This is a genomic window from Microbacterium testaceum, assembly GCF_001476285.1.
GTDB lineage: Bacteria > Actinomycetota > Actinomycetes > Actinomycetales > Microbacteriaceae > Microbacterium > Microbacterium testaceum_B.
This window is the reverse complement of sequence record NZ_LDRU01000111.1, coordinates 1-54,484: the sequence shown is the minus strand read 5'-3', so window position 1 is coordinate 54,484 and position 54,484 is coordinate 1. Positions and strand designations below refer to the sequence as shown.

50 protein-coding genes and 2 riboswitches are annotated in these 54,484 nt (G+C 69.7%); of the genes, 23 read left to right on the top strand and 27 right to left on the bottom strand.

Annotation, left to right across the window (positions count from 1 at the left end):
• Together NS283_RS16895 and NS283_RS16890 are read left to right on the top strand one after the other, a co-directional pair.
• The coding region (locus NS283_RS16895; RefSeq protein WP_058598018.1) for a DUF1003 domain-containing protein at nt 1-489 on the top strand (489 nt) is incomplete at its 5' end.
• Entirely contained in the window at nt 486-1,640 is a 1,155-nt protein-coding gene (locus tag NS283_RS16890) for an Mrp/NBP35 family ATP-binding protein (protein WP_058598010.1), read from the top strand. The genes NS283_RS16895 and NS283_RS16890, both read left to right, overlap by 4 nt.
• Nucleotides 1,641-1,667: 27 nt before the next feature.
• On the opposite strand, the gene NS283_RS16885 is transcribed toward NS283_RS16890, so the two are convergent.
• On the bottom strand, nt 1,668-2,039 hold the full coding sequence (locus NS283_RS16885) for a twin-arginine translocase TatA/TatE family subunit (RefSeq protein ID WP_058598009.1): 372 nt from the start codon (nt 2,037-2,039) through the stop codon (nt 1,668-1,670).
• A gap of 71 nt (nt 2,040-2,110) precedes the next feature.
• Between NS283_RS16885 and NS283_RS16880 the strand changes: the two genes are divergently transcribed.
• Nucleotides 2,111-2,749 (top strand): O-methyltransferase, encoded by a 639-nt coding sequence (locus NS283_RS16880; RefSeq protein WP_058598008.1) that lies wholly within the window; start codon nt 2,111-2,113, stop codon nt 2,747-2,749.
• Between the two features lie 99 nt (nt 2,750-2,848).
• Here NS283_RS16880 and NS283_RS18490 read toward each other — a convergent pair whose 3' ends face one another.
• From NS283_RS18490 to dapE, 3 genes are all read right to left on the bottom strand, one after another.
• Nucleotides 2,849-3,022, bottom strand: coding sequence for a DUF3117 domain-containing protein (locus NS283_RS18490; protein ID WP_013586186.1), 174 nt, complete (start codon nt 3,020-3,022; stop codon nt 2,849-2,851).
• 93 nt (nt 3,023-3,115) lie between these two features.
• Nucleotides 3,116-4,339: a hypothetical protein gene (locus NS283_RS16875; protein ID WP_058598007.1), complete on the bottom strand. Its 1,224-nt coding sequence runs from the start codon at nt 4,337-4,339 to the stop codon at nt 3,116-3,118.
• Entirely contained in the window at nt 4,336-5,412 is a 1,077-nt protein-coding gene (dapE, locus tag NS283_RS16870; RefSeq protein ID WP_058598006.1) for a succinyl-diaminopimelate desuccinylase, read from the bottom strand. Before dapE ends, NS283_RS16875 begins: the two co-directional genes overlap by 4 nt.
• Before the next feature lie 44 nt (nt 5,413-5,456).
• Between dapE and dapD the strand changes: the two genes are divergently transcribed.
• Nucleotides 5,457-6,368 (top strand): 2,3,4,5-tetrahydropyridine-2,6-dicarboxylate N-succinyltransferase, encoded by a 912-nt coding sequence (dapD, locus tag NS283_RS16865; protein WP_058598005.1) that lies wholly within the window; start codon nt 5,457-5,459, stop codon nt 6,366-6,368.
• A 188-nt stretch (nt 6,369-6,556) separates the two neighbouring features.
• Here the strand turns inward: dapD and NS283_RS16860 are convergent, their stop codons facing one another.
• Both NS283_RS16860 and NS283_RS16855 read right to left on the bottom strand, forming a co-directional pair.
• The gene (locus tag NS283_RS16860; RefSeq protein ID WP_373426649.1) at nt 6,557-7,885 is read right to left on the bottom strand and encodes a citrate synthase; all 1,329 of its coding nucleotides are present in this window, start codon (nt 7,883-7,885) and stop codon (nt 6,557-6,559) included.
• A gap of 245 nt (nt 7,886-8,130) precedes the next feature.
• Nucleotides 8,131-8,967 carry a helix-turn-helix domain-containing protein gene (locus NS283_RS16855; RefSeq protein ID WP_058598004.1) on the bottom strand — a complete coding sequence of 279 codons (837 nt, stop codon included), beginning with the start codon at nt 8,965-8,967 and terminating at the stop codon, nt 8,131-8,133.
• An 83-nt stretch (nt 8,968-9,050) separates the two neighbouring features.
• Between NS283_RS16855 and NS283_RS16850 the strand changes: the two genes are divergently transcribed.
• From NS283_RS16850 to NS283_RS16825, 6 genes are read left to right on the top strand one after another with little or no spacing between them, the layout of a single operon-like run.
• Nucleotides 9,051-10,106 carry an ABC transporter substrate-binding protein gene (locus tag NS283_RS16850; RefSeq protein WP_081317475.1) on the top strand — a complete coding sequence of 352 codons (1,056 nt, stop codon included), beginning with the start codon at nt 9,051-9,053 and terminating at the stop codon, nt 10,104-10,106.
• Between the two features lie 6 nt (nt 10,107-10,112).
• Complete coding sequence (locus tag NS283_RS16845) at nt 10,113-11,165, top strand: FecCD family ABC transporter permease (RefSeq protein ID WP_081317474.1); 1,053 nt, start codon at nt 10,113-10,115, stop codon at nt 11,163-11,165.
• Nucleotides 11,162-12,190: a FecCD family ABC transporter permease gene (locus NS283_RS16840; RefSeq protein WP_058598003.1), complete on the top strand. Its 1,029-nt coding sequence runs from the start codon at nt 11,162-11,164 to the stop codon at nt 12,188-12,190. Before NS283_RS16845 ends, NS283_RS16840 begins: the two co-directional genes overlap by 4 nt.
• Nucleotides 12,187-12,990 (top strand): ABC transporter ATP-binding protein, encoded by an 804-nt coding sequence (locus NS283_RS16835; RefSeq protein WP_058598002.1) that lies wholly within the window; start codon nt 12,187-12,189, stop codon nt 12,988-12,990. Before NS283_RS16840 ends, NS283_RS16835 begins: the two co-directional genes overlap by 4 nt.
• Before the next feature lie 2 nt (nt 12,991-12,992).
• Nucleotides 12,993-14,555 (top strand): ABC transporter transmembrane domain-containing protein, encoded by a 1,563-nt coding sequence (locus tag NS283_RS19290; protein ID WP_058598001.1) that lies wholly within the window; start codon nt 12,993-12,995, stop codon nt 14,553-14,555.
• Nucleotides 14,552-16,321 carry an ABC transporter ATP-binding protein gene (locus tag NS283_RS16825; protein ID WP_058598000.1) on the top strand — a complete coding sequence of 590 codons (1,770 nt, stop codon included), beginning with the start codon at nt 14,552-14,554 and terminating at the stop codon, nt 16,319-16,321. Before NS283_RS19290 ends, NS283_RS16825 begins: the two co-directional genes overlap by 4 nt.
• 1 nt (nt 16,322) lies before the next feature.
• Here NS283_RS16825 and dapC read toward each other — a convergent pair whose 3' ends face one another.
• The 5 genes from dapC to NS283_RS16800 form a co-directional block, all read right to left on the bottom strand.
• Complete coding sequence (gene dapC, locus NS283_RS16820; protein ID WP_058597999.1) at nt 16,323-17,426, bottom strand: succinyldiaminopimelate transaminase; 1,104 nt, start codon at nt 17,424-17,426, stop codon at nt 16,323-16,325.
• A 3-nt stretch (nt 17,427-17,429) separates the two neighbouring features.
• Nucleotides 17,430-17,750 (bottom strand): ferredoxin, encoded by a 321-nt coding sequence (fdxA, locus tag NS283_RS16815; RefSeq protein ID WP_013586172.1) that lies wholly within the window; start codon nt 17,748-17,750, stop codon nt 17,430-17,432.
• Nucleotides 17,751-17,818: 68 nt separating this feature from the next.
• Entirely contained in the window at nt 17,819-18,241 is a 423-nt protein-coding gene (locus NS283_RS16810; RefSeq protein ID WP_058597998.1) for a hypothetical protein, read from the bottom strand.
• 47 nt (nt 18,242-18,288) lie between these two features.
• On the bottom strand, nt 18,289-18,603 hold the full coding sequence (locus NS283_RS16805; RefSeq protein ID WP_058597997.1) for a hypothetical protein: 315 nt from the start codon (nt 18,601-18,603) through the stop codon (nt 18,289-18,291).
• Nucleotides 18,600-19,328: an AzlC family ABC transporter permease gene (locus NS283_RS16800; protein ID WP_058598014.1), complete on the bottom strand. Its 729-nt coding sequence runs from the start codon at nt 19,326-19,328 to the stop codon at nt 18,600-18,602. Before NS283_RS16800 ends, NS283_RS16805 begins: the two co-directional genes overlap by 4 nt.
• A 65-nt stretch (nt 19,329-19,393) precedes the next feature.
• Between NS283_RS16800 and NS283_RS16795 the strand changes: the two genes are divergently transcribed.
• Both NS283_RS16795 and NS283_RS16790 read left to right on the top strand, forming a co-directional pair.
• Entirely contained in the window at nt 19,394-19,945 is a 552-nt protein-coding gene (locus NS283_RS16795) for a helix-turn-helix domain-containing protein (protein ID WP_058597996.1), read from the top strand.
• 128 nt (nt 19,946-20,073) lie between these two features.
• Nucleotides 20,074-20,436 carry a DUF2200 domain-containing protein gene (locus NS283_RS16790; protein WP_058597995.1) on the top strand — a complete coding sequence of 121 codons (363 nt, stop codon included), beginning with the start codon at nt 20,074-20,076 and terminating at the stop codon, nt 20,434-20,436.
• 143 nt (nt 20,437-20,579) lie between these two features.
• Here NS283_RS16790 and typA read toward each other — a convergent pair whose 3' ends face one another.
• The 3 genes from typA to NS283_RS16775 form a co-directional block, all read right to left on the bottom strand.
• The gene (gene typA, locus NS283_RS16785) at nt 20,580-22,493 is read right to left on the bottom strand and encodes a translational GTPase TypA (protein WP_058597994.1); all 1,914 of its coding nucleotides are present in this window, start codon (nt 22,491-22,493) and stop codon (nt 20,580-20,582) included.
• 148 nt (nt 22,494-22,641) lie between these two features.
• Nucleotides 22,642-23,133 carry a hypothetical protein gene (locus NS283_RS16780; RefSeq protein WP_058597993.1) on the bottom strand — a complete coding sequence of 164 codons (492 nt, stop codon included), beginning with the start codon at nt 23,131-23,133 and terminating at the stop codon, nt 22,642-22,644.
• 259 nt (nt 23,134-23,392) lie between these two features.
• Nucleotides 23,393-25,147, bottom strand: a complete 1,755-nt coding sequence (locus NS283_RS16775; RefSeq protein WP_058597992.1) for an ABC transporter ATP-binding protein — start codon at nt 25,145-25,147, stop codon at nt 23,393-23,395.
• A 62-nt stretch (nt 25,148-25,209) separates the two neighbouring features.
• Here NS283_RS16775 and NS283_RS16770 point away from each other — a divergent pair, with 62 nt between their 5' ends.
• Entirely contained in the window at nt 25,210-25,812 is a 603-nt protein-coding gene (locus NS283_RS16770; RefSeq protein ID WP_058597991.1) for a PH domain-containing protein, read from the top strand.
• Nucleotides 25,813-25,832: 20 nt separating this feature from the next.
• Here the strand turns inward: NS283_RS16770 and NS283_RS16765 are convergent, their stop codons facing one another.
• The 3 genes from NS283_RS16765 to NS283_RS16755 form a co-directional block, all read right to left on the bottom strand.
• Entirely contained in the window at nt 25,833-26,882 is a 1,050-nt protein-coding gene (locus NS283_RS16765; protein WP_058597990.1) for an ABC transporter permease, read from the bottom strand.
• Between the two features lie 31 nt (nt 26,883-26,913).
• Complete coding sequence (locus tag NS283_RS16760) at nt 26,914-28,458, bottom strand: ABC transporter permease (protein ID WP_058597989.1); 1,545 nt, start codon at nt 28,456-28,458, stop codon at nt 26,914-26,916.
• A gap of 152 nt (nt 28,459-28,610) precedes the next feature.
• A complete protein-coding gene (locus NS283_RS16755; protein WP_058597988.1) occupies nt 28,611-30,404 on the bottom strand; it encodes an ABC transporter family substrate-binding protein in 1,794 nt (597 codons plus the stop codon).
• Between the two features lie 163 nt (nt 30,405-30,567).
• Between NS283_RS16755 and NS283_RS16750 the strand changes: the two genes are divergently transcribed.
• A complete protein-coding gene (locus NS283_RS16750; protein ID WP_058597987.1) occupies nt 30,568-31,401 on the top strand; it encodes a CPBP family intramembrane glutamic endopeptidase in 834 nt (277 codons plus the stop codon).
• 39 nt (nt 31,402-31,440) lie between these two features.
• On the opposite strand, the gene NS283_RS16745 is transcribed toward NS283_RS16750, so the two are convergent.
• On the bottom strand, nt 31,441-33,153 hold the full coding sequence (locus NS283_RS16745) for an ABC transporter substrate-binding protein (RefSeq protein ID WP_153001307.1): 1,713 nt from the start codon (nt 33,151-33,153) through the stop codon (nt 31,441-31,443).
• Between the two features lie 233 nt (nt 33,154-33,386).
• Between NS283_RS16745 and NS283_RS18770 the strand changes: the two genes are divergently transcribed.
• Nucleotides 33,387-34,424, top strand: a complete 1,038-nt coding sequence (locus NS283_RS18770; protein ID WP_153003407.1) for a hypothetical protein — start codon at nt 33,387-33,389, stop codon at nt 34,422-34,424.
• Between the two features lie 145 nt (nt 34,425-34,569).
• Here NS283_RS18770 and gcvP read toward each other — a convergent pair whose 3' ends face one another.
• The 7 genes from gcvP to NS283_RS16705 all read right to left on the bottom strand — a co-directional run bounded on the left by gcvP (nt 34,570) and on the right by NS283_RS16705 (nt 43,140).
• Complete coding sequence (gene gcvP / locus NS283_RS16735) at nt 34,570-37,449, bottom strand: aminomethyl-transferring glycine dehydrogenase (protein ID WP_058597984.1); 2,880 nt, start codon at nt 37,447-37,449, stop codon at nt 34,570-34,572.
• The gene (gcvH, locus tag NS283_RS16730) at nt 37,446-37,832 is read right to left on the bottom strand and encodes a glycine cleavage system protein GcvH (RefSeq protein ID WP_058597983.1); all 387 of its coding nucleotides are present in this window, start codon (nt 37,830-37,832) and stop codon (nt 37,446-37,448) included. The genes gcvP and gcvH overlap by 4 nt, the downstream gene beginning before the upstream one ends.
• A complete protein-coding gene (gene gcvT / locus NS283_RS16725) occupies nt 37,829-38,995 on the bottom strand; it encodes a glycine cleavage system aminomethyltransferase GcvT (protein WP_058597982.1) in 1,167 nt (388 codons plus the stop codon). Before gcvT ends, gcvH begins: the two co-directional genes overlap by 4 nt.
• Nucleotides 38,996-39,042: 47 nt before the next feature.
• Nucleotides 39,043-39,155: riboswitch (glycine riboswitch) on the bottom strand.
• Nucleotides 39,156-39,250: riboswitch (glycine riboswitch) on the bottom strand.
• A gap of 71 nt (nt 39,251-39,321) precedes the next feature.
• Nucleotides 39,322-39,822, bottom strand: coding sequence for a hypothetical protein (locus tag NS283_RS16720; RefSeq protein WP_058597981.1), 501 nt, complete (start codon nt 39,820-39,822; stop codon nt 39,322-39,324).
• On the bottom strand, nt 39,819-41,543 hold the full coding sequence (locus NS283_RS16715) for a hypothetical protein (protein ID WP_153003406.1): 1,725 nt from the start codon (nt 41,541-41,543) through the stop codon (nt 39,819-39,821). The genes NS283_RS16720 and NS283_RS16715 overlap by 4 nt, the downstream gene beginning before the upstream one ends.
• Nucleotides 41,540-41,878, bottom strand: coding sequence for a hypothetical protein (locus NS283_RS16710; RefSeq protein ID WP_058597979.1), 339 nt, complete (start codon nt 41,876-41,878; stop codon nt 41,540-41,542). The genes NS283_RS16715 and NS283_RS16710 overlap by 4 nt, the downstream gene beginning before the upstream one ends.
• Before the next feature lie 86 nt (nt 41,879-41,964).
• On the bottom strand, nt 41,965-43,140 hold the full coding sequence (locus tag NS283_RS16705) for a MarP family serine protease (RefSeq protein WP_081317472.1): 1,176 nt from the start codon (nt 43,138-43,140) through the stop codon (nt 41,965-41,967).
• 117 nt (nt 43,141-43,257) lie between these two features.
• Here NS283_RS16705 and NS283_RS16700 point away from each other — a divergent pair, with 117 nt between their 5' ends.
• Genes NS283_RS16700 through NS283_RS16675 form a run of 6 tightly spaced genes read left to right on the top strand, consistent with a single transcriptional unit; the run spans nt 43,258 to nt 49,684 of the window.
• On the top strand, nt 43,258-43,983 hold the full coding sequence (locus tag NS283_RS16700; RefSeq protein WP_058598012.1) for an NUDIX hydrolase: 726 nt from the start codon (nt 43,258-43,260) through the stop codon (nt 43,981-43,983).
• 11 nt (nt 43,984-43,994) lie between these two features.
• Nucleotides 43,995-45,326, top strand: a complete 1,332-nt coding sequence (nadA, locus tag NS283_RS16695) for a quinolinate synthase NadA (RefSeq protein ID WP_058597978.1) — start codon at nt 43,995-43,997, stop codon at nt 45,324-45,326.
• On the top strand, nt 45,323-46,813 hold the full coding sequence (nadB, locus tag NS283_RS16690) for an L-aspartate oxidase (protein WP_058597977.1): 1,491 nt from the start codon (nt 45,323-45,325) through the stop codon (nt 46,811-46,813). Before nadA ends, nadB begins: the two co-directional genes overlap by 4 nt.
• A complete protein-coding gene (gene nadC, locus NS283_RS16685; protein ID WP_058597976.1) occupies nt 46,807-47,664 on the top strand; it encodes a carboxylating nicotinate-nucleotide diphosphorylase in 858 nt (285 codons plus the stop codon). Before nadB ends, nadC begins: the two co-directional genes overlap by 7 nt.
• A complete protein-coding gene (locus tag NS283_RS16680) occupies nt 47,661-48,791 on the top strand; it encodes a cysteine desulfurase family protein (RefSeq protein WP_081317471.1) in 1,131 nt (376 codons plus the stop codon). The genes nadC and NS283_RS16680 overlap by 4 nt, the downstream gene beginning before the upstream one ends.
• The gene (locus tag NS283_RS16675) at nt 48,788-49,684 is read left to right on the top strand and encodes a glycosyltransferase family 2 protein (protein WP_058597975.1); all 897 of its coding nucleotides are present in this window, start codon (nt 48,788-48,790) and stop codon (nt 49,682-49,684) included. The genes NS283_RS16680 and NS283_RS16675 overlap by 4 nt, the downstream gene beginning before the upstream one ends.
• 194 nt (nt 49,685-49,878) lie before the next feature.
• On the opposite strand, the gene NS283_RS16670 is transcribed toward NS283_RS16675, so the two are convergent.
• Nucleotides 49,879-51,822: an ABC transporter ATP-binding protein gene (locus tag NS283_RS16670; protein ID WP_058597974.1), complete on the bottom strand. Its 1,944-nt coding sequence runs from the start codon at nt 51,820-51,822 to the stop codon at nt 49,879-49,881.
• 195 nt (nt 51,823-52,017) lie between these two features.
• Between NS283_RS16670 and NS283_RS16665 the strand changes: the two genes are divergently transcribed.
• Nucleotides 52,018-53,496 (top strand): MDR family MFS transporter, encoded by a 1,479-nt coding sequence (locus NS283_RS16665; RefSeq protein ID WP_058597973.1) that lies wholly within the window; start codon nt 52,018-52,020, stop codon nt 53,494-53,496.
• A 21-nt stretch (nt 53,497-53,517) separates the two neighbouring features.
• On the opposite strand, the gene NS283_RS19000 is transcribed toward NS283_RS16665, so the two are convergent.
• Nucleotides 53,518-53,655 carry a hypothetical protein gene (locus NS283_RS19000; protein ID WP_193752701.1) on the bottom strand — a complete coding sequence of 46 codons (138 nt, stop codon included), beginning with the start codon at nt 53,653-53,655 and terminating at the stop codon, nt 53,518-53,520.
• 189 nt (nt 53,656-53,844) lie between these two features.
• Here NS283_RS19000 and NS283_RS16660 point away from each other — a divergent pair, with 189 nt between their 5' ends.
• Nucleotides 53,845-54,393 (top strand): type 1 glutamine amidotransferase domain-containing protein, encoded by a 549-nt coding sequence (locus NS283_RS16660; protein ID WP_058597972.1) that lies wholly within the window; start codon nt 53,845-53,847, stop codon nt 54,391-54,393.
• The last annotated feature ends 91 nt before the right edge of the window (nt 54,394-54,484 follow it).

Sequence of the window (54,484 nt, the reverse complement as noted above, 5' to 3'; positions counted from 1 at the left end):
CGCGGCCGCGGCCGCGTTCTCGCCCCGCGGACCCCGCAGCCGTCTCGCGATCGCTTCGGCCGTTTCACCGAGTGGGTCGCGCGAGCAATGGGCACGCCGACCTTCCTCCTGTCGCTGACGCTTTTCTGCGTGCTGTGGATGGGATGGAACTCCATCGCCCCCGATGACTGGCGCTTCGACTCCGCCGCGATCGGCTTCACGGCGCTGACCCTCGTGCTCTCTCTGCAAGCGTCGTACGCGGCCCCCCTGATCCTGCTCGCGCAGAACCGCCAGGACGATCGCGACCGCGTGCAGATCGAGCAAGACCGTCAGCGCGCCGAGCGCAACCTCGCCGATACCGAGTACCTCGCACGCGAGATCGTCGCCCTGCGCATGGCCGTCCGCGACCTGACGGACGAGGTCATCACGAAGGACACGCTGCGTGCCGAGCTGCGCGCCGCACTCCAACGACTCGACGACCACGACGAGCAGTCACGGCCCGCGCCGTGACGGTCGAACTCGCCGAACGTGTCCGCGCGGCCGTCGCCGCGGTGACCGACCCCGAGCTCCGTCGACCCCTCGGCGAGCTCGACATGGTGCGCGAGATCGACGTCCATGGCTCCCGGGCCGACGTCGGAATCGCCCTGACGATCGTCGGGTGCCCCGCCGCCGACCGCATCGAACGCGACGTCCGGGATGCCGCGGCCTCGGTCGCCGGGATCGATGCGGTCGACGTGCGGGTCGGGGTGATGTCACCCGACGAGCGCAGAGCCCTCACCGAGAAACTGCGCGGCGGGCGGGCGAAGCGTGAGATGCCCTTCGGCCCGGACTCGCTCACGCGCGTCATCGCCGTCACCAGCGGCAAGGGCGGTGTCGGCAAGTCGACGTTGACGGCCAACCTCGCGGTCGCTCTCGCGGCCCGAGGCCTCCGCGTCGGCTTGATCGACGCCGACGTGCACGGCTTCTCGATCCCCGGGCTGCTCGGCCTGATCGATGCCGACGGCCTCCCGCCCGCCCCGACGCGGATCGACGAGCTGATCCTGCCGCCGGTGGCCTACGGGGTGAAGGTGATCTCGATCGGCATGTTCCTCCGTCGTCCGGGAGAGGATGCCGCGGGCGCCGTCGCGTGGCGGGGTCCGATGCTGCACCGCACCGTGCAGCAGTTCCTCACCGACGTGTTCTTCGGGGACCTCGATGTGCTGCTGCTCGACATGCCGCCCGGAACGGGCGACGTGGCGATCTCCGTGGGCCAGCTGCTCCCCCACGCCGACGTCCTCGTCGTGACGACCCCGCAGGCGGCCGCGGCCGACGTCGCGGTCCGTTCCGGAACGGTCGCCCGTCAGACGGGACAGCGAGTGATCGGCGTGATCGAGAACATGGCCGCGATGACGCTCCCGGACGGCAGCTCGCTCGACCTGTTCGGCTCCGGCGGCGGCGATGCCGTGGCTCGCGCCCTGTCGACCGTCGACGACGACGTGCCCCTCCTGGCATCCGTCCCGTTGAGCCCGGCACTGCGCGGAGGCGGAGACGACGGCCACCCCGTGGTGCTCGGCGCACCCGATGATCCCGCATCACGTGCCATCGACGCGGCGGCCGCGGCTCTCGCGGTGAACCCGCGCGGGCTCGCCGGTCGAGCGCTCCGCGTCACCCCGTCGGCGTGACGGCCACCCGCTGACGGGCGGCGGGTCTCAGGTGGACTCGTCGTCGAACGGGGGAACCGACCCCGGTACGAAGGGCGGCTTCTCCGGTGTGACACGCGTGGCGACGGCGGCGGCACCGGCGGCGCGCATCGTCGCCGTCGGGGTGTCGTCGAGGAGAGCTTCGCGGACGATGCGACGCGGGTCATACTGACGCGGGTCGAGCTTGCGCCAGTCGACCTCGTCGAACTCCGGGCCCATCTCTTCGCGCATGCGCGATTTCGCTCCCTGCAGCGTCTCTTTCGCGCGACGGGTGAGCTTCGCGAGGGCTTCGGCGTACTTGGGGAGGCGCTCGGGGCCGATGACGAGTGCGGCGACCACACCGATCAGCATGAGCTTCTCGATGGTGAGCCCGAAGAACATGAGTTCAGATTACCCGCCGCGCCTCGGCCTCCGGCACGACCCCGCCCTCTAGCCTGGGCACGGAGGTCCAGGTGAGTGGTTACGAGGCGAACGAACGGTTCGTGCAGGAATCGACGGTGGAGCCGGAGCACATCGCCCGGGCTCGCGCGCACGCGCTCGAGCTGGGTGCCGCCCCGATCAGCCCCGCGGTCGGCGCGCAGACGGCGCTTCTCGCGGCCGCGACGCGCGCGCTGAACGTCGTCGAAGTCGGCACGGGCGGGGGCGTCTCGGGACTCTGGCTCTTGCACGGTTCTCCGCGCGCCACACTGACCACCATCGACAGCGAGCCGGAGCATCTCGGAGCCGCGCGCGCGGCGTTCGCCGATGCGCGGATTCCTGCGGCTCGAGCACGCTTCATCACGGGTCGTGCGGCCGAAGTCCTCCCCCGCATGAATGAAGCGTCGTACGACATCGTCTTCATCGACGCCGACCCTGACGGCGTCATCGAGTACGTCGAGCACGGCCTGCGCCTCGTGCGCGCGGGCGGCACGGTGCTCATTCCGCGCGTCCTCGCGGGCGGCGCCGTCGCCGATCCCGTTCGCCGCGACGCGGTGACGACGGCGTACCGCTCCCTCATCCAGGAGGTCCAGGCGTCACCCGCCGTCTTCGGAGCCCTGTCCACCACGGGCGAGGGCCTCTTGCAGCTGACGACCGTCTCGCCGACGTCCTGAGCGGGGCATGACCCCGCGGTTCACCCGCTGCACCGCGACAGTCACCCAACGAGAGAAGGCCGGCCCCGTCAGGGACCGGCCTTCTCTCGTGAAGTTCCGTCAGGATGCGTTGACGACACCACCGAGCACGTCGTGCAGTTCCTTCGCCTCGGCATCGTTCACCGAGACGACGAGTCGCCCGCCACCCTCGAGCGGCACGCGCACGATGATCAGCCGGCCCTCCTTCACGGCCTCCATCGGTCCGTCACCGGTTCGCGGCTTCATGGCTGCCATCGCGGCCCCCTTTTCGTCGTTGGTCTCCTGACAGTTTACCGGTAGCGCGCGTGGCGCGTCGTCCGACGCCACGCGGGGCGGCACGGCATCCGCTCAGGGGATCTGCCAGTAGGTGTTGGCCAGGGCGTACATGTTGTAGATCCACCACCACTGCCCGAGCAACGCCAGGGCGAGGACCCCGACGCGCCAGGCGGTGGAGCGAGGCACCGCGAGCGCTCCCCACAGGGGCGACACCGGCAGGAGCAACCGGAAGATGCTCGACTGCGGGAAGAACACCAGGAGCAGGTAGATGAGATAGCTGGCCGACCAGAGACGAACCTCGACACCGAGCCGTCGAATCGGACCGAGGAACCACAGCGCGAGAGAGACACCCACGACGAGCACCACCAGCGCGACGTAGCCGAGCCAGGCCCCGAGTCCCCACTGGGTGAACCAGAACGCGGCGGCCTGCACCCACCCCTCGACCGGGACGAAATGCCCGCTCGCGTCGGTGATCCAGTTGCGGCGCCACGCGAGCTCCGTCGCGAGATACGCGCCCGCGTCGCCCGTGACCATCGCCGCGATCGTCTGCCACGCGAATCCGACGGCCACGCTGACGAGCCCGAGGGCGACGATGTGCACGACCTCGCGTCGCGGGAGCGGATCGCTGCGTCGCCGGACGAAACGATGGATGCCGTAGAGCGCGAGGAACAGCGCGAAGGCGAGGATTCCCGGGCGGGTGAACCCCATGGCGGGGACGAGGAGGTAAAGCCACCCCCATCGCCGTCGCTGCACGCAGCGGAGTGCCACGAAGAGGAGGAACAGGAAGAGCGATTCGGCGTACCCGACCTGGAACAGCGCGGCCAGGGGACCGGTAGCGAAGAAGACCACCGCCCAGGTGGCAGCCGCATCGCCCACACGGTCACGGAGAAGGGCATGCAGCGCCAGGCTCGCGCCGTAACCGGCGAGGAGCGAGATCGTGACCGCCCCGGCACCCCAGGACCCCAGAAGAGCTCCCAGCCCCGCCGAGAGGTACGGGTACAGCGGAAGGAACGCCCACGCGTTCTCCGACACCGCACCCTCGACGTTGACGGGCAGCACGGACGGATACCCCGACACGGCCGCGAGCCAGTACCACTGCGCGTCCCACCCCAGGGCGAGCTGTCCGAGCGACGGGTCGACGCCGTAGCGCGATGCCGGTCCCGACATCGCCGCCGCGATCAGGAAGAAGACCGTCGTGACGACGCGCGCCGCGACGTAGATCAGGGCGATACGCCACGGCACGGGCAGACGAGCCCATCCCCGGACGGTTCCGGATGCCGCGACCTCGGTGGTCACGACCCGCTCAACCACGCTCGCAGGCCGTGCTCCACGGCGTCGATCTGCGCCACGGGAACGCGCTCCTCGTCGTGGTGCGCGAGGTGCGGATCGCCCGGACCGTAGTTGACGGCCGGGATGCCGAGCGCGGAGAACCGGGCGACGTCGGTCCAACCGTACTTCGGGCGGGGTGTCGCACCGACCGCGGCGACGAACTCCTGCGCGAGCGCCGCGTCCAAGCCCGGACGGGCGCCCTCGGCGACGTCGACGATCTCGACGTCGAAGCCGGTGAACACGTCGCGGACGACCCGTTCGGCGCCCGCCGCGTCGCGACTCGGGGCGAAGCGGTAGTTCACCTCGACCTCGCACGCGTCGGGGATCACGTTGCCCGCGACTCCCCCGGAGATCTTCACGGCGTTGAGGCCTTCGCGATAGAGCAGCCCCTCGACCTCGATCTCGCGAGCCCGGTACTCGGCGAGGCGCGCGAGGATGGGGGCCGCTTTATGGATCGCGTTCTCACCGATCCACGACCGAGCGCTGTGCGCGCGGACGCCGTCGGTTCGAATGACGGCGCGGAGCGTGCCGTTGCATCCCCCCTCGACCTCGCCGTTGCTGGGCTCCCCGAGGATCGCGAAGTCCCCGACGAAGAGGTCCGGGCGGTTGCGCGAGAGTCGCCCCAGACCGTTCAGCGAGGAATCGACCTCCTCGTGGTCGTACCACATCCACGTGATGTCGACCGGGGGCGCGACGAGCTCGGCGGCGAGCTTGAGCTGCACGGCGACGCCCGCCTTCATGTCGACGGTCCCGCGGCCCCAGAGCACGGCTTCGCCGTCGACGTCGCGGTCCTCGACGGGGAGGTTGCGGTTGATGGGCACGGTGTCGATGTGCCCGGCGATCACCACCCGACGCGCGCGGCCGAAATCGGTGCGCGCGACGATCGTGTCCCCGTCGCGGATGACCTCGAGGTGGTCGTAGTCGGCGAGGGCGGCGGCGATGGCATCCGCGAGGGTCGTCTCGTCACCGGACACGCTCGGGATGTCGCAGATGGCGCGCGTGAGATCGAGCGAGGACGACGTGAGATCGAGCGAGGGCATGCCCCCGATCCTATCCAGCGCGGTGCCGCCGGTAGCCTGGAGCCGTGAGCAATGAACGACGTATCAGCGCTGCCGGACTCTCGACCATCGCCGAGGGAGGGACCGTGCTCGACGCGTGGTTCCCGAAGCCGTCCCTGGGCGCCGAGCCCGAGGTCTCGACCGATCTCGAGGCCCAGGCCGGGGCCGATGAGCGCCGCAATGTCCGTATCGAGACGGTGTCGCTGACCATCGATGCCGATGCGGCCCCGGCGTCCACGGTCGACGCCTATCTGCGCCTCCACGCGCTGTCGCACCTGCTCGTGCGCCCGAACGAGATCAACCTCGACGGCATCTTCGGGCACCTGCCCAACGTCGCGTGGACCAACGCCGGCCCGATCCACCCCGATGACGCGGCGCGCCTGCGTCCCACGCTCCAGAGGCACGGCATCCAGATCCAGGGTCTCGACAAGTTCCCGCGCCTCACGGACTACGTGTCGCCCGCCGGCGTCCGCATCGCCGACGCCTCGCGTGTTCGCCTCGGTGCGCACCTCTCCCCCGGTACGACAGTGATGCACGAGGGCTTCGTGAACTTCAACGCCGGCACCCTCGGATCCTCGATGATCGAAGGACGTGTCTCGCAGGGCGTGGTGATCGGCGACGGCACCGACATCGGCGGCGGAGCCTCGATCATGGGCACGCTCTCCGGCGGCGGGACCCACCGCGTCTCGATCGGCGCGCGCACGCTGCTCGGAGCCAACGCGGGCATCGGCATCTCGCTCGGCGACGACTGCGTCGTCGAGGCGGGCCTCTACGTCACGGCCGGCACGAAGGTGAAGGTCGGCGACGAGGTCGTCAAGGCGGGCGAACTGTCGGGGCGCAACGGCATCCTGTTCCGACGCAACTCGCTGACGGGCGCTGTCGAAGCGTCGGCGCGAGCGGGTGTCGGCGTGACGCTGAACGAGGCGCTGCACGCCTGAGCCGCGGCACTCCCCTCTCATAAACGCGATCCACGCGCAGAAACGCGTTCTCCCCGTGTTTCTGTGCGTGGATCGCGTTTATGAGCGCGCTAGCCGCGCCGGCCCTGACGCGCTGGCCCTCGCACGCCGGCCCTCACACGAAACGCCCCGCCCCTCCGAAGAGGGACGGGGCGTTTGCGGCAGCGGGATCAGCCGATGCCGGGGTAGTTGCGCTCGGCAGCCCCCGTGTAGAGCTGCTGCGGGCGGCCGATCTTGGTCTGCGGGTCGGTGATCGCCTCACGCCACTGCGCGAGCCAGCCCGGCAGACGACCGATCGCGAAGAGGACCGTGAACATGCGCGTGGGGAAACCCATCGCCTTGTAGATCACGCCGGTGTAGAAGTCGACGTTCGGGTACAGACGACGTTCCTTGAAGTAGTCGTCCTGCAGCGCGATCTGCTCGAGCTCCTTCGCGAGGTCGAGCAGCGGGTCGCTGACGCCGAGGGCTTCGAGAACCTCGTCGGCCGCTTCTTTCACGAGCTTGGCGCGCGGGTCGTAGTTCTTGTAGACCCGGTGGCCGAAGCCCATGAGCTTGACGCCCTCTTCTTTGTTCTTCACCCGCTCGACGAAGCGCTCGACGCTCTCGCCGGAGTCACGGATGCGACCGAGCATCTGCAGCACGGCCTCATTGGCGCCACCGTGCAGCGGGCCGGACAGGGCCTGGATGCCGGCGGAGATCGACGCGAACTGGTTGGCACCGGTCGAGCCCACCAGACGCACCGTCGAGGTCGAGGCGTTCTGCTCGTGGTCGGCGTGCAGCATGAGCAGCAGGTCGAGGGCCTTGGTCATGACCGGGTTGACCTCGTAGATCTCGCTCAGCACACCGAAGTTGAGCTTGAGGAAGTTGTCGACGAAGCCGAGCGAGTTGTCGGGGTACAGGAAGGCCTGGCCGATGCTCTTCTTGTGCGCGTACGCCGCGATCACGGGAAGCTTGGCGAGCATGCGCACCGTGTTCAGCTCGACGTGCTCGGGGTTGTGCGGGTCCGACTCGGACTCGTAGTAGGTCGAGAGAGCCGCGGTGGCCGCAGAGAGCACCGACATGGGGTGCGCGGTCGGGGGCAGCGACGAGAAGAATCGCTTGAGGTCCTCGTGCAGGAGCGTGTGACGGCGGATGCGCTCGTCGAACGAGGCGAGTTCGGATGCCGACGGCAGTTCGCCGTAGATGAGCAGCCACGCGACCTCGAGGTAGGTGCTGTTCTTCGCGAGCTGCTCGATCGGGTACCCGCGATAGCGCAGGATGCCCTGGTCGCCATCGATGTAGGTGATGTCGGACTTCGTCGACGCGGTGTTCACGAAGCCGTAGTCGAGCGTCGTGTGGCCGGTCTGCTTCGTCAGCGACGCGATGTCGATGCTCGGGATGCCGTCGGTTCCCCGGAGCACCGGGAATTCGGCGGTGGTGCCCCCCACCGTGAGGGTGGCCTTGTCGTTCTGCGTTCCCGCGTCGCTCACCGCGCCTCCTTGCGATTTCTGGTCGCCCATTTGTTCGGCCACGGGGGCGGAGGCACCCGCGGTCTTCTCGACCGGGGGATGCCACGAGTGCGGCCTCACGGTCGACACGCGCTCGGAGGGATGCCCGAGCACAGTGCTTTTACAGCCTAGTAGGCCGTGGCACGTACAGATGACAACGCCAAAGGATGCCCCCATCGAATGGAGGGATCCTCCTCATCGCCCGCGACGATGCTCCCCGGCGTCGACGCGGGGCGCGACTGGTCCCGACGCGGGGGTCAGAGGTCGGCGGACCGTGAGCGGCCGACGTAGGCGGTGGGGGTCACTCCGAACCGCGCGCGAAAGGCCGAGATGAAGCTGCTGACCGAGTCGTAGCCGACGGACGGAGCGACGGCGTGCACGGGCTCACCCCCCTGCAGCAGGCCGACCGCGACGTGCAGACGCGCCCGCACACGCCATTCCCGGAAGGTCCAACCCGTGTCCGCGAGGAAGGCGCGTGCGATGGTCTTCGCGCTGACGCCCTCACTCGCCGCCCAGGCGGCGAGTTCGCGATCGTCGTCGGGCGCGGCGAGCAGCGCGACAGCGATCGCGCGCGCACGGGAGTCGCGCGGCAGAGCGACAACCTCGCGCGAGACCGGGGCCTCGGCGACCAGGTCGCTGAGGAGCGCGTAGGCGGCTTGTCGACGCGCTGCGGACCGCCCATCGACCGAGAGATGACGCAGGAGTGCCCCGCCGAGGGGATCGAGCGCGAGAACGCGAGCCTGCGCCCAGCCCGAGGGGCTCGGTCGGTGTCGTTGATCCACGTACGCGCTGACGAGCTCCCCCGGTTCGGCGAAGCGCATCTCGTGCAGCACCCCGGTGGGGATCCACGCCGCGTGATCGTGACGGAGGTGCCAGCGATCGGATCCGACCGAGACCTCCACGGATCCGGATGCCATCCACGCGAGCTGATCCTCCTCGTGACGGTGCAACGCGAATTCGCTGCCGCCGTCGACGAATGTCGACGTGACCGCGAACTCGGCGAATGTCCACTGGCGAACACGCGGCGCGGAGAGAGCCGCATCCACGTGGTCCGCGTGTTCCCCAAGCGACATGACCGTGTCCTCGATCAGCACGTGGTGTCTCCTCACGACGATGGCGGGCAAAGTAAGGCAAGGCTAACCTAGCGGCGCCCGTACCCGTCTACCCGAGAGCCTCCATGTCCGTCACCCTGCACCGCTCCCGCCCCGCGCGTCTCGCCGCGCTCGGCACCGTCCTCGCCGTCACCGCCGCCCTGCTCGCCGGCTGTGGCGGCACCGCCACGGCTGTCGCGGAGAACGCGACCTATTCGACCGAGCCGAGCGACGCGTTCCCCGTCACCGTGACCCACCAGTTCGGCGAGACCACGGTAGAGGCGGAACCGCAGCGCGTCGTCGTCGTGGGCCTCACCGAGCAGGACATCCTGCTCGAACTCGGTACACCCCCGATCGCCACGACCGAGTGGTACGGGGAACAGCCCTATGCCGTCTGGCCGTGGGCGACCGATCTGCTCAACGGTGCCGAGCCCACCGTGCTGTCGGCCACCGACGGCTTCGAGTTCGAGAAGATCGCCTCGCTCGAGCCCGACCTCATCGTCGGCACGAACGCGAACATGACGGCCGACGACTACACCAAGCTCAGCGCGATCGCCCCCACGATCGCGAGCGTCCCCGGCAGCGAGCGCTACTTCTCCGACTGGAAGGGTCAGACCCGGCAGATCGCTCAGGCGATGGGGCGCAGCGCCGAGGGCGAGAAGCTCATCACCGGCATCGAAGAGCAGTACGCGGCGGCCGCGGCCGCCCACCCCGAGTTCGCCGGCAAGACGGCGTCGTTCTCGCAGGGCGGCCCCTGGGAGGGCAGCATCTACGTGTATCCCGACGGCCTGAACACCGACTTCCTCACCGACCTCGGCTTCGTGATCACCCCGGGGCTCGAGAAGTACGTTCAGCAGAAGGGCGCGCAGGCGCTCATCTCGGGCGAGAACATGTCGCTCATCGACGCCGACGTCATCGTCTTCGCCACCGAGAGCGCCGACTCGCTGCCTGCGCTGCTCGACTTCGGAACGACGCGGTCGCTGTCGGCGGTCACCGGAGGACGCGCTGTCTACACCGACGCCGAGCTCGCGGGCGCCATCTACTTCCTCACGCCGTTGAGCCAGAAGTACGTCATCGACAAGCTCGTCCCGCGCCTCGAGAAGGCCGTCGCCGGCACCTCCCCGCAGAGTGTCGAGGGCTGACCCGCGGTGATCTCGCCCCTCGCGGTCGCGTCGCGCCCTGCTGCGCGGCGCGACCGCCCCTCCGCCTCCCCTCGTCGCCGAGCCGCGGGTCTCGTCGTTGCCGTGGTCGCCCTCGTCGTGGCGGCCGGCCTCAGCGTCGCGGTCGGCTCGAACGCCCTCTCCCCCGCCGAGATCTGGCATGCCCTGGCCACCCCCGACGGAGCGGTCACCGATCAGATCGTCCGTGACCTGCGCGTCCCCCGCACGATCGCCGCGGTCGTCGCCGGGGTCGCCCTCGGACTCGCCGGCGCGCTGATCCAGGCATTCACCCGGAATCCCCTCGGCGATCCCGGCATCCTGGGAGTGGATGCCGGCGCCGCCCTCTTCGTCGCGATCGGCGTCGTCCTGGGCGCGGTGACCGCCGTGCAGTTCCTCCCCTGGGCGTTCGGCGGCGCCCTCCTGGTCACCGTCGCCGTCTACGCGATCGGCGGGGCGGGACGCGGCGGGCCCGATCCCGTGCGGTTGACCCTGGCCGGAGTCGCCGTCGGAGCCGTGCTCATGGGCGTCACGAGCGCGATGATGCTCCTCGACCCGGTCACCTTCGCGCGCCTGCGGGGGTGGAACGCGGGTTCGTTCGTGGAACGCGGGTGGGACGTCATCCTCCCCGTCGTCCCTTTCGTCGGCTGCGGTGTCGTCGTGGCCCTCGCCTGCGCGCGGTCGCTCAACTCTCTCGGCCTCGGCGACGAACTCGCCTCCTCCCTCGGCACGAGACTCGTGCGCACCCGTGTGCTCTCGATCGCGGCCATCACCGTCCTCGCGGGATCGGCAACGGCGATCGCCGGTCCGATCGCCTTCGTCGGCCTCATGGCTCCGCACGTCGCGAGATGGATCGTCGGGCCGGACCAGAGGTGGATCCTCCCGTACACGATGGTGATCGCACCGACGGTGCTCCTCGTGTCCGATGTCATCGGTCGGGTGATCCTGTGGCCGAGCGAAGTGCCGGTGGGCATCGTCACCGCCTTCGTCGGAGCACCCGTGCTCATCGCGCTGGTGCGCCGGGCGAGAGCGAGCAGCCTGTGAGCCTCGTCATCCGCCGTGGGCCGGTGTCGCTGCGCTTCCGCGTGCGCACGCTCACGACGGGGGTCGTCGTCGCCGTGGTCGCGGCGATCCTCGCGGTCCTCGCACTCTGTCTCGGCGACCTGCCCCTCACCCCTGCTCAGGTCGGGGGCGCCCTTCTCGGCGCTGACCACGGCTTCACGGCGACCGTCGTCCGCGAGTGGCGGCTTCCGCGCGTGCTCGCCGCTCTCGTCTTCGGCGCCGCTCTGGGCGTGTCGGGAGCGGTCTTCCAGTCGCTCACGAGGAACCCGCTCGCCAGCCCCGACGTCATCGGGCTGTCGGCCGGCTCCTACGCCGGCGGGTTGAGCGCGATCATTCTCTTCGGCGCGGCGGCGGGCAGTGGTCCCGTCTCCGCGGGGGCGATCGCGGGAGGCCTCGCCGCCGCGGCACTGGTGTACGTGCTCGCCTACCGGCGCGGCATCCAGGGCTTCCGTCTGATCGTCGTCGGCATCGGCGTCTCGGCGATGCTCCAAGCACTCAGCACCTACCTCGTGCTGCGAGCCAAGATCGAAGTGGCGATGGTCGCCGCCGTGTGGGGCGCGGGCTCGCTGTCGCCGGTCGGATGGGGGCAGTTCCTCCCCGCCGCCGCGGTGATCACTGTCGCCCTCGTCGCCCTCGCCGTCTTCAGCGGTGCCCTCTCGCGCCTCGAGCTCGGCGACGACGCGGCGCGGGCGCTCGGCATCCGCGTCGAGAGGTCCCGGCTCGGTCTGGTCGTCTGCGCCGTCGCGCTGACCGCGGTGGTCACCGCGGCCGCCGGACCCATCGCTTTCGTCGCCCTCGCCGCACCGCAGATCGCACGGCGGCTGGCCCGGACAGCGGGCATCGCCCTCGTGCCGTCGGCGCTCGTCGGGGCGGTCGTGCTCCTGGCATCCGACATCGTCGCTCAGCACATGCTGCCCACGCCGCTTCCCGTGGGCCTGGTCACCGTCGTCGTCGGCGGCCTCTACCTCGTCTGGCTCCTCATCCACGAAACCCGGAGACGCGCATGACCGCTCCCGCCCGCCTCGCCGCTCATGATCTGACCATCGGCTACGACCGCCGCATCATCTCGGAGAAGCTGTCAGTCGCCATCCCCGACGGCTCCTTCACGGTGATCGTGGGCGCCAACGCGAGCGGAAAGTCCACGCTCCTGCGCGCTCTCGCCCGCCTTCTCACGCCGGTGTCGGGCGAGGTACGGCTCGACGAGCGACCGCTGGGGGAATACCAACCCAAAGAGCTCGCGCGAGCCGTGGGCCTGCTTCCGCAGACGTCTCTCGCTCCCGACGGCATCACGGTCATCGACCTCGTGGCCCGCGGACGGTACCCCCACCAGGGGTTTCTGCGGCAGTGGTCCGTCGACGACGAGGCGGCGGTGAGGCAGGCTCTGGATGCCACCGGCACGGCGGATCTGTCGGGACGTCTCGTCGCGGAACTGTCGGGCGGCCAGCGCCAGCGGGTCTGGATCGCCATGGCGCTGGCGCAGCAGACGCCGATCCTCCTGCTCGACGAACCCACGACCTTCCTCGACATCGCCCACCAGATCGAGCTGATGGAGCTGCTGACCGACCTGAACGAGCAGGGGCGCACGCTCGTGGCCGTGCTCCATGACCTGAACCAGGCGGCGCGATACGGGAGCCACCTCATCGCCGTGAAAGACGGGCGGATCGTCGCCGAAGGCGCCCCGGCCGACATCGTGACGGCCGAGATGGTCGAGGACGTCTTCGGCCTGCGCTGCGTGGTGACCCCCGACCCGGTCTCGGGGACACCCGCGGTCTCGGCCCTCGGCCGAGACAGGGCCGTCCGGCCGTGAGGATGCTTCTCCAGGCCCCCGCCGACCCCGTTCGCACCCGAGATCTGTCGGTCACCGATCGAACGACCCCGCGCTCACTCGCCCTGCGGGCGATGGGTGCGGCGCCTCGCTACACCGTTCCGGCCGCCGCGCTCTCGATCACCCACCAGGTGGGCGAAGCGCTCGTCCCGATCGTCATGGGGCTCGCGATCGAACGCGCGGTCACGACCGGCGATCCCGCTCAGCTCGTGCTGTGGCTCGGGGTGCTCGCGGCCGACTTCGTCCTGCTGTCCTTCTCCTGGCGTTTCGGATCGCGGCTCGCGGAACTGGGCATGCTGGCCGTCCAACACCGTCTCCGGATCTCCGTCGCGACCCACGTTCTCGGGCGACCACCACGACCGGGGCGTCCGTCGGAGCAGCCCGGCGTCGCCCTCTCGATCGCCACGTCCGACGCCAACAGGCTGGCGGAGGCCGTCGAGATCGGCGTCTACCCCGTGGGCCAGCTCGCAGCGGTGCTCTTCGGCGGAGCCGTGCTCGTCACCGTCTCGTGGCCGCTGGGCGTCGCCGTCCTGCTCGGCGCGCCGATCCTGCTGTGGGTCACGGAGCGCGCGGGTCGACGACTGCGCGACCGTAGCGGCGAGGAGCAGGAAGCCGCGGCCGCTGCGGCGGGTCGGGCCGCTGACCTCATGAGCGGATACCGCGTGATCCGCGGCATCGGCGCCGAAGCCGAGGCGGGCCGCCGGTACCGTCGCGCCAGCCGCGCCGCCCTCGTAGATACCATGCGCGCCCGCCGCGCCGAGGGGGTCTTCGGCGGGGCCATGAGCGTCGTCACCGGACTGTTCCTCACCGCCGTCGCCGTCGCCGCGGCCCTGCTCACGATGTCGGGAGGCCTGGGCCTCGGCGAGTTCATCGCGGTCGTGGGACTCGCGCAGTTCCTTCTCGACCCGCTGCGCGCGCTCGCGCTCTACACCGGCTCATGGTGGGCGTCGGCGACGGCCTCTGCGGCACGGGTGCTCGATGTCCTCCGCGACACCGAACCGATGGCGGTCGTCGCGCCACCGAGCCCGGCGGCACAGCGGGCGCCGGACATCCGGCCCGGAGAGTTCGTGGTCGTTGCGTGCGGCGGCGAGCGGGCCGCCGAGGTGATCGCGGCCCTGCGGGCACGGCATCCCGAAGCCCTCCACGCTCCGCACGCTGCGCACCTGTTCGCCGGGACGGTCGCCGACAACGTCAGCCCGCCGGATCGGGATGCCGCGGCCCTGTCGGCGGCCCTTCACGCCGCCGTGTGCGACGAACTCGCCACCGCACTGCCCGCCGGACTCGACAGCCGCGTCGGCGAGAACGGCAACGCGCTGTCGGGCGGTCAGCGTCAACGGGTCGCCCTCGCGCGCGCTCTCGCGCACGACCCCGAACTGCTGGTGCTGCACGATCCGACCACCGCCGTCGACGCCGTCACCGAAGCGCGAATCGCCGAGCGGGTACACAAGATGCGGCGCCATCGACGCACCGTCGTCATCACGCGCGCACCGGCGTTCGCCGCCATCGCAGATCGCGTGATCCGCATGCCCGAAGGAGCGACCGAATGAGTGTCCCCCTCCCGCTCGCCTCGGCCCGAGAGGTGTTGCACGAACTCCGGAAGTCCCTTCCGCGCGGATGGTGGCGCCTGCCGTCGCTCATCGCGGTCGTGCTCTCGGCTGCGGCGTCGGGAGTGGTGGGCCCGCTCGCCCTCGGGGTCGTCGTGGACGCGATCGGCGCGGGCGACGACGCACCGCCGCTCGCGTGGACGCTCGCCGCCGTGATGGCCGGCGCGGTCGTGACCGGCGCCGTGCTCACCGCCGTCGGCATGGTCTCGGCCTCGCAGTTGTTCGAGAGCGCCCTCGCCGACCTCCGTGAGCGGATGGTCGACACCGCCCTGCACCTGCCTCCGGCTCGCGTCGAACACGCCGGCACGGGCGATCTGATCGCCCGGGCCGGCGATGATGTCGCCCAGGTGTCGGATGCCATCCCCCGCGTCGTCCCGGCCCTCGTCGGGGCGGCGTTCACGATCGCCGTCACCCTCGTCGGTATGGCGGTCATCGATCCCTGGTACGCGGTGGCGTTGATCGCCATCACGCCCCTGCACGTCTTCGCGGTGCGTCGCTATCTGCGTCACGCCCCGGGTGTCTACGCGGCGGAGCGCGCCGCGATGGCCGAGCGCGCACAGCATCTCCTCGACACGCTGCGCGGGCTGGAGACCGTCCGCGCCTATCGCACGGCTCCTTCGCACCTGGACCGCATCTCGACCGCGTCGTGGGCCGTCGTGCGGTGGAGCATGCGCGCACGCGGCATCCAGAACCTGTTCTTCGCCCGGCTGAACGCGGCGGAGTTCCTCGGCATGGCGGGTCTGCTCGTCGTGGGGTTCGTCCTCGTCGCGAACGGGCACGGCAGCGTGGGTGGGACGACCGCAGCCATGCTGCTGTTCCTCCGCCTGTTCGGCCCGATCAACGAGCTGCTCTTCGTCGTCGACGACCTGCAATCGGCCCTGGCGTCGCTCTCGCGCATCGTCGGGGTCATCCGAACGGCGGCGCCGCGGGATCCCGTGAGCGAATCGTCACGCGGTCCCGCCGGCGTCGAACCGCACGGCACCGAGCCGCGCGACGTCGACCCGCGCGACGTCGACCCCCGCGACGTCGACCTGCGCGGGATCACCCACGCGTACGACGCGGGTCACCCCGTGCTGCACGACGTGTCACTGCGAATCGCGGCGGGCGAGAGCGTGGCGGTCGTCGGAGCGTCGGGTGCCGGGAAGTCCACGCTCGCCGCGATCGCCGCCGGAGTGCACGACCCGCTCGTCGGCGAGGTCGACCGACCGCGTTCCGTCGCTCTCGTCACGCAGGACGTGCACGTCTTCGATGCCGACCTCCGCGACAACCTCACCCTCGCAGCACCCGGCGCGACCGACGACGAGGTGCATGCCGCGTTGCGGCACGTGGGCGCCGAGGACATCGTCGCGCGGCTGGCCCGCGGCCTCGACGAACCGGTCGGTGCCTCGGGGACTCCCCTGTCACCCTCCGAGGCCCAGCATCTCGCGCTGGCACGAGTTCTCCTCGCCGACCCCGCGTTCATCGTCCTCGACGAGGCCACCGCCGAGGCCGGCTCCACCGAGGCGGGACGCCTCGAGGACGCGGCGTCGGCGGCCATCGGGGGGCGAACCGCGCTCGTCGTCGCGCATCGACTCAGCCAGGCCGCGTCCGCCGACCGTGTCGTGCTGCTCGACGCCGGTCGTGTGCACGAGGAGGGCACCCACGACGACCTCCGCACCGCGGGCGGGGCCTACGCGCGCCTGTGGGACGCGTGGAGTCGTTCGACCTGAATCAGGGAGCGAGCCGCTCGGCCGCCGCGGCGATCCGCTCATCGGTCGCGGTCAGCGAGAACCGCACGTGGTTCGGGAAGTGCGTGCCGTAGAAGTGCCCCGGACCGACGAGGATACCGAGGTCGGCGAGCCGCCCCACGCTCTCCCACGCGTCGCGTCCCTCGGTGGCCCACAGGTACAGGCCGGCCTCGCTGCGGTCGATGGTGAAGCCGGCGGCCTCGACCGCGGGCTTCAGCACGGCGCGGCGCCGGGCGTAGCGCTCATGCTGCTCGGCGACGTGCGCGTCATCGCCGAGAGCCACGGTCATCGCGCGCTGCACGGGAGCGGGAGGCATCAGACCGAGGTGCTTACGCCCGGTCAGCAACCGCGAGACGAGCGCCGCGTCACCGGCCAAGAACGCCGCGCGGTAGCCGGCGAGGTTCGACTGCTTGCTCAGCGAGTACACCGACAGCACGTCGGTGAGGTCGTCCCCGACCACGGCGGGATCCAGAACGCTCGGCACCCGGTCGACGTCCCAGGGTGCGTCCCACCCGAGTTCGGCGTAGCACTCGTCCGACGCCAGAACGGCTCCGAGCTCTCGCGCCCGGCTCACGGCATCCGTCATCTCGGACACCGACAGCACGCGGCCGTCGGGGTTTCCCGGCGAGTTGACCCAGACGAGCCTCGTGTTCGCGGGCCACTCGGCCGGATCATCGGATGCCACCGGCTCGGCGCCCACGAGACGCGCGCCCACCTCGTAGGTCGGGTACGCCGCGCGCGGGTGCACCACGGCATCGCCGGGGCCGAGACCCAGCAGCAGAGGGAGGAGCGCGACGAGCTCTTTCGAGCCGACGGTGGGCAGGACGTTCGCGGCGCTCAGACCGGGGACGCCGCGCCGTCGGGCGTACCACTCGGCGATCGCCTCACGCAGCGCAGGCGTTCCGGCGGTCTGGGGGTAAGCGTGCGCGTCGGTCGCGTCGGCGAGAGCCTCGGCGACCACCGCGGGCGTCGGGTCGACGGGCGAGCCGATCGACAGGTCGACGATGCCGGCGGGGTGACGCCTCGCCCGTTCCGCGTAGGGGGCGACGGCGTCCCAGGGGTAGTCGGCGAGGTCGGCGACGCCCACGGCTCAGTGGCTCTGGGGGGGAAGCGCGGTGATGACGGGGTGATCCTTGGCGATCACGCCGACCTTGGCGGCACCGCCGGGAGAGCCGATGTCGTCGAAGAACTCGACGTTCGCCTTGTAGTAGTCGGACCACTCTTCGGGCAGATCGTCTTCGTAGTAGATCGCCTCGACCGGGCACACCGGTTCGCATGCACCGCAGTCGACGCATTCGTCGGGGTGGATGTAGAGCGACCGCTCGCCTTCGTAGATGCAGTCGACCGGACACTCGTCGATGCAGGCGCGGTCTTTGACATCGACACACGGGAGGGCGATCACGTAAGTCACGACACCAGTCTAATCGCGCTCGCCGGAAGGGCTTCGCCGCGCGCCGTCGGCCCTATGATCCGCTCGCGTCAGCGGACGTGAGCCGCGGCCCGGGCTTCGTCTGACTCGGTCGTCCCCTGCGGCAGGTGCGAGAAGGACGGCCAGAAGGCGACGAATACCATCAGCGCGGGGCCGACGACCGTCCAGACCACCGGGATCCACTCCATGCCGGGGCTGGGCGCGGCCACGATCGCCGATCCACCGAGGCCGGGCTGCGAGAACACGTACGTCGCGAGCGAGATGCCGAGCCCGCCCGCGAGGGCATTGACGCGGTCGCCCGTCAGCGTGCGGAGAGCGACCAGCAGCGCGGCGCTTCCGAGAGTCGCGAGGAGGAGTCCGAGCGGCACCGGTCCGAGGCGGAACGCCTGACCGATCGTGCCCGCTACGCCGTAGAAGGCGCCGATGAGCAGCGCCACGACCCAGCCGACGATGCGCAGGATGCCAGAGCTCATCGGGTCAGTCTAGGCGCGGGTCGCTATGCGGCAGCGGAGAACCGGCATCAGGCCGCCCACCCCCACAGGCGCAGGAGGGCAGCGGTGAGCGCGGCGGCTGCCACCACGACCAGGAACGGTGCGCGCGCCCACAGCAGCAGCGCCGCCACCCCCACCGCGGGCACCCGTGCGTCGACGACGATCGCGGCACCCGCACCGAGCGTCTGGACCATCACGAGCGCCGAGAGCAACGCCACCGTGAGCAGGTCGGCGATCCGCGCCGGCCGCGGAGCCTCCAGCCACCGGGCGGGCAGGAGATAGCCCACCGCTTTCAGAGCGAGGCAGAGGACGGATGCCGCGAGCACGGCGGTCCACAGGGTCATGGCATGCCCTTCTGCTCAGCGACGTCCCGGGGTTCGGGTACGGGCGGGCGCGGATCGAAGAGCCCCACGACGACGGCGACGCCGGCGGCGGCCATCACCGGGATACCCGGCATCAGCGCCGGGGTCAGCAGCGCCGCGACGACGGCGGCCCCCGCCGCGACCGCGAGCGGCTGACGACCGCGGAGCCGGGGCCACAGGAGGGCGAGGAAGGCAGCCGCCGCGGCCGCATCGAGCCCGTACGCGCGAGGGTCGCCCAGCACGTCCCCGAGCAGTGCGCCGAGGAGCGTCGAGAGGTTCCAGCCGACCCAGATCGCCACGCCGGTCACCCAGAAGCCCGCCTGCCGCGCCCGAGGCTCGTCCTGCGCGAGCCCGACCGCGACCGACTCGTCGATCGTGAAGGGCGTCGCGGCGGCCTTGCGCCAGAACCCGCCGGCGACGATCGGGGCCATGCGCATCGCGTAGGCCGCGTTGCGCACGCCGAGGAGAGCCGCCGAAGCGATCGCGGCGGGGGCGGCGGCGAGTCCCCCGGCCGCGATCACGCCGACGAAGGCGAACTGCGAGCCGCCGGTGAACATCAGGAGGCTCAGCACGCACGTCTGCCAGACATCGAGCCCGGATGCCACGGCCAGCGCCCCGAAAGAGATGCCGTACGCGCTGGTCGCGAGAGCGACGGCGAGGCCATGTCGGGCGGCGACACCCTCGGGTGTTCGCGATAACGAACGCATGGACATCATGCTGAACGATGCTCGTTCGTTCGTCAAGTCGAACGATTGGCAAGCATAATGAACACATGAGTGATCTCGGCGACCGCATCGCGGCGACCCTGCGGCGCGAACGCGAGCGTCGCGACCTCAGCGTCTCGGAGCTCGCGCGACGCGCCGGCGTCGCGAAAGCCACCGTGTCCCAGCTCGAGAACGGCGGCGGCAATCCCAGCGTCGAGACGCTGTGGGCCCTGGCTTCGGCGCTCGAGGTCCCCTTCGCGGTCCTGGTCGACGAGGGCGTCCGCTCCCCCACGCTGATCCGCGCCGGAGAAGCGGCCACGGCCGTGCCCTCGGCGGCATCCGAGTATCTCGCCGTTCTCCTGTCGGCGAGTCCGCCGCACGCGCGCCGCGACATCTACCTGCTGAGCGCCGAGCCGGGCACCCCGCGCGTCTCGGACCCCCACCCGCGGGGCACGGTGGAGCATCTCGTGATGGTCACCGGCCGCGGGCGCGTCGGGCCCGCCGACGACCCGTACGAGCTGTCCCCCGGCGACTACCTCTCGTATCCCGGAGACGCCCCGCACGTTTTCGAGGCACTGACCCCCGGGATGAGCGCGGTCTGCGTGGTCGAGTCGCACTGACCCGGGGTCCCCCGACGTCCTCGCTGACTTGCGCCGAATGCACGCCCGAACGGCCTCACGGTGAGCATTCGACCGAAGTCATCGGGCACCCGTCGCGCCGCCGCGCCGTGCGGCGTAGTGTGCGGGGCATGTCCCGCGTTTTCGACATGACCTTCTCCTCCGTCTACCCGCTGTACGTGACGAAGGTCGAGCGCAAGGGGCGGACGAGGGACGAACTGGATGCCGTGATCCGCTGGCTCACCGGATTCGACGAGGCCGCGGTCACCCGGCACGCCGAAGGCACCACGACTCTCCGCGAATTCTTCGACGAGGCGACGCTCAACCCGCGGGCGGATCAGGTCACGGGGGTCGTCTGCGGCATCCGCGTCGAGCAGATCGACGACCCGTTGATGTACCGCATCCGCCTCCTCGACAAGCTCGTCGACGAGTTGGCGAAGGGACGTCCGCTCTCGAAGGTGCTCCGGGAGCCGGCGCCCACCCCCGCCGGCTGAGGCCGCCTCGCCCGCCGCTCGCGAGGGAGGACCCTGAGCCCGTCGAAGGGACCGGTGGCTTCGACAGGCTCAGACCCCTACGTCGCGAAACAGGACGGCCCCACCGAGCCTGAACTCGATGGGGCCGTTCTCGGGATCAACGCTCAGGCGTTGGCATCCTGACGCTTCAAACGCGAGGCGGCGCGACCACGCTCGGTCGCGTCGAGCACGACCTTGCGGATGCGCACCTTCTCGGGCGTGACCTCGACGCATTCGTCGTCGCGCGCGAACTCGAGCGACTCCTCGAGCGTAAGCACGCGCGGGGGCGTCATCGACTCGAAGGAGTCCGAGGTCGACGAACGCATGTTCGTGAGCTTCTTCTCCTTCGTGATGTTGACGTCCATGTCGTCGGCGCGCGAGTTCTCGCCGATGACCATGCCCTCGTAGACCTCTTCGGTGGGCTGCACGAAGAAGCTCATGCGCTCCTGCAGGGCGATCATGGCGAACGGGGTGACGACACCCATGCGGTCGGCCACGATCGAGCCGTTCTGACGGGTCGTGATCGAACCGGCCCAGTCGTCGTAGCCGTGCGAGATGGCGTTGGCGATGCCGGTGCCGCGCGTGATCGTCAGGAACTCGCTACGGAAGCCGATGAGACCGCGCGAGGGGACGACGAACTCCATACGCACCCAGCCGGTGCCGTGGTTGGTCATGTTGTCCATGCGGCCCTTGCGGGCGGCCATGAGCTGCGTGATCGCGCCGAGGTGCTCTTCGGGGGCGTCGATCGTGAGGTGCTCGAAGGGCTCCTTGAGCTTCCCGTCTTCGCCGCGCTTGGTGACCACCTGGGGCTTTCCGACGGTGAGCTCGAAGCCCTCGCGGCGCATGTTCTCGACGAGGATCGCGAGGGCGAGCTCGCCGCGACCCTGGACCTCCCAGGCATCCGGGCGTCCGATGTCGACGACCTTGAGCGAGACGTTACCGATGAGCTCGCGGTCGAGGCGGTCCTTGACCATGCGGGCGGTGAGCTTGTGCCCCTTGACCTTGCCCATCAGGGGCGAGGTGTTCGTGCCGATCGTCATCGAGATGGCGGGGTCGTCGACCGTGATGGCCGGCAGCGGACGCACGTCCTCGGGGTCGGCGATGGTCTCGCCGATGGTGATGTCGGGGAAACCGGCGATGGCGACGATGTCGCCGGGGCCGGCGGACTCGGCGGGGAAGCGCTCGAGCGCGCGGGTCTTCAGCAGCTCGGTCACGCGAGCGTTGCTCGTGGTGCCGTCGGAGCGCACCCAGGCGACCGTCTGGCCCTTCTTGAGCGTGCCGTTGAAGACGCGCAGCAGCGCGAGGCGACCGAGGAACGGGCTGGAGTCCAGGTTCGTCACCCACGCCTGCAGCGGCGCCTCGTCGTCGTAGGCGGGGGCGGGAACGTGCTCGAGGATCGCGGCGAACAGCGGCTCGAGGTCGTCGTTGTCGGGCAGCGCACCGTTGTCGGGGCGGTTGAGCGACGCGGCGCCCGCACGACCCGAGGCGTAGACCACCGGCACGTCGAGCAGCGCGTCGACGTCGAGGTCGGGCACGTCGTCGACGAGGTCGGACGCGAGACCCAGAAGCAGGTCGTGCGCCTCCTCTTCGACCTCGGCGATGCGCGCGTCGGGGCGGTCGGTCTTGTTGACCAGCAGGATGACGGGGAGCTTGGCCTCGAGCGCCTTGCGCAGCACGAAGCGGGTCTGGGGCAGCGGGCCCTCGGACGCATCGACGAGCAGCACGACGCCGTCGACCATCGACAGGCCACGCTCGACCTCGCCACCGAAGTCGGCGTGACCCGGGGTGTCGATCACGTTGATCGTGACGGGCACGTCGGTGTGGATGCCGTTGTACTCGATCGCCGTGTTCTTGGCGAGGATCGTGATGCCCTTCTCGCGCTCGAGGTCGTTCGAGTCCATCGCGCGCTCTTCGACGTGCGCGTGCTCGCCGAACGAGCCGGTCTGGCGGAGCATGGCGTCGACGAGAGTCGTCTTGCCGTGGTCGACGTGCGCGACGATCGCGACGTTACGGAGGTCAGGACGAAGGGCGTGCGCCATGGAGGGTCTCCAGGAAGATTTCGGGGTGTCGCCCAGAATTGAGCCCTCCCATCCTACCGGGCGGCCGCAACTTTCCCTGGCAGCCAGCAGAAAGGGCGGAACTCCCGGAGGAATCCCGCCCTTTCGATCGCGCTTGACGCGTATGCGATCAGCGGTAGAACGCGGCGACGGTCTCGAGCTTGCTCGTCGAGCCGGTGATTCGACTTGCTACTCGGACCACGTCATCCGAACCCGCCTCGTAGTACTTCCCCACCGTGTACGAGATGCAAGGTGCGGGCGTGTCCGCACCCTTGATCATCTGGCGCGCCGCTCCGCTGTCCCACGTGTTGCCTTCGGCGTTCCGCGTGTACGGCGACACCAGGATGGCGGAGTTGGCGGGGCCGGAGTAGCAGAGCTGGATGCTGTCGAGCACCGCGCCGTTCGCCGTGTGTCCACTGAAGTTGCCCGTCACGGTCAACACGAACGGATCGCCGTTCACGTCGCTCCAGGTGTTGGAGATCGTGACGGCGGACTGCGACCCGATGTTCGCCGTCGCGAGTTCGCCGGCCGCGCTGGCCGGTGCTGCCACGAGCGTCGATCCCAGCAGGCCCGCCGCTGCCGCTGCGATGACCGAGGTCAGGATTCGTTTCTTCGACTTCATGTCGCGCCTCCTTTAGTAGGACGTCCACGTTTCTCCGAACCGCCCCCTCAGCCAAGGTTCATGAGAGAGCCCTCATCCTTTGTTCATGCGCGGCGAGTGGGACGCGTGCAGCAGGCGTGCGCTGCCCTGCCCCGTCACGAGAGCAGGATCGACACGTCACCCGAACCCGATTCCGTCGCCGACTTCTCATGTTCGATCTTCCGAACGCAGCAGAGGGGCGAGCCTCCCCCGGGAAGCCCGCCCCTCTGCCTTGCTGATGTCAGGATGCCGGTGTGTCCTTCAGCAGCTCGTGACGGAGTTCGCGACGAGCGGCCTGGACCTCGACGTCGGGCACCGGGATCGCCGCGATGAGACGCTGCGTGTACGGCTCCTTCGGAGCGCGCAGGATCTCGTCACGCGTGCCCTGCTCCGCGATCTTTCCGCGGTTGAGCACGACGATCCGATCGGCCATCGCGTCGACCACGGCGAGGTCGTGGCTGATGAAGAGGCACGCGAAACGGTGCTCCTTCTGCAGTTCGCTGAGCAGCTCGAGCACGCGCGCCTGCACCGACACGTCGAGGGCGCTCGTGGGCTCATCGGCGACGAGGAGGCGCGGCTGAAGCGACAGGGCGCGCGCGATGCCGACGCGCTGCTTCTGACCACCGGACAGTTCGTGCGGGTAGCGGTTGCGGTAGCTGCGCGGAAGACGCACCTCGTCGAGGAGCTTCTCGACGCGGGCGTCGAGCTCGGCGCCCTTCGCCTCACCGGCGAGGAAGAGCGGTTCGCCGATCGACTCGCCGATCGGGAGGCGCGGGTTCAGCGACGACGACGGGTCCTGGAACACGATGCCGACGCGACGACGCAGCGACTTGATGAGCTTGCGCGAGCCGCTCGAGATGTCGACGCCGTCGACCACGAGACGGCCGTCGGCGATCGGCTGCAGCCCGATCGCGGCACGACCGATCGTCGACTTTCCCGAGCCCGACTCGCCGACCAGACCGACGATCTCGCCCTCGGCGATCCCGAGGGTCACGTCGTCGACCGCGCGGAACGCGGCGACACGGCCCTTCTTGCCGTACTCGATCGACACGTGCTCGAGCTCGAGCACGGGGTGGGCGATGACAGGCGCCGCGGCGGCGAGCGAGATCTCCTCGGTGTGCGCGGGACCTTCGGCCACCGCGGCGGCGAGGGCCTCGACGATGTCGACCGTCGCCTCGCCCTCAAGCGTCTCGCCGAGGCGCGGGACCGACGCGAGCAGTTCCTTCGTGTAGTCGTCCTGCGGGTCGCCGAGCACGACCGCGGCAGGACCCTGCTCGACGATCTCGCCCGACTTCATCACGACGATCCAGTCGGCGAGGTCGGCGACGACACCCATGTCGTGGGTGATGAGCAGAACGGCCGAGTCGAGGCGGTCACGCAGGTCGCGGATGAGGTCGAGGATCTCGGCCTGGACCGTGACGTCGAGCGCGGTCGTCGGCTCGTCGGCGATGAGCAGGGCGGGCTCGAGGCTGATCGACTGCGCGATCATCGCGCGCTGGCGCTGACCGCCCGAGAGCTGGTGCGGGTACGACGCGAACGCCTTGGCCGGGTCGGGCAGGCCGACCATGCCCAGCAGCTCGAGAGCACGGGCCTTGGCCGCGGACGGAGCGATGGGGGTGTGCGCGCGCAGAGCCTCGATGATCTGCGACCCCACGGTCAGCACCGGGTTGAGCGCCGTCATCGGCTCCTGGAAGATGGCGGCGACCTCGGGACCGCGCAGCTCACGCATCTGTCGACCCGACAGGTCGGTGATCTCGCGACCGTTCACCTTGATGCTTCCGGTGACCCGGCTGTTCTTGGGAAGCAGGTCGAGCACGGCCATCGAGCTCACGCTCTTTCCCGAACCCGACTCGCCGACGACGGCGACCACCTGACCGCGCGCGATCGAGTAGTTGAGGTTCTTCGCGGCCGGAACCCAGACGTCGTCGACCGCGAAGTCGACGCTGAGGTCGGTCATCTGGAGGGCGGGGACGCCCGCCGTCTCGGTCGTGCTCATGAGACTGTCCTCTCGGTCCCGCTCAGCGGGAGTGAGTGATCGGAAAATGAAAGAATCGGAGGATGCCACGCCAGACGTTCCGTTCGACGTTCACCCGCATCCTGTGCGTCATCGCGTGGGCGATCATCGCCGTGGTCGCGATCGGCCTGCTGGTGGTGCCCGGCGCCTCGGACGCGCCCGCGCTCGTGATCGTCGGAGGCCTCGGCGCGGCGGCCGTCGTGACCGCCGTGCTCTGGTCGCCCTCGATCTCCGTCGACGACGAGGCCGTGCAGGTCGACAACATCGCCCTGCGATACCGCGTGCCGTGGGCTGCGCTCATCCACGTCGACACCCGCTACGCCCTGCAGTTGCACACTCCGGGACGACGCATCGGTGTCACCGCCGCACCGGCCCCGGGCGCGACCGGATCGCTGCGCGCGATGCGCGCCCACCGGCGTAGCGAGGGTGTGACGGCGCCGAACACCCGGCCGGGCGAGCTGCCCGGGACGGACTCCGGTAACGCGGCCGAACTCGTTCGCTCGCGCTGGCATGCCCTCCGCGATGCCGGCCGCGTGGAGGCCGGCATCGCCGAGTCGGTTCCCGTGGCGGTCAGCCCGCGCGTCGACAACCTGCTGCTGCTGATCGCGGGTGTCGCCGGAATGGTGCTGGCCGTCGCACTGGCCTGACACCCGCCGAGAGACGGTCGTCATGACGACGGCGTCTCCGGGTGCACCCGCGCCTGCGTGCTCGCCGGGGCCGTCGTCGACGACGCCGGCTGCTCCTTCGTGCGGCGCAGCGAGAAGCGCTTCTGACGCGGGTCGAAGGCGTCGCGCAGACCGTCACCGACGAAGTTCACGAGGACCGCGAGCAGCACGATGAAGACAGCGGGCCACCAGAAGAGCCACGGGCGGGTCTGGAACGCCGACTGGTTGTCGGAGATGATCAGACCGAGCGAGACGTCCGGCGGACGCACACCGAGCTGCAGGTAGCTCAGGGCCGTCTCGAGGAGGATCGCGGATGCCGCCAGTAGCGTCGCCGCGACGATGACCACGCCGATGGCGTTGGGCAGGATGTGCTTGAAGATGATGCGCGCATCACTCGCCCCCGCAACACGAGCCGCCTCGACGAACTCACGCTCGCGGAGCGACAGGAACTCGGCGCGGACGAGGCGCGCGATCGTTGTCCACGAGATCATCGCGAGGAAGAAGGCCAGCGGGATCACGCCGAGACCACCGGTCGCGCGACCGACGACGGCACCGATCACGATGATCGGGATGACGATGAACACGTCGGTGATGCGCATGAGGACCGAGTCCACCCAGCCGCGGTAGTACCCGGCGAGAGCACCGATGACGGTACCGACGGCCGTGCCCACGAAGCTGATCACGATCATCACGAGGATCGAGTTCTGGATGCCGCGCATCGTCATCGCGAAGTAGTCGATGCCGATGCGGTCCTGACCGAACGGGTGCTCGCCGACCGCGAAGGGCCAGATCGACAGCGTCGGTGCCCCGCCGTCGTTCTGCGGGTTGAGGGTGGTGTAGTCGTACTTCCACCACCCGGGGATCGGGCCGACACCGATCGCCGAGACCGAGAAGACGGCGACGAGGATGAACAGGATGCCGGACACGACGGCGACCTTGTTGGAGAGGAAGCGCCGGAGGATGAGCCGTCCCTGGCTCACCCCGACCGTGTTGCGCTCGTCCGCGGGCGGCGGAGCGTCGACGTTGGCCGGCTCGGGAAGCATCTGGGTCATCGGAGGACCTCCGGGATTCGGATGACGGCGATCATGCGACCACTCGCACGCGCGGGTCGAGCGTGGCGTAGGCGAGATCAGCCAGGAAGTTGAAGACGATCGCGGTGATCGCGATGACGATGAAGTAGCCCATCACCGGGTTGACGTCGACGCGCTGGATGGACGTGACGAACAGCGCCCCCATTCCCGAGATCGCGAAGACCCGCTCCGTGATGACGGCACCACCGAGGAGCGCACCGATGTCGGTCGCGACGAGCGTCACGATCGGGATCAGCATGTTGCGCAGTCCGTGGCGCAGGATGACGGTGCGCTCGGGGAGGCCCTTCGCACGCGCCGTGCGGATGTAGTCCTGGTTCATCACTTCGAGCATGCCGGCGCGCGCGTACCGCGTGTATCCCGCGAAGGAGATGAGCAGCAACGACACCGTCGGCAGCAGGAGGTGGGTGAACGTGTCGATGCCGGTGATCCACATGTCACCGGTGAACCCCGGCGTGCTCGCACCGACCGTCGCGATCGGACGCCCGTTGATGCGGGGGTTGTTGACGTACTGCGGCCACGACTGCATGTAGCGGTCGAGGACGACGAGGGCGCCGGAGAGGAAGGCCACCAGGGCGCCGATGCGCGCGGCCATACCGCGATCGGGCGCACCCAGGACGTAGCCCGAGATCACACCGACGGCGACCGCGACGACACCCAGGATGATGATCGTGTTGAACGTCGAGATGTCGAAGAGTCCCTGCAGCGCGTAGTAGCACGCGTACGCGATCGCGCCGTTCAGCGCGGCGACGATGAGAGCGCGGCGGTTCTGCAGACCCGCGATCAGAGCGGTCGTGATCACCACGATCCCGGCGATCAGCAGGAGGAGCCCGACGGGCCCGAGACCCGGGTTGCGGAACCAGTCGGTGACGTTGAAGTACACCAGCAGGGCGATGGTCGCGAGACCCGAGACCGCAGCGACGATCACGCGACGACGGACGTCGCCGCCGATCATGGCCTGCCAGATGATGGCGGTGATCACGGCCAGCAGGACGATCAGCCAGATCGGGATGGACGTGGCCGACTCGAGGAAGCTGTTGAACCCGAGCGCCATGAACTCCTTGAGGAGGACGGCGACGAGGAACGACGGCAGCGAGAAGAGGAAGAAGCTGAGCAGCGTGATGCCGAAGTCGAATCCGCTGTACTGGCGCAGGGCCGAGACCACGCCGACCACGATGCCGAGCACGATGGCCAGCACGAACGACGCCGTCACGAGCTGGAGAGTCGAGCCGATGGCGGTCGGGAGGATGTCGAGGACGGCCGCGTTCGAGACGGTGAGGCCGAGGTTGCAGGCACCGGTGAATGGAACGAGGCAGCCGGCGGCACCGCCGAGCCAGAGGAAGTAACGCAGGGGCACCGGGACGTTCAGGTCGAGCGCCGCGACACGGGCGGCGATGAGCTGGTCACGGTTGGCGGCGGAGCTGTCGCGCAGGTCCTGCAGGGGGTCGCCGGAGTTGGCGGCCAGCACGTACATGATGAACGATGCTGCGAGCAGAACCAGGATCGAGACGGCGATGCGCCTGAGGATGAATCCGACCATCGCGGGAGGACTTCTTTCGATCGGGTGGAAAGGCACCTGTAGGTGCCCAGGAAAGGATAGTCGCGAGCGGTCCGGGTTCGGCGCACGCGCACACGCGAAACGAGGCGCCGGAGTCGGGCGACTCCGGCGCCTCGCGAGGGATCAACGGGTTATCAACCCGCCAGCGTCCACTCCTGCGCGTTCCACACGATGCCCGTCTGGCCGCCGAAGTAGTCGACGCCCTGGATGGAACCGTTGTCGGCGAAGAGACCGGGGAGCTGGAACAGCGGCAGACCGTAGTAGTCCTTGGCCGTTTCGGCGTCGATCTTCACCTTGATGTCGTCGAGCTTGGTGGTGTCGGTGGTCACCTGGCTCTCGTCGACGAGGGTGTCGACGGTGGCGTTGCTGTAGTTGTTGTAGTTTCCGCCGCCGCCGGTCTTGAAGATCTGCGGGAGAGCCGCGTTACCGGCACCGGGCGAGATCCAGCCGAAGATCGACACGTCGTAGCTGCCGCTGCCGAGGAGCTTGCTCCAGTCGGGCGAACCGGCGTCGACGATGTTGAAGCCCGCCTGCTGCGCCGACTGCTGAATGGCGCGGAAGCTGTCGACACGGTTGGGGTTGTTGGTGTTGTAGAGGATGCGGACCGTCGGGGTCGCACCGTTCAGCAGCGCCTTGGCGCCCTCGATGTCGGGCTCGGTGAACTTGTCGTACCCGCTCGCGGCGACCGCGGTGGTGTACTTGTCGCCGTCCGTGGGCAGGAAGATCTGCGAGTTCAGGACCTCGGCATCCGGGTTGATCGGCTTGATGATCGAGTCGAGGATCTGCTGACGCGGGATGGTCTTCAGGAACGCCTCGCGGACGTTGGCGTCGGCGAACACGCCGCCGAAGCTCAGGTCGACGTGGTCGTACGACAGCTGGCTGCCGGCGTGGACCTTCGCGTTGGCGTTCTCGAGCGCGGTGAGCGTGTCGGCGGAGGGCTGCGGCTGGATGGCCTGGACCTCGCCGTTCTGAAGGGCGGTGACCTGCGCGTTGGCGTCACCGATGAAGCGGATGATCAGCTGGTCGTACGAGGGCGACATCTTGCCCTTGTAGTTGGGGTTCTTGCCCAGCGTGATGCTCTGCTCAGGGGTGAAGTCGGTCACGATGAACGGACCGCTCGCGACCAGGAGGCTGGCGTCGGTCGGCATGGCCGTGACGTCGTAACCCGTGTTCCAGAAGTCGGCCGCGGCCTTGAGCGTCGCATTGGGGGCGACGGGCGCCTCCGGGTTGCCCTTGGGGGTGTCCTTGAGGAGCTTGATGAAGTCTTCCTCGGAGACACCGGCCTTCTCGGCGAGCACGTGGGCCGGCTTGCCGATCGGGTTGACGAGCTCCCAGTCCACGAAGGGCTTCGAGTAGGTCAGCGTCATCGACATGTTGTCGTCGCTGATCTCGGGGAACGCGGTGGTGTCGAGGCCCGCGGTGCTGCCGGCGAGGGTGAAGTACTGCGTGCCACCGTTGGTGACGGCGCCGCTCTCGTCGAGCTTCGCGTCGTCGTAGTAGCCCGAGTTGATGGCCCAGTTGACGAGCATGTCATCGGCGTTGATGGGCTGGCCGTCCGACCAGGTCAGGCCCTCGTTGATGGTGTACTTCACCGTCAGCGGGTCGTCCGACACCTTCTCGTACGTGCCGAAGTCGGTGTTGTCGAGGACGCTGAAGTCCTTGTCGAGGCGCTGGAAGCCACCGAGGCCCAGACCGCCGCTGACACCGGTGAGGTAGCCCACCATGCCGTTGGTGTCGAGGTTGGCCTCGGGGGTGTCGCCGTTGAACGAGGTGAACGCGTTCGTCGTGGCGATCGTGATGGTGCCGCCGGAGGCGGAGGATCCGCCTTCGGGTGCTGCCGTCGTGGTGCAGCCGGCGAGGGCGAGCGCCGCAACGGCGACACCAGCTCCCACCGTCAGGGCGCGTGCGCGCCGAGTCTTTTCAGACACTTTGCCTCCAGTGCAAGGTTGGCGATTCCCCGCGCAACAGACGTCAGCAGGGGGAGCCGTGGATACGGAAACGATAAGTAAACGCTCTGCGTTGGTCAAAACTCCTGGGGAAACCGTTACATACCTTTAATTCGGAAGCGGTTGAATGTGGCAATCTGACAACATGATCCGCGCCTCGGCCTTTTACGAACCCGGGATCGAACAAGACACTTTCCGCCGCCGAAGATTGCCGTGGGAAATCGCGCTCGTGCTCCTGGTGTCGGTCGGACAGTCGGCGATCTACTCCGTCGTGTCCTTCATCCGGGCAGCGACGCGCGCACCGATCTCGCAGCAGCAGACGCAGCTGAACCCCTCCCGCAGCGCCGAGCCGCTGTGGGACGCGATCTACCAGTTCCTCGACATCTTCTTCTCGCTCGCTCTCGTCGCGCTGGTCGTGTACCTCCTCTGGGAGCCGGGCCTGAGCGCGCTGCGCCGCATCGGTCTCGACTTCCGGCGCTTCGGCGGCGACGCGGCCCGGGGACTGCTTCTCGTCGCGGTCATCGGAGCACCCGGCATCGGCGTCTACGCGGCGGGGCGGGCGCTCGGGCAGAGCATCGCCGTCATTCCGGCGCCCCTCGATTCATCGTGGTGGGTGATCGGTCTGCTGATCCTCGCCGCGCTGCGAGCCGGGCTGACGGAGGAGGTGATCTTCCTCGGCTACCTGTTCGATCGCCTCCGCCGACTCGGGTGGTCGTGGACGTGGGTCATCGTGTCGACCGCTCTCCTGCGCGGCAGCTACCACCTGTATCAGGGATGGCCCTCGGCGCTCGGAAACGTCGTGATGGGCCTGGTGTTCGGCTGGTGCTACCGCCGTTGGGGCCGTGCCATGCCCTTGGTGATCGCCCACACGGTCATCGACATCGTCGCCTTCGTCGGCTATCCCCTGGCGGCCGCCTGGTGGCCCGGGATCTTCACCCCGACGCCGAGTCCGACACCGACGCCCAGCGGCACGCCCTGACCCGAGCAGCGCTCGGGGCACGGCATCCGGGACGCCGAATCAGGGAGTCGTGACGGACCACGTCCAGAAGGACGGGGGCACGCCCTCGGGTTCCGAGGTGTACTCGACGCCTTGTACTCCCTTGCCGACGGCGACAGCGCCGGTGCGCTCGAAAAGCGGAACGCCCGCATAGGCTGAGAACAGGGCGCGATCGATCTCCTTCGCACCGGCGAGCACGTCGACGGGGTCCGTGTCGGTGGTGAGCTTGCGGAAGGTGCGCTGCGCGTCCGGACCGTCCACGCCCTCGGCCAGACGGTCGCGCGCGGAGCGATAGAGGCTCTCGTCCTCCCCCACCCACGACAGCGTGGCGTCGGGTTCTTCCTCGGCCGTGGCCGCGCGGACGGCGATTCCCGCTTTGGCGCCCATCGTCACCAGCTTCGTGAAGACCGCGCTCGACAGATCGTCGGTGCTGTCGTACGCGACACGCAGCACGGCGGCACGGTCCTCGAGCGCGGAGCGCGCGGCATCCGGATCCGCCGAGGTTCCCGGAGCGTTGTTGCCCGAGGTGAGGTCGGTGTAAAGCTGCCCCGTCGCCGGAGAAGAGAGGAACGACTGCAGGGGCCGGGCCTCGGGGCGGACCTCCTGAAGGAGCTCCTTGACGAGCGCGTCGCGGTCGAGCGAGAGAGAGACGGCCTGCCGCAGATCCGCGGGCGTGCCGTCGGCGAAGCGCAGCTGAAGCGTCTGAGTGGTGGGACCGGTGGTGACCTGCACCCCCGCGTCGGTCAGGGCCTCGAGCTGCTCCGCGTCGAGGTCGCCGACGTTGGCGATGTCGATCTCGCCCGCCGTCATCGCCGCCAGCTGCGTTGCGCGGTCGGGGAAGAACCGGACCGTGAGCCCGGTCAGACCCGGGTAGTGGGCGCCCTGGTAGTCATCGCGTCGCTCCAGGGTGAGGGCGTCCGCCGTCACCCCGGAGACCTTCCACGGCCCCGCGGCGACCGCCGAGGCGGCGTCGGGCACCCCTCCTGCTGGGGCGTCGAAGCCCGTGTTCCAGGCGGCGGCTGCGGCGGCGAGGACGGGGTTGGGCGCCACGGGCGCGGAAGGGTCGCCCTCGGGCGTCGTCAAGATGGCCGTGATCAGCTGCTGGACGGTGACCCCGGCCTTCTCGGCGATCACGTGAACGGGCCGATCCAGCATCCACTGACGGTTCCAGTCGGCGAAGGGCTCGTCGTAGACGAGCGTCAGGGTGTCCTTCGCCCGGTTCAGCGTCGGACGCTCGGTCCGTGCGTTCGGGTCGGCGGCAGTGGCGGTCTGGAAGTATCGCGTACCCGAGACCACCTGCCCCTGAGCGTCGTAGGTCGCGTCGTCGAAGAAGTGCGACGAGACCGCCCAGCCGAAGAGAAGGTCGTCGAGGCTGACCGCGGTGCCGTCCGACCAGGTGCGGTCGGGGAAGAGCTCGTAGCTGACCGTGAGCGGATCGCCCTCGACGCGCGTGATGCGGCCCATCCCGTTGTTCGGGACGACCTGTAGGTCTCCGTCGAGAGAGCCGAGTCGCTCGTCCAGCAGCGACGAGACCGCTCGGTTGGCGGGCGTCGCCCCCTGCGCGGTGGCGGCGTTGAAGCTCGTGAGCGCACCGACGACACCGACCGTGAGGCTGGTGCGTACCGGCTTCTCGGGCTCGGGGGCCGGTTCGGGCGCGGAGCACGCGGAGAGTCCGATCGTCGCGGTCACGATGAGCGCGGCGGCGCGCAGCAGACTCCGGGAACGTGTGGTCAATCGAGGAGCGTGAGACTGGCCAGGGTGCACAGGGGAACCTTACCCAACCCGTGCTGTGCGATTACCTGTGCGCGCCGCCCGCGGTTCCGCTCGCCCTTGCGCGTCGCTTTCGGCGCCCCGTGCTCCGAGACTGCATTCAGCTGACATCCCCATTGCAAGCTGCAGTGGAGATGTCAGCTGAATGCAGTCTCGCGAGGGCCCGCTCGTCCTGCACAGCAGGGCGAGTTCGGGGTTTGACCACCGACGAGCTCAGCCACGACGCGCGCTCGGGTGCTGTCGGTAAAGGTGGGCGAATGATGCGGATGCCAACGATCTCCCCTCTCCCCCTCCTCCGGCCGTCCGCCCTGACCCACTCGACGCGCAGCGTGCGGCGTGGAGAGATCGTGCCGGTCGGGCGAGGCGTTTACGCGCCACGCGTCGAGTGGGAGTCGCTCGCAGGGTGGGAACGAGATCTGGCGCGAGTCCACGCGCACCTCCTGGTAGCACCGGACGATGTCCTGTGTCTGGAGTCAGCCGCGCTGCTGTGGGGACTGCCGACGGTGGGGGCTGGTCATCCTGTCCACGTCCTTGCTCCGGATACAGCGACTTCGCGACACTCGGGTGGGGTGCAGGTGCATACGAGCGCGCATGCCGATCGCATCATCGAAGAGATTCACGGCATACGCCTGACCTCGCGCGCGGACACATGCATCGACATCGCACGCCACCGGCATCCCGGCATCGCCCTCGTCGCGGCGGACGCAGCAGTCGGTGCGGATCGGACGATCGACTCGCTCTCCCTGGTGACGCTGAATGAGGAGAGGATGTCCGCGCGAGGTCGACGGGCGGCGCGATGGGCGCTGAGCCGAGCGGACGGGCGAGCCGAGTCAGCCTTCGAGTCTCTGAGCCGCGCGGCGATCGAATGGTGGGGATTTCCGCCGCCCGAACTTCAACAGTGGATCGGCGCCGACGGAGCCGGCGGTGATCGCGCGGACATGTGGTGGTCGGCGCGACGAGTCGCGGGGGAGGCAGACGGTCGAATCAAGTACGACGGTCGATTCGGGGACCCGGCCGCCGCGCTCAGGGCAAGAGAGGACCGCGATCGCCGTCTTCTGCGTCGCGGAGCCCGGGCTGTCGTCCACTGGGGCTGGGATGACCTCACCGACGGCGATGCGTTGCGAGCCCTGTTGATGTCCGTCGGTCTTTCTCCGGATCACCCACCCGACCTTGCGCGTCTCGCCACGCTCCGCACCACGCTCCGCGCTCGCCCCGAAGGCTCCGAGCCTCCGTGAACTGAGCAATCTAAGGCCGAAACTGCACACAGCTGACAAACCCATTGCAGCGCGCAGTGGGTTTGTCAGCTGAATGCAGTCTCGGGGCTCGTGTGGCGCACGAACGGCCCGGCCTCCTTCACAGCGAGTGAGGCCGGGCCGGAGATCAGGCGAACGCCTCCGGCGGAGGGCACGAGCACACGAGGTTGCGGTCACCGTAGGCCTGGTCGATGCGGCGCACCGGAGGCCAGTACTTGCCTCGGATGAGCGAACGCACCGGGTACACGGCGGTCTCGCGCGAGTACGGGTGCTCCCACTCCCCCACGACCACGGTCTCGGCGGTATGCGGGGCATTCACGAGCGGGTTGTCGTCGGCGGGCCACTGCCCCGCGGCGACGGCGACTGCCTCCTGCTTGATCGCGATCATGGCATCCACGAATCGGTCGAGCTCGGCGAGGTCCTCGCTCTCGGTCGGCTCCACCATCAGGGTGCCGGCCACCGGGAACGACATCGTCGGCGCGTGGAAGCCGTAGTCGATGAGGCGCTTCGCCACGTCGTCGACGGTGACACCGGTCTGCTCCTTGAGGGGGCGCAGGTCGAGGATGCATTCGTGCGCGACGAGGCCTCCCTCACCCGCATAGAGCACCGGATAGTGCTCGCGCAGGCGCGCGGCGATGTAGTTGGCCGAGAGCACCGCCGCGGCGGTCGCCTGACGCAGCCCCTCAGCGCCCATCATGCGCACGTACGCCCACGAGATGGGCAGGATGCCGGCGGAGCCGTGGGGGGCGGCCGACACGGGGCCGCCGTCGAAGACGCCGCCCGCGTGCTCGGCGCGCTGCGAGAACGGGTGCGACGGGAGGAAGGGCGCGAGGTGCGCCTTCGCCGCCACCGGGCCGACGCCCGGTCCGCCACCGCCGTGCGGGATCGCGAACGTCTTGTGCAGGTTGAGGTGCGAGACGTCGCCGCCCAGGTCGCCGAAGCGCGCGAAGCCGAGCAGGGCGTTGAGGTTGGCGCCGTCGACGTACACCTGTCCACCGGCATCGTGCACGGCCTGCGTGATCTCGAGCACGTCATGCTCGTACACCCCGTGGGTCGAGGGGTAGGTGATCATCAGAGCCGAGAGCTCCGCCGCGTGCTGCGCGATCTTGGCCCGCAGGTCGCCGAGGTCGACGTTGCCGGCCTCGTCGCACGCGACGACGACGACCTTCATGCCCGCGAGGATCGCCGAGGCCGCATTGGTGCCGTGCGCCGACGACGGGATCAGGCACACCGTGCGCGCGGTGTCGCCGTTCGCCAGGTGGTAGCCGCGGATCGCGAGCAGGCCCGCGAGCTCGCCCTGCGAGCCGGCGTTCGGCTGCAGCGACACCGCGTCGTACCCGGTGACCTCGGCGAGCCAGCGCTCGAGCTGCTCGATCATCTCGAGGTAGCCGCGCACGTCGGCCTCGGGCGCGAACGGGTGCACGCGCGAGAACTCGGGCCACGACACCGCCGCCATCTCGGTCGCGGCGTTGAGCTTCATCGTGCACGATCCGAGCGGGATCATTCCGCGATCGAGCGCGTAGTCGCGGTCGGCGAGCGTCTTGAGGTAGCGCATCATCGCCGTCTCGCTGCGGTGGGCGTGGAAGACGGGGTGGGTGAGGTACTCGTCGTCACGGTGCAGCGCGTCGGCGACGCCCCGCAGGGCTTCGCCCTCGGGCAGCTCACCCGCGACCAGACCGAACGCGTCGAGGACCGCCGCGATGTCTGCATCCGTCGTCGTCTCATCCACCGAGACACCCACGGTCGCATCGTCCACCCAGAGCAGCTGGTAGCCGCGCTCGCGCGCACGATCGATCACGTCCTGCGCTCGACCGGGGACGTGCACGCGCACGGTGTCGAAGAACGCGTCGCTCACGAGGGTGAGGTCGTACGACCGGAGAGCGGATGCCAGGACGTCGGCCTTCTGCGCGACCCGCGTCGCGATCGCGCGGAGCCCGTCGGGCCCGTGATACACCGCGTACATCGCGGCCATGACGGCCAGCAGCACCTGCGCGGTGCAGATGTTCGAGGTCGCCTTCTCACGACGGATGTGCTGCTCGCGCGTCTGCAGCGACAGCCGGTAGGCGGGGGCGCCGACGGCATCCTGGGACACCCCGACGAGACGGCCCGGAAGCTGGCGCTCGAGGCCCGCGCGCACGGCCATGTAGCCGGCGTGCGGTCCGCCGAAACCGAGCGGGACGCCGAAGCGCTGGGTCGTTCCGACCGCGACATCGGCGCCGAGCGCACCGGGTGAGCGCAGGAGCGTAAGGGCGAGCAGGTCGGCCGCGGCCACGACGAGACCGCCGCCGGCGTGCACGGCCTCGGCGACGGCGGAGAAGTCCCAGATGCGCCCGGTGGCACCGGGGTATTGCACGAACGCGCCGAACGCCTCGGGGAGCTCGCCGGCGAACGACGTCTCGACGATGCGGATGCCGACGGCCGCGGCACGGTGGTGCAGCAGCGCCTTGGTCTGCGGCAGCGCGTCGATGTCGACGAGGAAGACGTCGGTCTTCGCCTTCGATGCCCGGCGCGCGACGAGCATGCCCTCGACGACGGCGGTGGACTCGTCGAGCATCGACGCGTTCGCCGTCGCCAGACCCGTGAGGTCGGTCACCATCGTCTGGAAGTTGATGAGCGCCTCGAGGCGGCCCTGTGAGATCTCGGGCTGGTACGGCGTGTACGCCGTGTACCACGACGGGTTCTCGAGGACGTTCCGGGCGATCACCGACGGGGTGAAGGTGTCGTAGTAGCCGAGGCCGATCAGCGGCCGCGCGGAACGGTTCGCCGTCGCCAACTCACGCAGCTCGGCGAGCGCTTCGGCCTCGGTCGCGGCGACGGGGATGTCGCTCGTCTCGCGGGGACGGACGTGGATGGATGCCGGGACGGCGGTCTCGACGAGCGCCTCGACGCTGTCGTACCCGACGACCTCGAGCATGCGGGCCTGCGCGTCGGCACCGATTCCGATGTGGCGGTCGGTGAACGCGACCGGCGCGCCGGCCTCGGTGCGAGAAGGAAGGACGGAGGTCATGCGGTGAGGTCCTCGTAGGCGGCGCGGTCGAGCAGGTCGGCGGGAAGCTCGCCCTCGACGCGGATCTTGATGAGCCATCCGCCGGCGAAGGGCTCGGCGTTGACCAGGGAGGGGTCGTCGACCACTGCCTCATTGACCTCGACGACCGTGCCCGTGATCGGCGCGTAGAGCTCGCCGACCGACTTGGTCGACTCGATCTCGCCGCAGACGTCGCCCGCGGTCACCGCGGAGTCCGCGCCGGGGAGTTCGACGAAGACGACGTCGCCGAGCTTGTCGGCGGCGAAGTCGGTGATGCCGACCGTGGCGATGGTGCCCTCTTCACTCTCTGTGACGGCGATCCACTCGTGCTCGGACGTGTAGCTGAGGGCGGTGAGGTCGGTCATGCGTTTCTCCGGTAGAAGGGAAGGGCGGTGACGGTCGCGGGAATGCGGGTTCCGCGCACGTCGATGGTCAGTTCGGTTCCGAGTGCGGATGCCGCGGGCGCGACGAACGCCATCGCGACGGGGTGGCCGAGGGTGGGGCTCAGGGCACCGCTGGTGATCTCGCCGACGGTGTCGTCGCCGTGCAGCACGGCGTAGCCGGCGCGGCCCGCGCGCCGACCCTCCGAGACGAGGCCGACGAGCACGGGGGCATCGGCGGGTCCCGACGACAGGCCGTCCTTGCCGACGAAGGACTCCTTGTCGACGGCGACGACGCGGCCGAGACCGGCCTGGGCGGGCACGATGTCGCGCGACAGCTCGTGGCCGTAGAGCGGCATGCCGGCCTCGAGGCGAAGGGTGTCGCGCGCGGCGAGACCGCAGGGGACGAGCCCGCGGTCTGCGCCCGCGGCGAGCGCGGCGTCCCACAGGGCGCCGGCCTGCGCGGTGGAGATCATCAGCTCGTAGCCGTCCTCACCGGTGTACCCGGTACGGGCGACGAAGAGCGGCGCGCCGTCGAAGGTTCCCTCGGTCCAGGCGTAGTAGCCGAGCTCGTCGAGAGGCGTGCCGGTGATCTCGACCCCCGGGGTGGAACTCAGGATGCCACGTGCTTCGGGACCCTGGAGGGCGATGAGGGCGTAGTGGTCGGTGACGTCTTCGACGGTGAGGGTTCCGCGAGCGTCGGTCGCTGACCCCGTCGAAGCGTCCGGCGCGGGGCGCCACGTCGCCTGAGCGGTTTCGAACGCCGCCGCCACGGCATCCCGGTTCCCGGCGTTCGAGATGACGAGGAAGCGCTGCTCCCCCGTGCGGTAGACGATGACGTCGTCGATGATGCCGCCCGACTCGGCGAGGACGAGGGAGTACTTCGCTTTGCCGATCTTCATGGTCGACAGGCGGCCGGCGAGCACGTAGTCGAGGAAAGCCGCGGCTCGCGGGCCCTCGACGACGAACTCGGCCATGTGGGAGATGTCGAACAGCCCTGCGGCCGTGCGCACCGCGTGATGCTCCGCGAGGTCGGAGGTGTAACGCACCGGCATGTTCCAGCCGCCGAAGTCGGTGAACGAGGCGCCGAGGGCCTCGTGCCGATCATGCAGCGGCGACGTGCGGGGTGGAGCGGGGGTTTCGGTCATGAGTTCTGCCGTTCGCGATGACGGACAGACGCCGGCCGGCGCCTGAGAACTCCCCCTCTGTCATGGGCCTGAGAGTTTCACTCGCGCCCTCGTGAGGGAGATCGAGCTTTCACCGTCGGCGGACCCGGCGCGGTGCACCCGGATCACTTTCCAGAGTGGCCCGATCGACGCGGTACGCGTACCTGAGAGATTGGCGGGGAGGCTTGCTCCTTCGGTGCCCGGCTGCGTTCGCCGGAGCTCTCCCGCATCGATCATGGGGCCGGTGTGGACTTGTGGGGTCAGCCTAGCGGGTGGGGGCGCGGCGTACAGCCCGCGCCGCCTGAGAATCAGTAGGAGCCGCCGGGCCAGACACCGTCGGGGAGGCGGATGCAGGGTGAGCCAGAATCAATATCCAGCTCGGCTCGAGGGCGTATGTAGCGCACGACCCACACGGCTTGATCTGGACCGCGGACCGTCACGATTGAGTCGCCCTGGTCCTCTCGTCGGCTGATGTTGAAATGTTCGCGACCGACGAAGCTATCGGCGATCACCCCGATCACCTCCTCGGGCGGCGCATTACCAACGATCGTCGCCGTCAAGCCACCGGCCCACTGCCTTGCGCCATCACGCGAGCACGGCAGGAGCGCACCCTCGTCCTGCTGTTCGACATTCGTCACCAGTTCCGGAGGCAGCGACTGCACGATCTCGAGCTCCAGGTCCTGCGCAAGTTTCTTTGCGCCGTCCAGAGACATGTCTTCGTTCACGACGTACGTCCGGCCGCTGCATCCCGCCATCCCGGCGACGAGGACGAGTGCCGCGAACACGGTCAGGGGTACATTCCGTCTCATTCGAAGACTTTCTTCCTCAGATCGCTCAGCGGCCCGATGTTGTCGGTGCTAACGCCCGCGATCAGATTGTGGTTGCTCAGCGGAGACAGAGACACGCGCAGCGATGGTCCATCAGGCCTCAAAAACGGAGCCAAGTCGCCACCGAGAGGTATCTCGGCATCCGTCCGCCTTTCGTAGATGTGACTCTCGAACGCGGGGACTGTGTCTGGCGCTCGTCCCGCTCCCACGAGCATCGCGTCCTGCGCCATCGAGAGCGCATCGGTGTAGCTCCAGTGCGAGTAGCTGGTCGAAGCGTTGGGCGTCCAGCCATCGGGGACCCAGGCACCGGACAGCGAATGAACTTGGTCGTAGCGCGCCCCCTGCATCTCGGAGGCCGCGACGGGGACGAGCCCCCAGCTGTGTCCCATGGCGAGCTGCCGACCGTGTGCGAGCGTCGGATCGCTTGCCACCTCGCGCTGGAAACGCGCGAGTGCTTCACCTCCGGGAGCAGCCCGGTCGGGGCCGTTGGCTTCGAGGAGGCCGATACCGAATCCTGTCTGGCCGGGATGCTCATCGTCGCCAGGAGAGTCTGCGCCCTTCCACACGAAAGCGACCATGCCGCTCTCCTGCTCGGCCATCCACTGAGAGACGCCCTGAACCTCTCCTCGATAGAAGCTGTCGAACCGTGTGAACGTTCCAGGCACGTAGGTCAGGATTCTCGTCGTCCCCGTCCCCGGCGTGCCGAACATCTCGATGATCCGGTTGTCCGCGGGCTCGTAGAGGTATAGCTGCACCTTGCCCGTTTCGACGCCGCGGAGATAGTCGCGCTCCGCTCGCAGCGCGTCCCACGCCGCACGCCGCTCCGCCTGAAGGTCCGCGCTCGCCCCCTCACCGTGAAGTCGCTCCCACGCCGCCAACTCGGCCTCGACCTCACCCAGGCGTGAGCGCGCCGTCACCCGGTTCGCCGCGACCCTCGCGAGAGGCGGCACGCCGCCCAGGGCCCCGACGAGAGCCGGAGCGCCGTCGATGAGGGCGGCAGCGGCTGCCGGGGAGAGGGAGTCCCACCAGGTGCGCACGGCGTCGGGAGCGGGCGGATGCTCGCGCAGCAGATCCGCCCACTCGGGATGAGCGGCGATGAGACGGGCGACCCGGGACGTCCCCGAGCGCGCAAGCGCGAGCAGAGGCGCCATGACGAGCTCGGTCGTGATCTCTTCGCTGCGCACGGCCCACGTGAGCCGGGGACCGAGGGGTTGTGCGGCGGCATCCGGGATCGCGACCTCCCACGTCGGAGGGAGCGGGATCGCGGCGAGATCGCCACGCGCCTGGTCGATCCGCTCATCGACGTCCGCGGCGAACCCGTCGATCTCGCGCGCGAGTTCGACGGAACGGTCGCGGTCATCGATCCCCCGGGCTGCGCGCGCGAACTCTGCGACGTCCTCGACGAGACCGCGGCGACGCATCGACAGCCACAGGAGGTCGTCGGACAGATGATCGACGATATCTGCCGCGCGCAGCAGAGCCTCGCAGACGTCGGCGGCAACCACGGTGAGAGGCCGCATCTTCGCGGCGGCGGCCGCCGCTTCCGGGGCCTCGTACACCGCTTCGAGGCCGTCCCACCGGGCGACGACCGCGCTTCCCACGTCGGGGAGAGAGGCCGCCTTGGCTCGCAGCTCTTCAGCGAGGCGCCCCAGCGCGGCGGCGTCCACAGGAATCTCGGGGATCACGCCGAAATCCGCGCTCACGCGACCCGCCACCGTCCGGTCCCCTGACGTGTCTCGAGCTGCGCCGCCGTGACGGCCATCACGACATCTGCGCGGCAGTACTCCGCCACGGCCTGCTCCGCGATCGTCAGGACCGAACCAGCGTGAGCGATCGATCCGCCCGCCTTCGCCTCCCACGGGTCCATGACACGGCAGAACGCCTGGAACAGCTCGGGCACCGGGGCCACGGCATCCCGAATCCCCCACAGCACGTGGGCGGTCGCTCCGACCGCGTCCGTCAGGTCGTCGAGACGCCGTGCCGTCTCGCCGGCGAGCCCGAGGAAGCCGGGGATGTCGATGGCGTATCGGTCGGTCATCCGCGAGACGCTAGTCGGATCGCCGAGACGGTCCGGAAATCTCTCCACAGACGCCACCCTGGTGAGGAGCAGTCGTCGAGGGCGTGTCAGCGCGGGATGCACGCTCCGGATGCCACCGGCGTCGACAGCGAGTCGAGTTGGGCCATCACGGGCTCGAGCTCGGCGGGTGTCATCGCGTATCCGACGTTCTCGTCGGAGTCGGACCGCGCGAACACGACACCGGCGACATCGCCGGTCGGCGTGAGGAGGGGGCCGCCCGAGTTACCCGGGCGGATCACCGCGCCGAGCGCGTAGATCTCGCGCGGGGTCGACTGGCCGTCGTAGATATCCGGAACGGGCACGCTCCCCACCGACAGCACCTGCGCGCTGCCGGAGGTGAACGGCCCGCCGTACGGGTACCCCTGGACGACGGCAGCCGCTCCCACGTCGAGAGTGGAGACCACCGGGAGAGGCTTGGCATCCAGGCCGTCGACGGCCACCACGGCCAAATCGTCGGTCGGGTCGAAGTACACCACGCGCCCCTCGCGCGCGGGCTGGCCGGGGAGTTCGACGAGCGGCGTGTCGACGCCCGCGACCACGTGGGCGTTCGTGATCAGTCGGCCGTCGCCCGCAACGAAACCGGATCCGCTCGAGGTGACGCCACAGGCGTAGGCCGTGCCGGAGATCCGGGCGACCGACTGCGCCGCTTCCGTCAGAGCGGGGTCGTCGAGCGCGATGTCGGGGGCCGTGGGCACCGGGCCGATCTGGATCAACTGACCCAGCCGCGGAAGGCCGTCGGCGAGGACGTTACCGCGCAGTTCTGCGATCGCCGCGCGGACGGGGGCAGGGGTGATGTCGTCGATCGTGCGGACGATGGTCGACGACGCGAGCGCGGCGGAGACCACCGGCATCCCGGCGGGGATCAACGATCCGGCGACGAACGAGATGGCGAGGGCCGCGGCGGCGACGTTGACGATCCCGCCCAGAAGTCTCTCGGGAATGCGCAGCTTGATGCGGTCGGCTCCGCGTCGGAACACCTGCCCCACGGCGCTGCCGAGACCGGCCCCGAGCAGCAGGAGGAGCACACCCGCGCCGACCATCGCGGGTCCACGCCACGAGGGTTCGGCGACCCACTGACCGACGAGAGGCGTCACCCAGAAAGCGGCGAGCGCGCCCAGCGCCAGCCCCGCGAAGAAGCCGATCGTGGCCAGGAAACCACGGGACAGGCCCACGAGGAGCGCGATCGCCAGCATGACGATCAACACGATGTCGACAACAGCCACCCGCACCTCCGAGGTCCGCGATCAGGGTACGTCGACGGTCCTGTGAGAACCCCTCGACGCGCGTTTTGCGCTTCGGGTCACAATGACATTAAGATCGTGGACGGAGATATGGTCACCATGACACGAACCTCGGAACCCCAGGGCCTCGACAGCGGCGTACGCGTCGCCGTCTCGACGGTCATCTTCAGCGTCCGCCGCGACGCGCACGACGAGCCGGTCCTGTCTCTGCCTCTCGTCCGCCGCACGCGCGACCCCTTCGACGGTCGGTGGGCACTGCCGGGCGGCTGGCTCGACGCCGCCGAAGAGCTCGACACCGCGGCATCCCGGACCCTCGCCGAGACGACGGGCCTCACGCCCAGCTACCTCGAGCAGCTCTACGCGTTCGGTGCGGTCGACCGCTCCCCCACCCGGGTCGTGTCGATCGTGTACTGGGCGCTGCTGCGCTCCGACGAGGTCGACGCCCAGGTCGCCGCGCACGAACGCGAGGGCGACGCACCCGAGAACGTCGAGTGGTTCGACGCGACCGACCTCCCTCCGTTGGCGTTCGACCACAACGACATCGTCGAGTACGCCCTCTGGCGTCTGCGCAACAAGGTCGGCTACAGCCGCATCGCCCACGGCCTCCTCCCCGACGAGTTCACGCTCGCCGACCTCCGCGAGGTGAACGAGACGATCCTCGGCAAGCGCCTGGACCCCGCGAACTTCCGCCGCCAGGTCGACACCTCGAACACCCTCATCCCGACCGAGCGCTTCCGCACCGGAAGCCACCGCCCCGCCCGTCTGTACCGCTACAACCGCGATGTGGAGCTCGCCGACCGCGGCCCGCTCCCCTCCCGTCACTGATCGGAACGCCCATGGCCGCCACCCTCATCACCCTGCAGCCCCGCCCCGAGATCGACCCGAGCGTCGACCACGCGATCCAGGCGATCGTCTCGGGCGCGTCGACCGACGCCACCTGCACGACCGACCTCGCCGTCGGCCCCTGGGACTTCGACACGCGCCCCGGTTACGGTCCCGGCTCGTCGATGGGCGACGTGATCCCCACGGGCTCCCCGCGACAGGGCGAACTACCCGCGGAGTACCGAGAGGCGTCCGACGACGAACTCGATGAGCGCATCCGCGCTGCCAAGGCGACCCTCGGCGATCGCGTCGTCGTGCTCGGCCACTTCTACCAGCGCGAGGAGGTCGTGCGGCACGCCGACTACGTGGGCGATTCGTTCCAGCTCGCCAATGCGGCGAAGGAGCGTCCCGAGGCCGAGGCGATCGTCTTCTGCGGCGTGCACTTCATGGCCGAGACCGCCGACCTGCTCTCGCGCCCCGACCAGGCCGTCATCCTGCCGAACCTCGCAGCCGGATGCTCGATGGCCGACATGGCCGACATCGACCAGGTCGAGGAGTGCTGGGAGCAGCTCGAAGACGTCCTCGGCGACCTGGAGACCCCGGATGCCGACGGCCTCGTGCCCGTGATCCCGGTGACGTACATGAACTCGAGCGCCGCCATCAAGGGATTCGTCGGCCGTCACGGCGGGATCGTCTGCACCTCCTCGAATGCGCGCACCGTGCTCGAGTGGGCCTTCGCCCGCGGACGCCGCGTGCTCTTCTTCCCCGATCAGCACCTGGGCCGCAACACCGCGAAGGCCATGGGCGTGCCGCTCGAGCAGATGCCGATGTGGAACCCGCGGAAGCCGCTCGGCGGCTCGACGGCCGAGGTCATCGAAGACAGCCGCGTCATCCTGTGGCACGGCTTCTGCTCGGTGCACCGCCGATTCACCGTCGACCAGATCGAGAAGGCACGCGCCGAGCACCCCGGGGTGCGCGTGATCGTGCACCCCGAGTGCCCGATGGACGTGGTGGATGCCGCCGACGAGGCGGGGTCCACCGACATCATCCGCAAGGCCATCGCCGCCGCCGAGGAGCCCACGACCTTCGCGATCGGCACCGAGATCAACCTCGTGCAGCGCCTGGCCGCCCAGTACCCGCAGCACGAGATCTTCTGCCTCGACCCGGTCGTGTGCCCGTGCTCGACGATGTACCGCATCCACCCCGGCTACCTCGCGTGGGTGCTCGAGTCGCTCGTGGCAGGCCAGGTCGTCAACCGCATCACGGTCCCGGCCGACGTCGCCGAGCCCGCCACAGTCGCCCTCGAGCGCATGCTCGCGGCCAAGCCGAACGGCGCCGTGAAATGACCGCGGTCGTCGTGGTGGGCAGCGGTATCGCCGGTCTCACGGCGGCACTGCACGCGGCGGAGAACGGATGCCACGTCACGATCGTGACGAAGGGCGCTCTTCCCGACACCAACACGCGGTGGGCCCAGGGCGGGATCGCGGCGGTCACCCACCCCGCCGACAGCGTGGCCTCGCACGCCGCCGACACGCACACCGCGGGCGCCGGGCTCACAGACGCCGCCGCCGTCGACGTCCTCGTCGGCGAGGGACCGGCGCGGATCCTCGAACTGGTCTCGCGCGGAGTGACGTTCGATCGGACGCCGGACGGCGACTTCGCCCGCGGCCTCGAAGCCGCGCACGCCGTCCCCCGCGTACTGCACGCCGGCGGCGACGCGACCGGCGCCGAGATCCAGGCGGCGCTGGGCTCCGCGGTGCGCGCCGCCCACCTGACCGTGCGGGAACATGCCCTTCTGCGCGACCTCGTGGTCGAAGGCGGTCATGTCACGGGGATCGTGCTGGACGGGGGCGAGCGTCTCGACGCCGACGCGGTGATCCTCGCGACCGGTGGGGCCGGACAGCTGTACGCGCACACCACGAACCCGCTCGGCGCGACCGGAGACGGGATCGCGGCGGCCCTGCGCGCCGGTGCCGCCGTCGCGGATCTCGAGTTCGTCCAGTTCCACCCCACGGCCCTTGCGGTCGGGGCCCCGTTCCTCGTCTCCGAGGCCGTCCGCGGCGAAGGGGCCGTCCTCATCGACGATGCCGGGCGGCGATTCTGCTTCGACGCGCACCCCGACGGCGAGCTGGCGCCCCGCGACGTCGTCGCCCGATCCAATGCCCGCGCGATGGCCGCGCAGGGCGACCGGCCGGTTCGTCTGGATGCCACGGCACTCGGCGCCGAGCGGCTCGCGCAGCGCTTCCCCACGATCGACGCCGCCGTCCGGGCGCGCGGGCTGGATTGGGCGCGTGAGCCCATCCCCGTGACGCCCGCCGCGCACTACCTCATGGGCGGAATCGTCACCGACCTCGACGGGCGCACGAGCGTCCCCGGTCTGTACGCGGTCGGCGAGACGGCGCGCACGGGCGTCCACGGCGCGAACCGCTTGGCATCCAACTCCCTGCTCGAGGGGGCCGTGTTCGGAGCGCGAGCAGGCGAGGCCGTCGCCGCGGGCGGCGCGTGGCCGATCCCGCCGGTGTCGACCACTCTCGCGGAGGCCGAAGCCGCCGCCGAGGCTCCCCCGTTCTCGCGCGAGGCCCTGCAGCAGGTGATGTGGGCGCACGCGGGACTCGTGCGCGACGCCGCCGGCCTCGACCACGCGTCAGGGCTCCTTGCCGCGTGGGCCGCTTCCCCGGCTCCTCTCTCGGTCGAGGACGCCAACCTGCTGCTCGTCGCCCGTCACGTCGTGGCGGCCGCGCGCGCCCGCACGGGCTCCGTCGGAGCGCACTTCCGCGCCGACGCTCCCGCCGCGGCATCCGTCCCGCCCGTCCAGGAGGCCCTCGCATGCTGACCCGTGCCGCCATCGAACGTGTCGTCTCGGCCGCTCTGACCGAGGACGCCCCCTGGGGCGACCTGACGAGCGAGACGCTCATCCCCGCTGATGCCGTCGCCCGCGCCGCCCTCGTCGCCCGCGTCGACGGTGTCTTCAGCGGCGCGGCGGTGTTCGCCGCCGCGTTCACCCTCACCGATCCTTCGATCGTCGTCGAACAGCACGTGGGCGACGGCGAGCGGTTCGCCCCGGGTGACACGCTCGCGACGGTCTCCGGTCCCGCGCGCGCCGTGCTCACCGCCGAGCGCATCGGGCTCAACTTCGTGCAGCGGATGTCCGGCATCGCCACGCTGACCAGCCGATACGTCGCCGAGGTCGCGCACACCGGCGCCCGCATCGTCGACACGCGCAAGACCACGCCGGGCCTGCGCGCGATCGAGCGTCAGGCGGTGCGTGACGGCGGAGGACACAACCACCGCTTCTCGCTCTCCGACGCGGTCATGGCCAAGGACAACCACCTCGCCGTGCTCACCTGCGGAGGGCTGTCCGTCACGCAGGCGCTCGAGGGCGCGATCGCCCGCCTCCCCCACACCACGCACGTCGAGGTCGAGGTCGACCGGCTCGACCAGATCGACGCGGTGCTGGCCGCCGGCGTCGGCACGATCATGCTCGACAACTTCTCCCTCGACGACCTGCGTCTCGGCGTCGCCCGCATCGCCGGCGCGGCTCAGGTCGAAGCGTCGGGCGGCGTGACGCTCGACACCGTCCGCGCCATCGCCGAAACGGGCGTCGACGTCATCTCGGTCGGCGCTCTCACCCACTCCGCTCCCGCGCTCGACCTGGGCCTGGACATCCAGATCGAGACGGCGTGAGCCTCTACCTCGACAACGCCGCCACGACCCCCGTGCGCCCCGAGGTGCTCGAGGCCATGGCGCCCTACCTCACGCGGTTCTTCGGCAATCCGTCGAGTCATCACGAGGTCGGCGAGGCGGCGGCATCCGCCCTGGACGACGCGCGATCACGCGTCGCCGGAGTGCTCGGGATGCGGACGAGCGACATCCTCTTCACATCCGGCGGCACCGAGTCCAACAACGCCGCCATCAAGGGACTCGTGCTCGGCTCCGGCAAGAAGCACCTCGTCACGACCGCGATCGAACACGAGTCCGTGCTCGCGTCAGCGGACTACCTCGCTCGTCTGCACGGAGTCGACGTCACGCACGCCCGGGTCGATGCGACCGGCACCCTGACTCCCGATACGCTCGCCGGCGAGCTCCGCGATGACACCGCGCTGGTGAGCGTCGGGTACGCGAACAACGAGATCGGCACGGTCCAGAATGCCACCGCTCTCGTCGCCGTCGCCCACGACCGCCGCGTCCCCGTGCACCTCGACGCCGTCCAGGCCGCGGGGTGGCTTCCGCTCGCCGGCCTCGGTGCCGACGCGCTCACGGTCGCCGGGCACAAGATCGGCGCCCCGAAGGGCACCGGGATCCTCGCCGTGCGGGGTCGGCTCCCTTTCGAGCCTCTGCTGCACGGCGGTGGGCAGGAACGCGGTCGGCGGTCCGGCACCCCCGACGTCGCGGGCGCGGTCGCGATCGCCCGCGCGCTGGAACTCGCCGAGGCCGAGCGCACCGACGAAGCCGAGCGGGTCTCGGGTCTGCGCGACGAGTTCGTCGCGCGGGTGCTCGATCTCGTCCCCGGTGCGCGGCTCACCGGGCACCCGTCTCGGCGCCTCCCGGGCACCGCGAGCTTCGTCTTCCCGGGCACGAACGGCGAAACCGTCCTGCTCGAACTGGAACGTCGCGGCATCGTGTCGTCCAGTGGGTCGGCATGCGCCGCGGGGAGCGACGAAGCCTCGCACGTCCTCCTGGCGCTCGGTCTCCCCCACGACGACGCGCGCACCGCGGTCAGGTTCACGTTCCCGCACGGACTGACGGCTTCCTTGGAACCGGTCGCCCGAGCGGTCCAGGCTGCCGTGACCGCCGTAGGATCGCCCGAGTGAGCACCACCGGCGTCACCGTCATCATCCCCGGCTTCAACGTCGCCGACTACGCCGGAGAGGCCCTCGACTCCCTCCGCGCGCAGACGCATCGACACTGGACCGCGGTACTCGTCGACGACGCCTCCACCGACGACACCCGGCATCTGTTCGCGGACGCGGCAGCCGCCGACCCGCGCTTCCGGGTCGTCCGCCACGAGACGCAACGAGGACTCGGCGCAGCGCGGAACACGGGACTCGAGCGGGTCGAGACGCCCTACACCGCCTTCCTCGACGCCGACGACCTCCTCCGACCCGACGCCCTGACCCAGCTGGCGAACACGCTCGATCACACGAGCAGCGATTTCGTGGTGGGAGCGTACGTACGCCTTCGACCGGATGCCGAGGGCCCTGGTTACACCCCGGGCGAGGTCCAGCCCTGGGTCACGGCCGCCACCGACCCGGCGCGCGAGCGGACCACCCTCGCGGCGCACCCCGCGGCATCCGGGAACATCGTCGCGTGGTCGAAGCTGAGCCGCACGGCCTTCTGGCGCGAGCACGATCTTCGCTTCCCCGAGGGACGGTACTACGAGGACCAGGTGCTGGCGCAGCGGATGTACACGAGCGCCGAGGCGTTCGACGTGATCCCCGACGTCATCGTCGAGTGGCGGCAGCGCCGCGACGGGGGGTCGATCACGCAGCGCCTCGGCGAGCTCGACGTGCTGCGCGATTACCTCGAAGCCCTCGGCGAGGGCATCGCGGTGCTGCGCGCGGCCGGGGCGGACGCCGCGATCGCGCAGCGCGGAGCGCTGATCCGCACGCTCGATCTCCCGCCGCTGCTCCGCATCGCCGAGACGCACCCTGATCCCGCGTATCGCATCGCTCTCGAGGCGTTCCTCGAGTCGCTGCCCGGCTGACGCTCCCGTCCTTGACGCGCGAGATCCTCGGCGAGGATCATCCCGTGACGTGCGCCGAGCGTTCGGCGCACGGGGCTCGTGGAGGCACTGACGTGCGCCGAATGCTCGGCGCAACAGCGCGTGAACGGACGTATGGCCCAAGTCAGCGGAGGGGGCACGGCGGGGTGCACGCGCGTCACGACGGCAGACTGCTCCTAGGCGGGAGCCTCGTCGGCCCGCCGGGCCGGCAGCGCCGCGCGGGCGAGGCCGGCGGCATCCCGCTCCTCCTCCGCCAACACGAACGAGGCGGCGAGCTGTTCGGCCGCGAGGCTCGCGTAGAGTCCCCCCGCGGCGAGGAGCTCGGCGTGCGTGCCCGACTCGACGATGCGCCCCGCATCCACGACGTGGATTCGATCTGCCCCGATCACCGTGGACAACCGATGGGCGATCGACAGGGTCGTCCGGCCGTGGGAGGCGGTCTCGAGCGCCTCCTGCACGATCCGCTCCGACACCGTGTCGAGAGCGCTCGTCGCTTCGTCGAGGAGAAGCACCGGGGGGTCTTTCAGGAGCACGCGCGCAATGGCGATGCGCTGCTTCTCGCCGCCGGACAGGCGGTATCCGCGCTCTCCGACGACGGTGTCGTATCCCGCCTCGAACCCGGCGATCACGTGATGGATGTTCGCGGCGCGGCACGCGGCCTCGATCTCTTCGTCGGTCGCGTCGGGGCGCGCGTAACGGAGGTTGTCGCGCACGGTCGCGTGGAAGAGATAGGTCTCCTGCGACACGATCCCGATCTCGTCGATGATCGACGCCCGGTCGAGCGTGCGCACATCCGCCCCCGAGAACATCACCGATCCCGCACTCGCCTCGTACATCCGGGGGGTCAGATAAAGGATCGTCGTCTTCCCCGCCCCCGACGGTCCGACGAAGGCGACGTGCTGTCCGGGCTCGACCGCGAACGACACACCGTCGAGAGTGGGACGCGCATGCGCGGGCGCATCGGGGTAGCGGAACTCGACATCGCGGAACTCGATCCGCCCCAGCGGCCCGGGGGCGGCGGACACGGGCAACGCGTCGGGCGCGTCGACGATCGCGGGACGCAGGTCGAGGTACTCGAAGATGCGCGCGAACAGCGCGGACGATGTCTGCACGTCGAGCGCCACGCGCATGAGCCCCATGAGCGGCATGAGCAGGCGAGCCTGGACCGTCGTGAACGCCACGATGGTGCCCGCGGTGATCGCCCCGGTCCCCCCGGCGATCAGGAAGCCGGCGACGAGGTAGATCACGGCGGGAACGCTCGACATGATGACCTGGACCACCGCGAAGAAGCCCTGCCCGCTCATCGCGCGCCGCACCTGGAGGTGGACCTGGTTGTCGTTCTCGGCGTCGAAACGGGCGGACTCCGTTCGTTGCCGGTTGAACGACTTGGACAGCAGGATGCCGGACACGCTCAACGTCTCTTGCGTGATCGCGGAGAGCTCGGACAGCGACTCCTGGGTCTCGCCCGCGATCCGCGCGCGCACCTGTCCCACGCGCCGCTGCACGAAGATGAGGAACGGCATGAGGGCGACGGCGATCAGCGTGAGCCGCCAATCGATGAGGATCATGGCCACGAGCGAGGCGATGACGGTGACCGCGTTGCCCAGGATGCTCGTGACGGTGTTGGTGAGCACGCCGGACACACCCCCGACGTCGTTCTGCAGCCGCGACTGGATCACGCCGGTCTTCGTGCGGGTGAAGAAGCCGAGCTCCATCGCCTGCAGGTGATCGAACAGCCGGGTGCGCAGGTCGCCGGTGACGCGGTTCCCGACCGTGGCGGTGAACCACGTCTGCGCCACGTTCAATCCCGCCGAGAGCAGGAACAACGCGATCATGACGCTCACGAGAACGGTGAGCAGACGAAGGTCCGGCGGCGTGCCGTCGATCGGGAAGAGCGCGTCGTCGAAGATGCGCTGCACGAGCAAGGGCGGGATGACGCCGACCGCCGACGCCACGATCACGAGCAGCACCGTGATCGCGATCCGTCCCCGGTAGGGCCGGAAGAGGTCGACGACGCGCTTCCCGAGGTTCGCGACACGGGGCGCCTGAGCGTTGCGTCGACGCTGCTCGGCCGCATCGACACCGCGGAACATGCTTCCGCCGACTCCACCTGGGCCCATGCGGGCCAGCCTACGTCCGCTCACCGACATCGGCTCTCGCCGCTCGGCCCGCGGCCCAGCGGCTAGGCTCGGTGGCCCGCATCTCTTTCGTCGAATTCCTTCGACGGTGGAATATCTCGCCGGTGGACACCGTTGCCACCGAAGCACGTCGCCGTTCCGGCGCCACGAAGCCCCCCGCACGCAAAGGACCTCGTCATGGCCGCCCCCGGCACCACCACCGCACCCCCGACCACCGCCTCGGGCGTCACGACCGCGCAGAGCCGCGTGATCTGGCTGCTGCTCACCGCCGCATTCGTGGCGATGCTGAACGAGACGACGATGAACGTCGCGATCCCGTTCCTCATCCGCGATCTCGGCATCACCGCGGTCTCCGCGCAGTGGCTCACCACCGCGTTCATGCTGACGATGGCCGTCGTGATCCCGATCACGGGGTTCCTGCTGCAGCGCTTCACCACGCGACAGGTCTTCATCACCGCGATGACGCTGTTCTCGACCGGAACCCTCGTGGCATTCCTGTCGCCGGGCTTCGAGCTCCTCGTGGTCGCGCGGGTGATCCAGGCGTCCGGTACCGCGATCATGATGCCGCTGTTGATGACGACGATCATGACGATCGTGCCGCCGCAGCACCGCGGCCGCATGATGGGTCGCGTCAGCATCGTCATGGCGCTCGCGCCGGCCATCGGTCCGACGATGTCAGGCCTGATCCTGCAGTCCCTCGGCTGGCACTGGATCTTCGGGATCGTTCTGCCGATCGCCCTCGTCTCGCTGTTCGTCGGCGCGCGCTGGATCCACAACCTCGGCGAGACCCGCACGGCACCGATCGATGTGGCATCCGTGATCCTGTCGGCTCTCGGCTTCGGCGGCCTCGTCTTCGGTCTCAGCCAGATCGGCGGCGGTCACGGCGGCGACCCGGATGCCGCCTCGACCTCGCTCGTTTCCCTGATCGCCGCCCTGACGATCGGAGCGCTCGGCCTGGGCGCGTTCATCTGGCGTCAGATCCGCCTGCAGCGCACCGACTCCGCCCTTCTGGATCTTCGGGTGTTCCGCTCGGGTGCGTTCACGCTGACCGTCGCCCAGCTGGGTGTGATGTCGCTGGCATTCTTCGGCGCGATCACGCTTCTCCCGCTGTACCTGCAGACAGTGCTGGGTAAGACCCCGCTCGAAACGGGCCTCGCGGTCCTGCCCGGTTCGCTCGTCATGGGTCTCGCCGGCCCGGTGATCGGACGCATCTACGACCGGTTCGGAACGCAGGTGCTCCTCGTCCCCGGTGCCGTCATCGTCAGCGCCACGCTGTGGTTCTACACGACGGTCGGAACCGAAACGTCGTTCGCTCTGCTGATCGTGGTGCAGACCGTCATGATGATCGGTCTCGCTCTGTCGTTCACGCCGCTGTTCACGGCCTCGCTCGGCTCACTCGAGCCCCGGTTCTACTCCTACGGCTCAGCCGTCGTCGGAACGGTGCAGCAGGTGGCGGGAGCGGCGGGCATCGCGCTCCTGATCACGGTGATGTCGTCCGTGTCGGCCGCGACCGTCGAGGGGATCGAGGCGGATGCCACGGGCACGCGCACCGCGTTCATGATCGCCGCGATCATCTCGCTCCCGCTCATCGCAGGTGCCTTCGTCATCCGCAAGCCCGCGGATCAGGTCGAGGGATCCGCTCCCGTCGGCCACTGACGCGAGGCGAACGCCGTCTGCTCAGAGCGAGCAGGAACCCCCGCCGCAGCACTGCGACGCGGGACGGGACGACTTCTGCGCCTCGTCGCCCGGGCCGTTCAGGAGAGTGAGAACGGGCTTGGAAGCGGAGGTCGTGTCAGACGTGGTGTCACCGGACATGCGCTCCATGCTACGCCCGTGAGCGCGAGGCGGGGCCGCGCCGTAACGCCGGGCCTCGGCATCCGCAACCCCCGTTCGAGGCGGTCCCGCCGTTCATAGCGTGGGAACACCCCGATCGACAACCCGGTCGGGACGGTCCCGCGGTCCACCGCGCGGAGAGATCCCGATCGAGAAAGAGAGAGTCGAACCATGACCGATCTCAGCGGCAAGCGCATCGCATTCCTGCTCACCGACGGTTTCGAAGACAGCGAGCTCACCAGCCCCTGGGAGGCGGTGACCTCGGCGGGCGCGGAGGCCGTGCTCGTCTCGCCGAGCGAGGGCAGCATCACGGGTGAGAAGGGCCACCAGCAGAAGGTCGACCTCGACGTGTCCTCGGCGTCGGCCGACGACTTCGATGCCCTCGTGCTTCCCGGTGGCGTCCAGAACGCGGACGACATCCGCATCGTGACGGATGCCGTGTCGTTCACTCGCGACTTCTTCGAGCAGCACAAGCCCGTCGCCGTCATCTGCCACGGCGGGTGGATCCTCACGGAGGCCGACGTCCTCAAGGGTCGGACGCTGACCAGCTACCCGACGCTGCAGACCGATCTGCGCAACGCGGGAGCGACGTGGGTCGACGAGGAGGTCCACGTCGACCAGGGTCTCGTCTCGAGCCGCAACCCCGACGACCTGCCCGCGTTCAACGCCAAGCTCGTGGAAGAGGTCGCCGAGGGCCGCCACGCGGGCCAGACGGCCTGACCCTCCCGAGCAGAACGGCCCCGCACCTCGGTGCGGGGCCGTTGTCTTCACGCCGAGTCGTCACGGCGAGTCGTCACGGCGAGTCGTCACG

Excerpts from the sequence above, each read along its gene's own strand:
- NS283_RS16825 (WP_058598000.1), top strand. The coding sequence starts at position 14,552 with ATGAGTGTCCCCCTCCCGCTCGCCTCGGCCCGAGAGGTGTTGCACGAA.
- NS283_RS19290 (WP_058598001.1), top strand. The coding sequence starts at position 12,993 with ATGCTTCTCCAGGCCCCCGCCGACCCCGTTCGCACCCGAGATCTGTCG.
- NS283_RS18490 (WP_013586186.1), bottom strand. The coding sequence starts at position 3,022 with ATGGCAGCCATGAAGCCGCGAACCGGTGACGGACCGATGGAGGCCGTG.
- NS283_RS16700 (WP_058598012.1), top strand. The coding sequence starts at position 43,258 with ATGACACGAACCTCGGAACCCCAGGGCCTCGACAGCGGCGTACGCGTC.
- nadB (WP_058597977.1), top strand. The coding sequence starts at position 45,323 with ATGACCGCGGTCGTCGTGGTGGGCAGCGGTATCGCCGGTCTCACGGCG.
- NS283_RS16800 (WP_058598014.1), bottom strand. The coding sequence starts at position 19,328 with ATGCGTTCGTTATCGCGAACACCCGAGGGTGTCGCCGCCCGACATGGC.
- NS283_RS16860 (WP_373426649.1), bottom strand. The coding sequence starts at position 7,885 with ATGGGCGACCAGAAATCGCAAGGAGGCGCGGTGAGCGACGCGGGAACG.
- NS283_RS16710 (WP_058597979.1), bottom strand. The coding sequence starts at position 41,878 with ATGACCGACCGATACGCCATCGACATCCCCGGCTTCCTCGGGCTCGCC.
- typA (WP_058597994.1), bottom strand. The coding sequence starts at position 22,493 with ATGGCGCACGCCCTTCGTCCTGACCTCCGTAACGTCGCGATCGTCGCG.
- NS283_RS16795 (WP_058597996.1), top strand. The coding sequence starts at position 19,394 with ATGAGTGATCTCGGCGACCGCATCGCGGCGACCCTGCGGCGCGAACGC.
- nadA (WP_058597978.1), top strand. The coding sequence starts at position 43,995 with ATGGCCGCCACCCTCATCACCCTGCAGCCCCGCCCCGAGATCGACCCG.
- NS283_RS16775 (WP_058597992.1), bottom strand. The coding sequence starts at position 25,147 with ATGAGCACGACCGAGACGGCGGGCGTCCCCGCCCTCCAGATGACCGAC.
- NS283_RS16885 (WP_058598009.1), bottom strand. The coding sequence starts at position 2,039 with ATGTTCTTCGGGCTCACCATCGAGAAGCTCATGCTGATCGGTGTGGTC.
- NS283_RS16765 (WP_058597990.1), bottom strand. The coding sequence starts at position 26,882 with ATGACCCAGATGCTTCCCGAGCCGGCCAACGTCGACGCTCCGCCGCCC.
- NS283_RS16790 (WP_058597995.1), top strand. The coding sequence starts at position 20,074 with ATGTCCCGCGTTTTCGACATGACCTTCTCCTCCGTCTACCCGCTGTAC.
- NS283_RS16720 (WP_058597981.1), bottom strand. The coding sequence starts at position 39,822 with ATGAGACGGAATGTACCCCTGACCGTGTTCGCGGCACTCGTCCTCGTC.
- NS283_RS16770 (WP_058597991.1), top strand. The coding sequence starts at position 25,210 with ATGCCACGCCAGACGTTCCGTTCGACGTTCACCCGCATCCTGTGCGTC.
- NS283_RS16780 (WP_058597993.1), bottom strand. The coding sequence starts at position 23,133 with ATGAAGTCGAAGAAACGAATCCTGACCTCGGTCATCGCAGCGGCAGCG.
- NS283_RS16750 (WP_058597987.1), top strand. The coding sequence starts at position 30,568 with ATGATCCGCGCCTCGGCCTTTTACGAACCCGGGATCGAACAAGACACT.
- NS283_RS16850 (WP_081317475.1), top strand. The coding sequence starts at position 9,051 with ATGTCCGTCACCCTGCACCGCTCCCGCCCCGCGCGTCTCGCCGCGCTC.
- gcvH (WP_058597983.1), bottom strand. The coding sequence starts at position 37,832 with ATGACCGACCTCACCGCCCTCAGCTACACGTCCGAGCACGAGTGGATC.
- NS283_RS16665 (WP_058597973.1), top strand. The coding sequence starts at position 52,018 with ATGGCCGCCCCCGGCACCACCACCGCACCCCCGACCACCGCCTCGGGC.
- gcvP (WP_058597984.1), bottom strand. The coding sequence starts at position 37,449 with ATGACCTCCGTCCTTCCTTCTCGCACCGAGGCCGGCGCGCCGGTCGCG.
- gcvT (WP_058597982.1), bottom strand. The coding sequence starts at position 38,995 with ATGACCGAAACCCCCGCTCCACCCCGCACGTCGCCGCTGCATGATCGG.
- NS283_RS16670 (WP_058597974.1), bottom strand. The coding sequence starts at position 51,822 with ATGGGCCCAGGTGGAGTCGGCGGAAGCATGTTCCGCGGTGTCGATGCG.
- NS283_RS19000 (WP_193752701.1), bottom strand. The coding sequence starts at position 53,655 with ATGTCCGGTGACACCACGTCTGACACGACCTCCGCTTCCAAGCCCGTT.
- dapE (WP_058598006.1), bottom strand. The coding sequence starts at position 5,412 with ATGCCCTCGCTCGATCTCACGTCGTCCTCGCTCGATCTCACGCGCGCC.
- NS283_RS16835 (WP_058598002.1), top strand. The coding sequence starts at position 12,187 with ATGACCGCTCCCGCCCGCCTCGCCGCTCATGATCTGACCATCGGCTAC.
- NS283_RS16760 (WP_058597989.1), bottom strand. The coding sequence starts at position 28,458 with ATGGTCGGATTCATCCTCAGGCGCATCGCCGTCTCGATCCTGGTTCTG.
- NS283_RS16805 (WP_058597997.1), bottom strand. The coding sequence starts at position 18,603 with ATGACCCTGTGGACCGCCGTGCTCGCGGCATCCGTCCTCTGCCTCGCT.
- NS283_RS16660 (WP_058597972.1), top strand. The coding sequence starts at position 53,845 with ATGACCGATCTCAGCGGCAAGCGCATCGCATTCCTGCTCACCGACGGT.
- nadC (WP_058597976.1), top strand. The coding sequence starts at position 46,807 with ATGCTGACCCGTGCCGCCATCGAACGTGTCGTCTCGGCCGCTCTGACC.
- NS283_RS16810 (WP_058597998.1), bottom strand. The coding sequence starts at position 18,241 with ATGAGCTCTGGCATCCTGCGCATCGTCGGCTGGGTCGTGGCGCTGCTC.